Origin of the sequence: Methylobacterium mesophilicum, assembly GCF_036441335.1 — a bacterium.
Taxonomy (GTDB): Bacteria; Pseudomonadota; Alphaproteobacteria; order Rhizobiales; family Beijerinckiaceae; genus Methylobacterium; species Methylobacterium mesophilicum_B.
Map to the genome: position 1 here is coordinate 1 of NZ_MLBW01000033.1, position 52,039 is coordinate 52,039.

66 protein-coding genes and 4 pseudogenes (1 of these 70 cut by a window edge) are annotated in these 52,039 nt (G+C 73.0%); 36 read left to right on the forward strand and 34 right to left on the reverse strand.

Translation table 11 applies throughout. The features are described 5' to 3' along the window. Both MMR14E_RS19675 and MMR14E_RS19680 read left to right on the forward strand, forming a co-directional pair. Positions 1-509 (forward strand): SIMPL domain-containing protein (locus tag MMR14E_RS19675; RefSeq protein WP_331316603.1); only part of this gene is annotated, 509 nt, incomplete at its 5' end. Then, positions 506-958, forward strand: a complete 453-nt coding sequence (locus MMR14E_RS19680) for a (deoxy)nucleoside triphosphate pyrophosphohydrolase (protein WP_331316605.1) — start codon at positions 506-508, stop codon at positions 956-958. The genes MMR14E_RS19675 and MMR14E_RS19680, both read left to right, overlap by 4 nt. A gap of 18 nt (positions 959-976) precedes the next feature. Here MMR14E_RS19680 and MMR14E_RS19685 read toward each other — a convergent pair whose 3' ends face one another. The 7 genes and pseudogenes from MMR14E_RS19685 to MMR14E_RS19715 all read right to left on the reverse strand — a co-directional run bounded on the left by MMR14E_RS19685 (position 977) and on the right by MMR14E_RS19715 (position 5,064). After that, positions 977-1,618 (reverse strand): hypothetical protein, encoded by a 642-nt coding sequence (locus MMR14E_RS19685; protein ID WP_331316606.1) that lies wholly within the window; start codon positions 1,616-1,618, stop codon positions 977-979. 27 nt (positions 1,619-1,645) lie between these two features. Further along, a pseudogene (locus tag MMR14E_RS19690) lies at positions 1,646-1,864 on the reverse strand (hypothetical protein); the annotation flags it as partial. After that, positions 1,795-1,980: pseudogene (locus tag MMR14E_RS19695) on the reverse strand (gfo/Idh/MocA family oxidoreductase); the annotation flags it as partial. The pseudogenes MMR14E_RS19690 and MMR14E_RS19695, both read right to left, overlap by 70 nt. 113 nt (positions 1,981-2,093) lie before the next feature. Further along, positions 2,094-2,915 (reverse strand): alpha/beta hydrolase, encoded by an 822-nt coding sequence (locus MMR14E_RS19700; protein ID WP_331316608.1) that lies wholly within the window; start codon positions 2,913-2,915, stop codon positions 2,094-2,096. 78 nt (positions 2,916-2,993) lie between these two features. Beyond that, entirely contained in the window at positions 2,994-3,404 is a 411-nt protein-coding gene (locus MMR14E_RS19705; RefSeq protein WP_331316610.1) for a DoxX family protein, read from the reverse strand. Between the two features lie 34 nt (positions 3,405-3,438). Then, positions 3,439-4,071: an alpha/beta hydrolase gene (locus MMR14E_RS19710; protein ID WP_331316612.1), complete on the reverse strand. Its 633-nt coding sequence runs from the start codon at positions 4,069-4,071 to the stop codon at positions 3,439-3,441. A 69-nt stretch (positions 4,072-4,140) separates the two neighbouring features. Further along, positions 4,141-5,064: a ring-cleaving dioxygenase gene (locus MMR14E_RS19715; protein WP_331316615.1), complete on the reverse strand. Its 924-nt coding sequence runs from the start codon at positions 5,062-5,064 to the stop codon at positions 4,141-4,143. A 119-nt stretch (positions 5,065-5,183) separates the two neighbouring features. Between MMR14E_RS19715 and MMR14E_RS19720 the strand changes: the two genes are divergently transcribed. Both MMR14E_RS19720 and MMR14E_RS19725 read left to right on the forward strand, forming a co-directional pair. Next, positions 5,184-6,122 carry a LysR family transcriptional regulator gene (locus tag MMR14E_RS19720; RefSeq protein WP_331316617.1) on the forward strand — a complete coding sequence of 313 codons (939 nt, stop codon included), beginning with the start codon at positions 5,184-5,186 and terminating at the stop codon, positions 6,120-6,122. A 278-nt stretch (positions 6,123-6,400) separates the two neighbouring features. Next, entirely contained in the window at positions 6,401-7,096 is a 696-nt protein-coding gene (locus tag MMR14E_RS19725; protein WP_331316619.1) for a GntR family transcriptional regulator, read from the forward strand. Positions 7,097-7,224: 128 nt separating this feature from the next. On the opposite strand, the gene MMR14E_RS19730 is transcribed toward MMR14E_RS19725, so the two are convergent. Genes MMR14E_RS19730 through MMR14E_RS19745 form a run of 4 tightly spaced genes read right to left on the reverse strand, consistent with a single transcriptional unit; the run spans position 7,225 to position 10,407 of the window. Next, positions 7,225-7,803: a GbsR/MarR family transcriptional regulator gene (locus MMR14E_RS19730; RefSeq protein WP_331316621.1), complete on the reverse strand. Its 579-nt coding sequence runs from the start codon at positions 7,801-7,803 to the stop codon at positions 7,225-7,227. A gap of 48 nt (positions 7,804-7,851) precedes the next feature. Next, positions 7,852-7,974 (reverse strand): DUF2474 family protein, encoded by a 123-nt coding sequence (locus tag MMR14E_RS19735; protein ID WP_331316623.1) that lies wholly within the window; start codon positions 7,972-7,974, stop codon positions 7,852-7,854. Next, positions 7,974-8,981 (reverse strand): cytochrome d ubiquinol oxidase subunit II, encoded by a 1,008-nt coding sequence (gene cydB, locus MMR14E_RS19740; RefSeq protein WP_331316625.1) that lies wholly within the window; start codon positions 8,979-8,981, stop codon positions 7,974-7,976. Before cydB ends, MMR14E_RS19735 begins: the two co-directional genes overlap by 1 nt. A 7-nt stretch (positions 8,982-8,988) precedes the next feature. Then, positions 8,989-10,407 carry a cytochrome ubiquinol oxidase subunit I gene (locus MMR14E_RS19745; RefSeq protein ID WP_331316626.1) on the reverse strand — a complete coding sequence of 473 codons (1,419 nt, stop codon included), beginning with the start codon at positions 10,405-10,407 and terminating at the stop codon, positions 8,989-8,991. Between the two features lie 259 nt (positions 10,408-10,666). On the opposite strand from MMR14E_RS19745, the gene MMR14E_RS19750 reads away from it, so the two are divergent. Together MMR14E_RS19750 and MMR14E_RS19755 are read left to right on the forward strand one after the other, a co-directional pair. After that, the gene (locus MMR14E_RS19750; RefSeq protein WP_331316627.1) at positions 10,667-11,860 is read left to right on the forward strand and encodes a pyridoxal phosphate-dependent aminotransferase; all 1,194 of its coding nucleotides are present in this window, start codon (positions 10,667-10,669) and stop codon (positions 11,858-11,860) included. Next, positions 11,848-12,069 (forward strand): annotated as a pseudogene (locus MMR14E_RS19755) (EscU/YscU/HrcU family type III secretion system export apparatus switch protein); the annotation flags it as partial. The gene MMR14E_RS19750 and the pseudogene MMR14E_RS19755, both read left to right, overlap by 13 nt. Before the next feature lie 51 nt (positions 12,070-12,120). On the opposite strand, the gene MMR14E_RS19760 reads toward MMR14E_RS19755, so the two are convergent. Further along, entirely contained in the window at positions 12,121-13,047 is a 927-nt protein-coding gene (locus MMR14E_RS19760) for a dihydrodipicolinate synthase family protein (RefSeq protein ID WP_331316629.1), read from the reverse strand. Between the two features lie 235 nt (positions 13,048-13,282). On the opposite strand from MMR14E_RS19760, the gene MMR14E_RS19765 reads away from it, so the two are divergent. The 3 genes from MMR14E_RS19765 to MMR14E_RS19775 all read left to right on the forward strand — a co-directional run bounded on the left by MMR14E_RS19765 (position 13,283) and on the right by MMR14E_RS19775 (position 15,597). Further along, entirely contained in the window at positions 13,283-14,080 is a 798-nt protein-coding gene (locus MMR14E_RS19765) for an amino acid ABC transporter substrate-binding protein (protein WP_331316631.1), read from the forward strand. A gap of 78 nt (positions 14,081-14,158) precedes the next feature. Then, positions 14,159-14,839: an amino acid ABC transporter permease gene (locus MMR14E_RS19770; protein WP_331316633.1), complete on the forward strand. Its 681-nt coding sequence runs from the start codon at positions 14,159-14,161 to the stop codon at positions 14,837-14,839. Continuing rightward, positions 14,836-15,597: an amino acid ABC transporter ATP-binding protein gene (locus tag MMR14E_RS19775; protein ID WP_331316634.1), complete on the forward strand. Its 762-nt coding sequence runs from the start codon at positions 14,836-14,838 to the stop codon at positions 15,595-15,597. Before MMR14E_RS19770 ends, MMR14E_RS19775 begins: the two co-directional genes overlap by 4 nt. A 46-nt stretch (positions 15,598-15,643) precedes the next feature. On the opposite strand, the gene MMR14E_RS19780 is transcribed toward MMR14E_RS19775, so the two are convergent. The 3 genes from MMR14E_RS19780 to MMR14E_RS19790 form a co-directional block, all read right to left on the reverse strand. After that, positions 15,644-15,799, reverse strand: a complete 156-nt coding sequence (locus MMR14E_RS19780) for a hypothetical protein (RefSeq protein ID WP_331316636.1) — start codon at positions 15,797-15,799, stop codon at positions 15,644-15,646. Continuing rightward, complete coding sequence (locus MMR14E_RS19785; protein ID WP_331316638.1) at positions 15,796-16,341, reverse strand: DUF2243 domain-containing protein; 546 nt, start codon at positions 16,339-16,341, stop codon at positions 15,796-15,798. Before MMR14E_RS19785 ends, MMR14E_RS19780 begins: the two co-directional genes overlap by 4 nt. An 83-nt stretch (positions 16,342-16,424) precedes the next feature. Beyond that, positions 16,425-18,458 (reverse strand): OPT family oligopeptide transporter, encoded by a 2,034-nt coding sequence (locus MMR14E_RS19790; RefSeq protein WP_331316639.1) that lies wholly within the window; start codon positions 18,456-18,458, stop codon positions 16,425-16,427. 210 nt (positions 18,459-18,668) lie between these two features. Between MMR14E_RS19790 and MMR14E_RS19795 the strand changes: the two genes are divergently transcribed. Both MMR14E_RS19795 and MMR14E_RS19800 read left to right on the forward strand, forming a co-directional pair. Further along, positions 18,669-19,118, forward strand: coding sequence for a DMT family transporter (locus MMR14E_RS19795; RefSeq protein ID WP_331316641.1), 450 nt, complete (start codon positions 18,669-18,671; stop codon positions 19,116-19,118). A 44-nt stretch (positions 19,119-19,162) separates the two neighbouring features. Then, entirely contained in the window at positions 19,163-19,606 is a 444-nt protein-coding gene (locus MMR14E_RS19800; RefSeq protein WP_331316642.1) for a DMT family transporter, read from the forward strand. Positions 19,607-19,622: 16 nt separating this feature from the next. On the opposite strand, the gene MMR14E_RS19805 is transcribed toward MMR14E_RS19800, so the two are convergent. Further along, complete coding sequence (locus MMR14E_RS19805) at positions 19,623-20,351, reverse strand: SDR family oxidoreductase (RefSeq protein ID WP_331316644.1); 729 nt, start codon at positions 20,349-20,351, stop codon at positions 19,623-19,625. A gap of 204 nt (positions 20,352-20,555) precedes the next feature. Between MMR14E_RS19805 and MMR14E_RS19810 the strand changes: the two genes are divergently transcribed. Then, positions 20,556-20,780, forward strand: coding sequence for a hypothetical protein (locus MMR14E_RS19810; protein ID WP_331316646.1), 225 nt, complete (start codon positions 20,556-20,558; stop codon positions 20,778-20,780). Positions 20,781-20,850: 70 nt separating this feature from the next. Here the strand turns inward: MMR14E_RS19810 and egtD are convergent, their stop codons facing one another. Continuing rightward, positions 20,851-21,822 carry an L-histidine N(alpha)-methyltransferase gene (gene egtD / locus MMR14E_RS19815; protein ID WP_331316648.1) on the reverse strand — a complete coding sequence of 324 codons (972 nt, stop codon included), beginning with the start codon at positions 21,820-21,822 and terminating at the stop codon, positions 20,851-20,853. Then, positions 21,819-22,805 (reverse strand): class I SAM-dependent methyltransferase, encoded by a 987-nt coding sequence (locus tag MMR14E_RS19820; protein WP_331316649.1) that lies wholly within the window; start codon positions 22,803-22,805, stop codon positions 21,819-21,821. Before MMR14E_RS19820 ends, egtD begins: the two co-directional genes overlap by 4 nt. Positions 22,806-23,442: 637 nt before the next feature. On the opposite strand from MMR14E_RS19820, the gene MMR14E_RS19825 reads away from it, so the two are divergent. Both MMR14E_RS19825 and MMR14E_RS19830 read left to right on the forward strand, forming a co-directional pair. After that, complete coding sequence (locus MMR14E_RS19825) at positions 23,443-23,937, forward strand: YgjV family protein (protein WP_331316650.1); 495 nt, start codon at positions 23,443-23,445, stop codon at positions 23,935-23,937. 29 nt (positions 23,938-23,966) lie between these two features. Beyond that, positions 23,967-24,707 (forward strand): DUF4336 domain-containing protein, encoded by a 741-nt coding sequence (locus MMR14E_RS19830; protein ID WP_331316651.1) that lies wholly within the window; start codon positions 23,967-23,969, stop codon positions 24,705-24,707. A gap of 17 nt (positions 24,708-24,724) precedes the next feature. Here the strand turns inward: MMR14E_RS19830 and MMR14E_RS19835 are convergent, their stop codons facing one another. After that, a complete protein-coding gene (locus MMR14E_RS19835) occupies positions 24,725-24,970 on the reverse strand; it encodes a hypothetical protein (protein WP_331316653.1) in 246 nt (81 codons plus the stop codon). Between the two features lie 210 nt (positions 24,971-25,180). Between MMR14E_RS19835 and MMR14E_RS19840 the strand changes: the two genes are divergently transcribed. Then, positions 25,181-25,585, forward strand: coding sequence for a hypothetical protein (locus tag MMR14E_RS19840; RefSeq protein WP_331316655.1), 405 nt, complete (start codon positions 25,181-25,183; stop codon positions 25,583-25,585). Between the two features lie 43 nt (positions 25,586-25,628). On the opposite strand, the gene MMR14E_RS19845 is transcribed toward MMR14E_RS19840, so the two are convergent. From MMR14E_RS19845 to MMR14E_RS19855, 3 genes are all read right to left on the reverse strand, one after another. Beyond that, the gene (locus tag MMR14E_RS19845) at positions 25,629-25,943 is read right to left on the reverse strand and encodes a hypothetical protein (RefSeq protein ID WP_331316657.1); all 315 of its coding nucleotides are present in this window, start codon (positions 25,941-25,943) and stop codon (positions 25,629-25,631) included. A gap of 65 nt (positions 25,944-26,008) precedes the next feature. Next, positions 26,009-26,206, reverse strand: a complete 198-nt coding sequence (locus tag MMR14E_RS19850; protein WP_331316658.1) for a hypothetical protein — start codon at positions 26,204-26,206, stop codon at positions 26,009-26,011. Positions 26,207-26,227: 21 nt separating this feature from the next. Then, positions 26,228-26,614 carry a hypothetical protein gene (locus MMR14E_RS19855; protein ID WP_331316660.1) on the reverse strand — a complete coding sequence of 129 codons (387 nt, stop codon included), beginning with the start codon at positions 26,612-26,614 and terminating at the stop codon, positions 26,228-26,230. Between the two features lie 226 nt (positions 26,615-26,840). Between MMR14E_RS19855 and MMR14E_RS19860 the strand changes: the two genes are divergently transcribed. Both MMR14E_RS19860 and MMR14E_RS19865 read left to right on the forward strand, forming a co-directional pair. Beyond that, a complete protein-coding gene (locus MMR14E_RS19860) occupies positions 26,841-27,104 on the forward strand; it encodes a hypothetical protein (RefSeq protein WP_071000245.1) in 264 nt (87 codons plus the stop codon). A 155-nt stretch (positions 27,105-27,259) separates the two neighbouring features. Continuing rightward, entirely contained in the window at positions 27,260-27,445 is a 186-nt protein-coding gene (locus MMR14E_RS19865; protein ID WP_331316664.1) for a hypothetical protein, read from the forward strand. Positions 27,446-27,471: 26 nt separating this feature from the next. Here the strand turns inward: MMR14E_RS19865 and MMR14E_RS19870 are convergent, their stop codons facing one another. Continuing rightward, positions 27,472-27,729, reverse strand: a complete 258-nt coding sequence (locus MMR14E_RS19870; RefSeq protein ID WP_331316666.1) for a hypothetical protein — start codon at positions 27,727-27,729, stop codon at positions 27,472-27,474. Positions 27,730-27,907: 178 nt separating this feature from the next. On the opposite strand from MMR14E_RS19870, the gene MMR14E_RS19875 reads away from it, so the two are divergent. Next, a complete protein-coding gene (locus tag MMR14E_RS19875) occupies positions 27,908-28,075 on the forward strand; it encodes a hypothetical protein (protein WP_331316668.1) in 168 nt (55 codons plus the stop codon). Between the two features lie 47 nt (positions 28,076-28,122). Here the strand turns inward: MMR14E_RS19875 and MMR14E_RS19880 are convergent, their stop codons facing one another. Both MMR14E_RS19880 and MMR14E_RS19885 read right to left on the reverse strand, forming a co-directional pair. Next, complete coding sequence (locus MMR14E_RS19880; protein ID WP_331316669.1) at positions 28,123-28,452, reverse strand: hypothetical protein; 330 nt, start codon at positions 28,450-28,452, stop codon at positions 28,123-28,125. Between the two features lie 82 nt (positions 28,453-28,534). Beyond that, the gene (locus MMR14E_RS19885) at positions 28,535-29,293 is read right to left on the reverse strand and encodes a CDP-diacylglycerol diphosphatase (protein WP_331316670.1); all 759 of its coding nucleotides are present in this window, start codon (positions 29,291-29,293) and stop codon (positions 28,535-28,537) included. A gap of 96 nt (positions 29,294-29,389) precedes the next feature. On the opposite strand from MMR14E_RS19885, the gene MMR14E_RS19890 reads away from it, so the two are divergent. After that, on the forward strand, positions 29,390-29,782 hold the full coding sequence (locus MMR14E_RS19890) for a hypothetical protein (RefSeq protein WP_331316672.1): 393 nt from the start codon (positions 29,390-29,392) through the stop codon (positions 29,780-29,782). On the opposite strand, the pseudogene MMR14E_RS19895 reads toward MMR14E_RS19890, so the two are convergent. Further along, positions 29,760-29,954, reverse strand: a pseudogene (locus MMR14E_RS19895) (ABC transporter); the annotation flags it as partial. The gene MMR14E_RS19890 and the pseudogene MMR14E_RS19895 overlap by 23 nt on opposite strands. A gap of 121 nt (positions 29,955-30,075) precedes the next feature. On the opposite strand from MMR14E_RS19895, the gene MMR14E_RS19900 reads away from it, so the two are divergent. From MMR14E_RS19900 to MMR14E_RS19910, 3 genes are all read left to right on the forward strand, one after another. Beyond that, the gene (locus MMR14E_RS19900) at positions 30,076-30,378 is read left to right on the forward strand and encodes a hypothetical protein (protein WP_331316674.1); all 303 of its coding nucleotides are present in this window, start codon (positions 30,076-30,078) and stop codon (positions 30,376-30,378) included. A gap of 348 nt (positions 30,379-30,726) precedes the next feature. Then, positions 30,727-31,257: a MucR family transcriptional regulator gene (locus tag MMR14E_RS19905; RefSeq protein WP_331316675.1), complete on the forward strand. Its 531-nt coding sequence runs from the start codon at positions 30,727-30,729 to the stop codon at positions 31,255-31,257. A 231-nt stretch (positions 31,258-31,488) separates the two neighbouring features. Then, positions 31,489-32,964 carry a protein adenylyltransferase SelO gene (locus tag MMR14E_RS19910; RefSeq protein ID WP_331316677.1) on the forward strand — a complete coding sequence of 492 codons (1,476 nt, stop codon included), beginning with the start codon at positions 31,489-31,491 and terminating at the stop codon, positions 32,962-32,964. Between the two features lie 16 nt (positions 32,965-32,980). On the opposite strand, the gene MMR14E_RS19915 is transcribed toward MMR14E_RS19910, so the two are convergent. After that, a complete protein-coding gene (locus tag MMR14E_RS19915; RefSeq protein WP_331316679.1) occupies positions 32,981-33,196 on the reverse strand; it encodes a hypothetical protein in 216 nt (71 codons plus the stop codon). Between the two features lie 429 nt (positions 33,197-33,625). On the opposite strand from MMR14E_RS19915, the gene MMR14E_RS19920 reads away from it, so the two are divergent. The 7 genes from MMR14E_RS19920 (at position 33,626) to MMR14E_RS19950 (ending at position 39,262) form a co-directional block, all read left to right on the forward strand. Beyond that, the gene (locus tag MMR14E_RS19920) at positions 33,626-34,558 is read left to right on the forward strand and encodes an ABC transporter substrate-binding protein (protein ID WP_331316680.1); all 933 of its coding nucleotides are present in this window, start codon (positions 33,626-33,628) and stop codon (positions 34,556-34,558) included. 688 nt (positions 34,559-35,246) lie between these two features. Next, positions 35,247-35,852 carry an ABC transporter permease gene (locus tag MMR14E_RS19925; protein WP_331316682.1) on the forward strand — a complete coding sequence of 202 codons (606 nt, stop codon included), beginning with the start codon at positions 35,247-35,249 and terminating at the stop codon, positions 35,850-35,852. Next, positions 35,849-36,781 (forward strand): ABC transporter ATP-binding protein, encoded by a 933-nt coding sequence (locus MMR14E_RS19930; RefSeq protein WP_331316683.1) that lies wholly within the window; start codon positions 35,849-35,851, stop codon positions 36,779-36,781. Before MMR14E_RS19925 ends, MMR14E_RS19930 begins: the two co-directional genes overlap by 4 nt. After that, entirely contained in the window at positions 36,778-37,521 is a 744-nt protein-coding gene (locus tag MMR14E_RS19935) for an ABC transporter permease (protein ID WP_419539373.1), read from the forward strand. The genes MMR14E_RS19930 and MMR14E_RS19935 overlap by 4 nt, the downstream gene beginning before the upstream one ends. A gap of 257 nt (positions 37,522-37,778) precedes the next feature. Beyond that, positions 37,779-37,997, forward strand: coding sequence for a hypothetical protein (locus tag MMR14E_RS19940; RefSeq protein WP_331316684.1), 219 nt, complete (start codon positions 37,779-37,781; stop codon positions 37,995-37,997). A gap of 184 nt (positions 37,998-38,181) precedes the next feature. Beyond that, positions 38,182-38,751, forward strand: coding sequence for a hypothetical protein (locus MMR14E_RS19945; protein ID WP_331316685.1), 570 nt, complete (start codon positions 38,182-38,184; stop codon positions 38,749-38,751). 52 nt (positions 38,752-38,803) lie between these two features. Then, positions 38,804-39,262 carry a hypothetical protein gene (locus tag MMR14E_RS19950; protein WP_331316686.1) on the forward strand — a complete coding sequence of 153 codons (459 nt, stop codon included), beginning with the start codon at positions 38,804-38,806 and terminating at the stop codon, positions 39,260-39,262. A 394-nt stretch (positions 39,263-39,656) separates the two neighbouring features. Here the strand turns inward: MMR14E_RS19950 and MMR14E_RS19955 are convergent, their stop codons facing one another. The 3 genes from MMR14E_RS19955 to MMR14E_RS19965 all read right to left on the reverse strand — a co-directional run bounded on the left by MMR14E_RS19955 (position 39,657) and on the right by MMR14E_RS19965 (position 40,804). Beyond that, complete coding sequence (locus MMR14E_RS19955) at positions 39,657-40,061, reverse strand: hypothetical protein (protein WP_331316688.1); 405 nt, start codon at positions 40,059-40,061, stop codon at positions 39,657-39,659. A gap of 2 nt (positions 40,062-40,063) precedes the next feature. After that, positions 40,064-40,324, reverse strand: coding sequence for a hypothetical protein (locus MMR14E_RS19960; protein ID WP_331316690.1), 261 nt, complete (start codon positions 40,322-40,324; stop codon positions 40,064-40,066). A 129-nt stretch (positions 40,325-40,453) separates the two neighbouring features. Then, the gene (locus MMR14E_RS19965) at positions 40,454-40,804 is read right to left on the reverse strand and encodes a hypothetical protein (protein ID WP_331316692.1); all 351 of its coding nucleotides are present in this window, start codon (positions 40,802-40,804) and stop codon (positions 40,454-40,456) included. Positions 40,805-41,193: 389 nt separating this feature from the next. On the opposite strand from MMR14E_RS19965, the gene MMR14E_RS19970 reads away from it, so the two are divergent. Continuing rightward, a complete protein-coding gene (locus tag MMR14E_RS19970) occupies positions 41,194-41,607 on the forward strand; it encodes a MucR family transcriptional regulator (RefSeq protein WP_331316866.1) in 414 nt (137 codons plus the stop codon). 579 nt (positions 41,608-42,186) lie between these two features. Continuing rightward, entirely contained in the window at positions 42,187-43,026 is an 840-nt protein-coding gene (locus tag MMR14E_RS19975; RefSeq protein ID WP_331316694.1) for an alpha/beta hydrolase, read from the forward strand. Positions 43,027-43,186: 160 nt separating this feature from the next. Here the strand turns inward: MMR14E_RS19975 and MMR14E_RS19980 are convergent, their stop codons facing one another. After that, the gene (locus MMR14E_RS19980) at positions 43,187-43,648 is read right to left on the reverse strand and encodes a GNAT family N-acetyltransferase (RefSeq protein WP_331316696.1); all 462 of its coding nucleotides are present in this window, start codon (positions 43,646-43,648) and stop codon (positions 43,187-43,189) included. 380 nt (positions 43,649-44,028) lie between these two features. Between MMR14E_RS19980 and MMR14E_RS19985 the strand changes: the two genes are divergently transcribed. The 3 genes from MMR14E_RS19985 to MMR14E_RS19995 all read left to right on the forward strand — a co-directional run bounded on the left by MMR14E_RS19985 (position 44,029) and on the right by MMR14E_RS19995 (position 46,504). Next, entirely contained in the window at positions 44,029-44,775 is a 747-nt protein-coding gene (locus MMR14E_RS19985) for an MFS transporter (RefSeq protein ID WP_331316697.1), read from the forward strand. 71 nt (positions 44,776-44,846) lie between these two features. After that, positions 44,847-45,407, forward strand: a complete 561-nt coding sequence (locus MMR14E_RS19990) for an MFS transporter (protein ID WP_331316699.1) — start codon at positions 44,847-44,849, stop codon at positions 45,405-45,407. A gap of 137 nt (positions 45,408-45,544) precedes the next feature. Continuing rightward, positions 45,545-46,504 (forward strand): helix-turn-helix domain-containing protein, encoded by a 960-nt coding sequence (locus MMR14E_RS19995; RefSeq protein ID WP_331316701.1) that lies wholly within the window; start codon positions 45,545-45,547, stop codon positions 46,502-46,504. A 10-nt stretch (positions 46,505-46,514) separates the two neighbouring features. Here the strand turns inward: MMR14E_RS19995 and MMR14E_RS20000 are convergent, their stop codons facing one another. Beyond that, positions 46,515-48,659, reverse strand: a complete 2,145-nt coding sequence (locus MMR14E_RS20000; protein ID WP_331316703.1) for a peptidase domain-containing ABC transporter — start codon at positions 48,657-48,659, stop codon at positions 46,515-46,517. After that, positions 48,656-49,972, reverse strand: coding sequence for an HlyD family secretion protein (locus MMR14E_RS20005; RefSeq protein ID WP_331316704.1), 1,317 nt, complete (start codon positions 49,970-49,972; stop codon positions 48,656-48,658). The genes MMR14E_RS20000 and MMR14E_RS20005 overlap by 4 nt, the downstream gene beginning before the upstream one ends. 553 nt (positions 49,973-50,525) lie before the next feature. Between MMR14E_RS20005 and MMR14E_RS20010 the strand changes: the two genes are divergently transcribed. Further along, positions 50,526-50,756, forward strand: coding sequence for a hypothetical protein (locus MMR14E_RS20010; RefSeq protein WP_331316708.1), 231 nt, complete (start codon positions 50,526-50,528; stop codon positions 50,754-50,756). An 85-nt stretch (positions 50,757-50,841) separates the two neighbouring features. Beyond that, positions 50,842-51,768, forward strand: coding sequence for an AraC family transcriptional regulator (locus tag MMR14E_RS20015; protein WP_331316710.1), 927 nt, complete (start codon positions 50,842-50,844; stop codon positions 51,766-51,768). 4 nt (positions 51,769-51,772) lie between these two features. Here MMR14E_RS20015 and MMR14E_RS20020 read toward each other — a convergent pair whose 3' ends face one another. Further along, positions 51,773-52,039 carry the 3' portion of an NAD(P)H-dependent oxidoreductase gene (locus MMR14E_RS20020; protein WP_331316712.1) on the reverse strand. 1,095 nt of this gene lie beyond the right edge of the window, so only the last 267 of its 1,362 coding nucleotides appear in the window; the start codon falls outside the window, past its right edge — the gene reads right to left on this strand; it ends in the stop codon at positions 51,773-51,775.

Consider the following 52,039-nt stretch of genomic DNA (forward strand, 5'->3'; position numbering starts at 1 on the left):
TCTCGGCGCAGGCCCGCGCCCTCGGGGTCCCGCCAGCCGATCTCGGCACGGCCGCCGTCACCCTGCAGGCGGCGACCCGCACCGTCGCCCGGCCTGGGGGCGCCGTCACCGAGGAGCCCGACGGCTACCGCGCCAGCAACCTCGTCACGGTCCGGCTCGCCGACATGGACCGGCTCGGCGACCTGCTCCGGCAGGCCCTCGACTCCGGCGCCAACCGCATCGACGGCGTGAGCTTCGGGCTGCGCGACCCGGACAAGAGCGAGGCCGCCCTCCAAGTGGCGGCGACCCGGGACGCGCGGAGCCGCGCCGAGGCCCTCGCCGAGGCGGTCGGCGCCAAGCTCGGCCCGCTCTGCACGCTGAGCACGGCCGCGACCGGCACGCCGTACCGCCCGGCGCTGGAGATGGCCCGCGCGGCACCTATGGCCGCCAAGGGGCGGCGGGTGCCGCTGGAGGCGGGCACGATCCCGATGTCCTCCGAGGTCTCGGCCACCTTCGCGGTGGCGCAGTGAGCGCGCCCGGAAGCGCCCCCGAGGGCGCCCCCGCTTCCGCGCCCCTGCGCCTGCTCCTCGTGGTCGCCGTCGCCCTCGTCGACGTCGACGGCCGCGTCCTGGTGAGCGAGCGCCCGGCGGGCAAGCAGCTCGCCGGCCTCTGGGAGTTCCCGGGCGGCAAGGTCGAGCCCGGCGAGCGCCCCGAGCAGACCCTGATCCGCGAGCTGGCGGAGGAGCTCGGCATCCGGGTCGAGGAGCCCTGCCTCGCGCCGCTGACCTTCGCGAGCCACGCCTACCCGGACTTCCACCTGCTGATGCCGCTCTACATCTGCCGGCGCTGGACGGGGACGCCGCGGTCGATGGAGGGGCAGGCGCTCAGATGGGTGCGCCCCAAGGCGCTGCGCGACCTCGCGATGCCGCCCGCCGACGCGCCGCTGATCCCGTTCCTCATCGACCTGCTGGATTCCTGACCCCGTCGGGGGCCGCCGTCAGAGCGCCAGGATCGCCTCGACGACCTCCTGCACGTCGAGCGCCTCCGCGAAGGTGGCGAGGTGGTGGGGCTCGCCGCGCGCCATGCGGACGACGCCCTCGATCTGGCGCCGGAGCGTGATCGGCCGCAGCTTCTCGTTCGGGATCGCGTCGGGCTCCGGCTCGAAGCGCCCGTCGGCCCCCAGACGCTCGGCGATGGCCCAGTCGCGCAGCCGGACGGCGCCCGCGTCACCCTCCAGCGTCCAGGTGTTGTGGTCGTCGGCCGCGACGCCGCCGACGCGGCCGGTCAGGGTGACGGGGATCCCGCCCGCCGTGAGCGTGACGGCGATCGCGCGCTCGGACCGACCGGGTTCCGGGAAGTCGATCCGTCCGGCGAGCCCCGCGAGCGGGCCGAGCTGGCGGCGGGCCAGGAACAGGAAGTGCGAGACCACCTCGCGGGTGAAGCCGCCCTCGCCGCGCGCGTCGAGCCAGCGGGCGGCGTCGGCCTGCCAGGGCCGGGGCCAGCGGGCGAATTCCACCGCGACGGTGAGCGCCCGGGGCGTGCCGACCGCGCCGGCCGCGATCCAGCGCTCGAGGGTGGCGACGCCCGGCGACGAGGCGAACGGGAAATTGACCGCGCCCGCGCCCCTCGCCTCCGCCACGAAGGCGCGGGCGTCGGCACGATCGATGGCCAGCGGCTTCTCGCAGAAGACGCTCCGGCCGGCGGCCAGGGCGGCGCGGGCGTAGCCGAGATGCGAGGCGGGCGGANGTAGCCGAGATGCGAGGCGGGCGGCGAGGCGACGTAGACGCAGTCGCTCGCCGCCACGACGGCGGCGGCATCGGCCGCGCGCGGCACCGCCGGGAAGGCCGCGCCGATCCGGTCCAGGGCCTCCGGTGACGGGTCCCAGATCGCCGCGACCCGCACGGGGGAGTCCGCCGCCCCGTGGATCGCGCCGAGGAGGCGCTCCCCCATGATGCCGGCGCCGATGATCCCGAGGGCGAGCGGTGCGTCTGAGGTCGGCATGCGGGGATCCGTGCGGCTTTTCGCGTCTGACGGGCCGCGGCGCGCGGCCCGCCGCAGGCTTTAGGAGCCCGGGCCGGCGCGGGAAAGGCCGCCGGTCGCCTCGATCGGCGATCTCAACCCTGGATGAAGGCGAGCAGGTCGGCGTTGAGCCTGTCCTTGTGGGTGGCGGCCAGCCCGTGCGGGGCGCCCGGATACTCCTTCAGCACGGCGCCCGGCACGAGCTTGACGGCGGCGCGCGCCGCGGCGTCGATCGGCACGATCTGGTCGTCGTCGCCGTGCACGAGCAGGGTCGGCACGTCGATGCGCTTCAGGTCCTCGGTGAAGTCGGTCTCCGAGAAGGCCGCCACGCAGGCGTGCACGTTCCGCAGCCCGGCCATCATGCCCTGCATCCAGAACGTGTCCCGCATTCCGTCGCTGACCGCGGCGCCGGGACGGTTGGCGCCGTAGAACGGGCCGCTCAGGTCCTTGAAGAACTGCGACCGGTCGCGCAGGACCGAGTCGCGGATGCCGTCGAACACGTCCCGGGGCAGGCCGCCCGGGTTCGCCTCGGTCCGGACCATCTGGGGCGTCACGGCCCCGACCAGCACCGCCTTGGCGATGCGCGCTGTCCCGTGCCGCCCGATGGTGCGGGCGACCTCGCCGCCGCCGGTGGAGTGGCCGACCAGCACCGCGTCGCGCAGGGCGAGATGGGCGATCAGCCCGGCGAGGTCGTCCGCGAAGGTGTCCATGTCGTTGCCCGACCAGGGCTGCCCGGAGCGACCGTGCCCGCGCCGGTCATGGGCGATGACCCGGAACCCGCGCTCCGCGAGGAACAGCATCTGGTCCTCCCAGGCGTCGCCGTTGAGCGGCCAGCCGTGGCTGAAGACCACCGGCTGCCCGGTGCCCCAGTCCTTGTAGTAGATCTGGGTGCCGTCCTGCGCGGTGAAGTAGGGCATCGTGGTCTCCCGAGGGGCGATGGGCGGTGTCGAAAGGCGGAGGGCGAGAGGCAGGGGTCGCGCGGATCGCCGGACTGGTCAGGGCCGGCCCCGACGCGCGTCGAGGCTGAGCGGGCCGGCCCCGAAGGCCGCGACCTGAAGCAAGCCGCCGGCCATGGCGAGGTTCTTCAGGAAGTGGAACATCTGGTTCTGGTCGCCGAGGGCCGCGTGGAAGGTCACCGCGGTGGCCACCGCGAAGAGCGCGAGCACCAGGGCGACCAGCCGGGTGCGGTAGCCGGCGACGAGCAGCAGCCCGCCGACGATCTCCGTGCCGGTCGCCGCCGCGTAGGCGAGCGGCGGCAGCGGCAGGTGCGCGGCCTCGATGGTGGCGAGCGTCGCGGCCGGGGCCGCGAGCTTGCCGGCGCCGCTCACGAGGAAGATCGCGCTCATGAGGACCCGGCCGGTCACCGGCAGCAGGGCGGTCGCGCTGGAAGAGGTGGTCGGGGACATCGTCGAACGCTCCGTGCTGTCGTGCGCGGCCGGGTCAGGCCGCTTCGGGAAGTGCGAGGCCGCGAAGCCAGTTCAGCGCCAGGCCGATATCGGCCTGCGACAGGCCGTGGCCGACCGGCAGGATCCGGTGCTCGACGCGGGCTCCGGCCGCGGTGAGCTGCTGCGCCAGGCGCCGCGCATTCTCCGCGGGCACGATCGGGTCCATCGCCCCGGAGAGGATCAGGACCGGCCGGCCGGCGAGATCCGCCGCCGGCGGCTCGGCGAACGGCACCATCGGGCGGATCAGGACCGCGCCGGCCAGGGTCTCCGGCCGGAGCAGCAGCAGCGACGCGGCGATGTTGGCGCCGTTCGAGAAACCCAGCGCCACGGGCGCCCCGAGCCCGTACCGCGTCCGGGCGGCCGCCACGAAGGCCGCGAGGTCGCCGGTGCGGCGGCGCAGGTCCGCCTCGTCGAAGACGCCCTCCGCCAGGCGCCGGAAGAAGCGCGGCATGCCGTTCTCGCTGACGGCGCCGCGGGGCGCCAGCAGGGCGGCCTCCGGCGCGACCGTGCGGCCGAGGGGCAGGAGGTCGGTCTCGTCGCCGCCGGTCCCGTGCAGGAGCAGCAGCGGACGCGCGGTGTCGGGACCCGGCTCGAAGCGGTGGATGAAGCCGGCGGTGTCCTGGGTCATGATGGCCTCACGGGTGACGGGGAGAGGTCCCGCCTCGCGCGGGCGCGGGGCGGGCGTGACGGTCGCGGCTCAGGCGACCTTGGGCAGCACGGCCTCGATCTCGGCCCGGTGCGGCTCCAGGCCGGCCGGGAGCTTGAGGGCCTGGCCGAGGGCCTGGACCGGCTCGTCCACCGCGAAGCCGGGCGCGTCGGTGGCGATCTCGAACAGCACGCCGCCGGGCTCGCGGAAGTAGATCGAGCGGAAGTACTGGCGGTCGCGCTGCTCGGTGACGTGGAGCCCCCGCGCCGCGAGCGCCCGGCCCATCGCGGCCTGGGCGGCGTCGTCCGCCGCCCGGAACGCGATGTGGTGGACCGAGCCCGCCCCCGGGCGGCCGGGCAGGAACCCGCCCACGGCCCGCAGGGTGACGAGACCGCCGAGCGCGGCGCTGCCCGCGAAGCGGATCAGGTTGCCCTCGCGGCCGACCTCCTCCAGCCCGAGAACCTCCGTGAGGATCGCGGCGGTCGCCTCGGCCCTCTCGAGAAGGAGCGTCACCCCGTGCAGGCCGCGGATCGCGTGCTCGGCCGGCACCTCGCTCGACGCCCAGCCCTCCGCGTCCCCGACATCGACGCCCACCAGCGCGAGCATCATGCCGTCCGGGTCGCGGAAGCGCAGCGTCGGCGCGCCGAAGACCTGGACCAGCGGCTCGTGGGCCACGCCCTTCTCGATGAGCCGGTGGGTCCACCAGCCGATGGAGGCGCGGGGGACCCGGAAGGCCGTCTCCTGGGTCTCGCCGATGCCGACCCGGCCGGGCGCGGCGTGCTCGACGGGGAAGAAGGTCAGGATCGTGCCGGGCCGGCCGGCCGCGTCGCCGTAGTACAGGTGGTAGGTGCCCGGATCGTCGAAATTGACGGTCTTCTTCACCAGACGCAGCCCGAGGACGCGGGTGTGGAAGTCGAGGTTGCGCAGGGCCGGCCCGGAGAAGGCCGTGACGTGGTGGAGGCCGGTCTGAACCATGGCGATGTCTCCCGACGGAAGGCCGCGGCGGGCGGCCCGTTGCGATGACGGGAATGTGCCCCTTGCCATGGGCGGCGAAAATAGAAACGATGGAAACCTATCGTTTCCGGATGCGACCGATGAGACTGCCCGATTTCGAGGCCTGGGCCGTGTTCGCCAAGGTGGTGGAGACCGGCTCCTTCGGCCGCGCCGCCGCGGATCTCGGCCTGTCGAAGGCCACGGTCTCCAAGGCGGTGAGCCGGCTCGAGCTGCGGATCGGCGCCCGCCTGTTCAACCGCACGTCGCGCAAGCTCGCCCTCACCGAGGCCGGGCAGACCGCCAAGGACGGCGCCGCGCGCATCCTCGCCGAGGGCGAGGCCGCGGAGGCGCTGGCGACGGCGGGCGCCGCGGAGCCGCGCGGCCTCGTGCGGCTCGCCGCGCCGATGACCTTCGGGGTGATGCACGTGGCCCCGATCCTGCCGGCGTTCCTGCGGGACTACCCGGCCGTGTCGGTGGATCTGCACCTCTCGGACGCGGTCGTCGACCTCGTCGGCGGCGGGTTCGACATCGGCCTGCGGATCGCGGACCTGCCGGATTCCTCCCTGCGCGCGCGCCGGCTCTGCGAGATCCGCCGCTCGCTGGTCGCCACCCCGGCCTATCTCGACCGCCACGGCCGGCCCGAGCACCCGGACGACCTCGTCCACCACACCTGCCTCGGCTACGCCTACCTGCCGACCCCCGACCGCTGGCGGTTCGTCGACGGGAGCGGCGCCGAGGCCGTGGTGGTGCCGGCGGGCCAGCTCCGGGCGAACAACGCCGAGGCGCTGGCGCCGGCGCTGCGCGCCGGCCTCGGCCTCGCCCTGCAGCCCGATTTCATGATCTGGGACGACCTCGAATCCGGGCGCCTTCAACGGGTGCTGCCGGCCTGGTCGCCGCCGCCGATCGCCCTGCACCTCGTCATGCCCCCGGGCGATCCGCGGCCGGCGCGCGTGACGGCGCTGATCGCCCACCTCGCCCAGACCCTCGGCCAGGCGCCCTGGGCCGCGCCGGAGCTCCGGCGCGCTCCGGCGGACCGATAGCGCCGTGGCGGCACCCGCCTCGAGCCCAGCGCCGTCGTTCACTTGGATCAAGGCCGCAGTCGAGCCGGCGCGACATCGGCGAGACGGCGGCTCGGCCTCGGCGGCCTGTTCCTTGCCAACGCGAACCGCGGAGGGCGCCCGCCGGCGGACCTCCAAGCTGTAAAGAACGCCCGCTCGCTAACCTCAGGTTAGTTTAGGACAATCTGGCATTGGACAAACCCGGGTTTTCCAGGCACGGATCAGACCCGTATAATTGTATACGTTCTATCGAGGCGTTGATGCCCCCTGCGGTCCCCGGACGTCCCGCCCCCGACCGACTGCGGCACAAGACCGTGGCGGCGGCCGTCGCCGATTCGCTGCGCGAGCAGATCCTGAACGGGGATCTGGCGCCGGGGGTGCAGCTGCGCCAGGACGCCCTGGCGGAGGAATTCGGGATCAGCCGGATCCCGGTTCGCGAGGCCCTGCTGCAGCTGGAGGCCAGCAAGCTCGTGCGGATCGTGCCGCATCGCGGCGCGGTCGTGACGGGCCTGTCGCTGCAGGAGGTCGAGGACATCTTCCAGCTGCGCGTCCAGCTGGAGCCGCAACTGCTCCTGCTCTCGGCCCCGCACCTGACCCCCGACGACATCCGCGATCTCGACGCCCTCTCGAAGGAGTACGGCGCGGCGCTGGAGACCGGTCAGGTCCTGCGGTGGGGCGGCCTGAACAGCCGGTTCCACCTCGACATGATCCGGCACGCCGGCCGGCCGCGGTCGCTGGCGATCGTGTCCGCGCTGCTGCAGGATTGCGAGCGGCCGACGCGGCTGCAGATCTCGACCTCCGAGGACGCGACCCGCGCGGTCAGGGAGCACGCGGAGATCCTGGCCCTGTGCGAGGCCGGCAAGTCCGACGCGGCGGCCGCCTGCCTGCGGCGCCATATCGAGCATATCGGCGCCTCGCTCATCGCCCTCTACCGCGGCGCGCACGTCGAGGCGTGAGCGGCGACCGGGCCCGCGCGGGCGCGCGGCCCAGTCCGGCCCATTCAGTCCGGCCCGTTCAGGCCGGCCCATTCAGTCCGGCCCATTCAGCCCGGCCCGTTCAGGCCGGCCCGTTCAGGCCGGCCGATTCAGTCCTGCTTGGCCGACCGGCCGCCGATCCGGCCCGGCAGGCGGGTCAGGCGGTCCTTCATCTCCAGGACCTTCTGGACCTTCGAGCCGAGGGTCAGGAGCTGGACGAGGCGCTCGGTGTCGAGGCGGCGCACGTCGGCGTACCAGCCGGCAAACAGCTCGAAGAGGTCGTGCATCTCCCGGAGCCGCGCCTGGGCGTGCCGCTCCTCCTCGGTCCCGGGCTCCTGCATCAGGAGCTCGCGCAGCAGGGTCAGGGTCGGGTCGACCTCGCGCTTCTTGCGCTCCTCGACCAGCGTGCGGACGATCTGCCAGATGTCCTCGGGCGTGGTGAAGTAGTCGCGCCGGTCGCCGGGCCGGTGCTGGAGCCGGACGAGGTTCCAGGCCTGGAGCTCCTTCAGGCCCATGCTGACGTTGGAGCGCGACACGCCGAGCCGCTCGACGATCTCGTCGGCGTTGAGCGGCCGCTCGGCCACGAACAGCAGGGCGTAGATCTGCCCCACGGTCCGGTTGATGCCCCACCGCGAGCCCATCTCGCCGAAATGCAGCACGAAGGTCTGGACGAGCGGGGGCAGCTGCACGGCAGGGATCCGACGCGGGGAGAGGTCAGGCGGGCGCCCCCCGGTCTATCAGCTCTTGAGCCAATACCGGAGGACCGTCGCGACGAAGCCGAGGCCGACGATGCTGGAGGCCCAGAGCCCCGCGAACCACGCGAGGCGCTTCCAGAGGGGCTGTTCTGCTGCGGGTGCCATCAGTGATATCCGTGCGCGTCGACCTTGCCGCGGAAAACCCAGTACGCGTACGCGGTGTAGGACAGGATGATCGGGATCAAGACCGAGGCGCCGGCGAGCAGGAAGATCTGGCTCGCCTCGGGCGCGGCCGCCTGCCAGATCGTGATCCGGCCCGGCACGATGTCGGGGAAGATGCTGATGCCCAGCCCCAGGAAGGTCAGGGCGAACAGCCCCAGCGCGATCAGGAACGGTGCCCGCTCGGCGCCGCCCCGCAGGGTGCGCCACAGGGCGAAGGCCGCGAGCGCCACGAGCAGCGGCACCTGGGCGGTGACGAGCACGTTCGGCATCGCGAGCCAGCGCTCGTAGTAGCGGCCCTGGAGGAACGGCGTCACCGCGCTGACGAGGGCGATGGCCGCCACCGTCGCCGCGGTGAGGCGCAGGGCCAGGCGCCGGGCCCGCAGCTGGAGCAGCCCCTCGGTGCGCATCACCAGCCACGTCGCCCCGAGCAGCGCGTAGGCGACGACCAGGCTCGCGCCGACGAGGAGGCTGAAGGGCGTGAGCCAGTCCCACCGGCCGCCGGCATAGGCCCGCCCCTCGACCGCGATGCCCTGGAGGAGCGCGCCCAGCGCGATGCCCTGCGCGAGGGCCGCCGCCAGCGAGCCGCCCGCGAAGGCCACGTCCCAGGCGGCGCGGTGGCGGGGATCGCGCCAGCGGAACTCGAAGGCGACGCCGCGGAAGATCAGCCCGAGGAGCATCGCGATGATCGGCGCGTAGAGCGCCGGCAGGATCACCGCGTAGGCCAGGGGGAAGACGGCGAACAGGCCGCCGCCGCCCAGCACCAGCCAGGTCTCGTTGCCGTCCCAGACCGGGGCGACCGAGTTCATGGCGGTGTCGCGCTCCGCGCCCGGCCGCAGGACCGGGAACAGCAGGCCGATGCCGAGATCGAAGCCGTCCATGACGATGTAGGCGAAGACCGCTAAGGCGATCACGAGCGCCCAGACCACGGTGAGGTCGAAGCTGTAGGCCATGGGTCCCTCACTCGGCCGGCTGGAGGTGGCGGTCGGGGTCGATCGCCGGGGCGGGCGTGATGCCCGCCGTCCGGATCGGCGCGCCGGGCTCGATCCCGCTCTCGCCGGCATGCGGCGGCCGGCCCATCAGGCGCAGGATGTAGCCGGTGCCCATGGCGAAGACCGCGAAGTAGATCACCACGAAGGCGGCGAGCGAGGCCGCCACCGCCGGCGCGTGCAGCGGCGAGGCCGACTGCGCGGTGCGCAGCAGGCCGTAGACCGTGTAGGGCTGGCGCCCGACCTCGGTGGTGATCCAGCCGGCCAGCACGGCCACGAAGCCCGCCGGGCCCATGGCCACCGCGAAGCGGTGCAGCGGGCGCCACGCGTAGAGGGTGCCGCGCCAGCGGGCGAGGAGGCTCAGGGCGCCCAGGAGCAGCATCAGCATCCCGAGGCCGACCATGATGCGGAACGACCAGAACACGATCGGCACCGGCGGCCATTCCGACCGCGGCAGGCTGTCGAGCCCCTTCAGGGGCGCGTCGAGGGCGTGCTTCAGCACCAGCGACGACAGCTTCGGGATCTCGACCGCGTAGCGCACCGTGCCGGCCTCCTGGTCGGGCAGGCCGAACAGCACCAGCGGCGCGCCGTCCGGATGGCTCCGGAAGTGCCCTTCCATGGCCATGACCTTGGCGGGCTGGTGCTCCAGGGTGTTGAGGCCGTGCGCGTCGCCCGCGAGGATCTGGACCGGCGCGACCAGGGCGGCCATCCACATCGCCATCGAGAACATCGTCCGGGCGGCCGGGTTGGCCCGGTCGCGCAGCAGGTGCCACGCGCCGACCGCGCCCACGACCAGCGCGGTGGTGAGGTAGGCGGCGAGCACCATGTGCACGAGGCGGAACGGGAAGGACGGGTTGAACACGATCGCCCACCAGTCCAGCGGCACGAACTGGCCCTCGGCGTTGGTGCCGTAGCCCGCCGGCGTCTGCATCCACGAGTTCACCGCCAGGATCCAGAACGCCGAGAAGAAGGTCCCGAACGCGACCATCAGCGTCGCCGCGAAGTGCAGCCGCGGCCCGACCTTCGTCATGCCGAACAGCATCACGCCGAGGAAGCCGGCCTCCAGGAAGAAGGCCGAGAGCACCTCGTAGGCCATCATCGGCCCCAGGACGGGGCCGGTCTTGTCGGAGAAGACCGACCAGTTCGTGCCGAACTGGTAGGACATCACCAGCCCGGACACGACGCCCATCGCGAAGGCGATGGCGAAGATCTTGAGCCAGTACTTGAACAGATCCATGAAGACCTGGCGCCCGGTGGCGAGCCAGAGCCCCTCCAGCACGGCGAGGAAGCTCGCGAGGCCGATCGAGAAGGCCGGGAACACGATGTGGAAGGCCACCGTGAACCCGAACTGCATGCGGGCGAGGATCAGGGGGTCGAGATTGGCGAGCACGTCGTGCCTCCGGCTCTGTGCGCGACTCTCCCTATAGCAATTTCAGAAATTTCTGAAAAGCCAAAAGACACTGCAACGCCGGTGTGGCGCCCCGGCCACGCGCCGGCGTCCGGGGTCGGTCCGGCATTGGGGATCTGGACGTCCGCGCCCGAACGCGTCAGGGTCGCCGGATTCCTCACAGGTCGGGACCACGCGGGCCCCTGGACGCGCGCCGCGCGACGGGACGCCGCGTCCCGACGCACGGAGAGCACGCGCCACCATGGCCGACACCCTCGTCTCCGCCGCGCCCGTCGATCTCGCCGCCGCGCTCTCGGCGCGCATCCGCGGCATCGGCACGAGCCAGATCGGCCTCGTGGCGGATCGCGGGCGGGACGACCCGGAGGTGGTCAAGCTGTGGATCGGCGAGGGCGACCTGCCGACGCCGCCCTTCATCGTCGAGGCCGCGCACCGGGCGATGCTGGCCGGGCACACCCGCTACACCACGTCGCTGGGGCTGCCGGCGCTGCGCGCGGCGCTCGGCGCCTACCACGCCCGCCACTGGGGCGTGGAGATCCCGCCGGACCGGTTCGGTGTCACGGCGGGCGGCATGAACGCGATCATGCAGGCGGCCCAGGTGCTGCTGGAGCCGGGCGACGAGATGATCATCCCCTCCCCGGCCTGGCCCAATCTCGCCGAGGCGGTCCGCATCGCCGGCGGCGTGCCGGTGACGGTGCCCTACCGCCGCCTGCCGGACGGGCGCTTCGCGCTGCCGCTCGCCGACATCGCGGCGGCGATCACGCCGCGCACCCGGGTGATCATGGTGAACTCGCCCTCGAACCCGACCGGCTGGACCATGCCGCTCGCCGAGATGACGGCCCTGCGCGACCTCGCCCGGGAGCGCGGCCTCTGGATCCTCTCGGACGAGGTCTACGCGCACTTCACCTACGGCAACCGGATCGCGCCGTCCTTCCTGCAGATCTGCACGGAGGACGACCGGCTGATCGTGACCAACACCTTCTCGAAGAACTGGGCGATGACCGGCTGGCGGGCCGGCTGGGTGATCTATCCCCGCGGCCTCGCGCCGACCTTCGCCAAGCTCGGGCAGTACAGCACGACCTCGATCCCGACCTTCGTCCAGCACGCCTGCATCGCGGCCCTCGAGGAGGGCGACGGCTTCATCCGCACGATGGTGGACCGCTGCGCCGAGGCGCGGGCGATCCTGGTGGAGGGGCTGTCGCGCCTGCCGGGCGTCACGGTCGCGCCGCCGGACGGGGCGTTCTACCTCATGGCCCGGATGGGCGGCGACGAGCCGAGTCTCGACCTGGCGCTGCGCCTGCTGCGGGAGGCCAAGGTCGGCGTGGCGCCGGGCACCGCCTTCGGGCCGGAGGGCGAGGGTCTGGTGCGGATGTGCTTCGCCATCAGCCCGGAGCTGGCGCGGGAGGCGGTGCGCCGGCTCGCGGGCGCGCTCGGCTGAAGCAGCTCCGGATGGCCCGGGTGAAGAAGCGCATGATGGCCGCAGTCCCCACCGCCACCGTCGTGGTGACCAACCCGACCCACTACGCGGTGGCGCTGCGCTACGAGACCGGCATGGCCGCCCCGGTCTGCGTCGCCAAGGGCGTCGACGCGCTCGCGCTGCGCATCCGCGCGGTCGCGGCCGAGCACGGCGTCGCGGTGATCGAGAACCNGCACTGAGCCGGGCGCGGGCCGCGCGACCGGGGCCCGTGTCCCCCCGCCTCAGCGGCCCCAGCGCAGGACCAGCGCGTCGTTCCGCCGGGCGAGCTCGATCAGGCCGGCCCGCGTCGCCGGGTGCAGGGGCTGGATCGGCAGCCGCGCGGTCTCGCTCGCGATCACACCGCCCTCGGCCATCAGCGCCTTGCAGGCGAGCAGGCCGCACTGCCGGTTCTCGTAGTTGATCAGCGGCAGCCAGCGCGCGTAGGCGTCCATCGCCTCCTCCCGGCGGCCGGCCGCGTAGGCGTCGGTGATCTGGCGGATGCCGTCCGGGTAGCCGCCGCCGGTCATCGCACCCGTCGCGCCGGCGTCGAGGTCGGCCATCAGGGTGATCGCCTCCTCGCCGTCCCAGGGGCCCACGACGGCGTCGCCGCCGAGCGCGATCAGCTCGCGGAGCTTGGAGGCGGCGCCCGCGGTCTCGATCTTGAAGTAGGCGACGTTGGCGATCTCCCGGGCCATGCGCGCCAGGAGCGGCGCCGACAGCGGCGTGCCCGCTACCGGCGCGTCCTGGATCATGATCGGGATCGCGATCGCGTCCGAGACCGCGCGGAAGAATTCGAACAGGCCGAGTTCCGGCACGCGGATCGTGGCGCCGTGGTAGGGCGGCATGACCATCACCATCGCGGCGCCGGCCGCCTGGGCGCGGCGCGAGCGCTCGGCGCAGACCTGCGTGGCGAAGTGCGTCGTCGTCACGATCACCGGCACGCGGCCGGCCACGTGCTCCAGCACGGCGTGCATCACCCGCTCGCGCTCGTCGTCGGTGAGGACGAACTGCTCGGAGAAGTTGGCCAGGATGCACAGGCCCTGGCTGCCGGCGTCGATCATGAAGTCGACGGCCCGGCGCTGCCCGTCGAGGTCGAGGGCGCCCGACGCGTCGAAGACCGTGGGGGCGACCGGGAAGACGCCGCGATAGGCGTGGGCGGGCGAAGTCATGCGCGGTCCTCCTGCCGGGATCGCGCATCCGGCGGACGAGCGTGTCCGCGGGCGGGATCCGGGCGCCTCTTAGCACGCGGCCTCGATCCTGGCGCGGGCCGGCGCGCGCACCGCGCTGTCGACAAGCGCACCGGCTTTCCTGTACGGCCGAGCTCTTCTTTGCTTTGTCCATCGACAGCCGAGATCACGCGCGGCGGCCGCACGAGAACAGCGTTTTCTTTTCGGAGCTACTATAATGCGATCCCTCTCTGCCAGCCGCGTCGCGGCGCTCGTCGTCGCGGCGCTCCTCGGCGCGGCCCTCGCCGCGCCCGTCGCCGCGCCCGCGAAGGCCGACGATCTCGACGCGATTCGCGCCGCCAAGACCCTGCGCATCGGCACCGAGGGCACCTACGCGCCCTTCACGTTCCACGACGCGTCCGGGCAGCTCGTCGGCTTCGACGTCGAGATCGGCCGCAAGGTCGCCGAGCAGCTGGGCGTCACGCCGCAATTCCTCGAGGGCAAGTGGGACGGGCTGATCGCCGGGCTCGACGGCAAGCGCTACGACGTGGTCATCAACCAGGTCGGCATCACCAAGGAGCGGCAGGCGAAGTTCGACTTCTCCGAGCCCTACATCCGGGCACGGGCCGTGCTGATCACGCGGGCGGACCGGTCCGACATCAAGTCCTTCGCCGACCTGAAGGGCAAGAAGGCCGCCCAGAGCCTCTCCAGCAACTTCGCGCGCCTCGCCGAGCAGTCCGGCGCCGAGCTCGTCGGCACGGACGGCTTCGACCAGTCGGTCCAGCTCGTCCTCACCGGACGCGCCGACGCCACCGTCAACGACAGCCTGTCGTTCCTGGACTTCCACAAGCAGAAGCCGAACGCCCCGGTGAAGATCGCCGCCGAGCAGGCCGACGCGGACGCCTCCGGGATCATCATGCGCAAGAACAACCCGGCGCTGAAGGCCGCGATCGACAAGGCGCTGGAGGCGATCCGGGCCGACGGCAGCTACGCGGCGATCGCCCAGAAGTATTTCGGGGCCGACGTCTCCAAGTGATCCGTCAGCGGCGCTCCCGCCCGGGCGCCGGTCCCGCACAGCCCTTCGCTTCGATCGCCCGGTAGGAGACGCCGCCCCGTGCCGCACTGGCTCGACCTCATGCTCCAGTCGCTGGGGCCGCTGCTCGCGGCCGGCCTGCGCTTCACCGTTCCGCTGACGCTCATCGCCTTCGCGCTCGGCCTCGGCCTGGGGCTCGGGACCGCCCTCGTGCGCCTGTTCGCGCCCCGGCCGCTCGCGGGGCTGGCGTGGCTCTACGTGTGGATCTTCCGGGGCACGCCGCTCCTCGTGCAGCTGTTCGTGATCTTCTACGGCCTGCCGAGCGCCGGCATCCTGATCGACGCCTTCCCGGCCGCCGTGATCGGGTTCACCCTCAACGTCGGCGCCTACACGTCCGAGATCGTCCGCGCCGCCATCGCCTCCATCCCGAAGGGGCAGTGGGAGGCGGCCTACGCCACCGGCATGACCCCGGTCCAGGCCCTCCGCCGCACGATCCTGCCCCAGGCGGCGCGGGTGGCGGTGCCGTCGCTGGCCAACTCCTTCATCGCCCTGGTGAAGGACACCTCGCTCGCGGCCGCCATCACGGTGCCGGAGCTGTTCCAGGCGGCGCAGCGCATCGTCGCGGTCACCTACGAGCCGCTGATCCTCTACATCGAGGTGGCGCTGATCTACCTCGTCCTGTCGACGCTGCTGTCCTGGCTCCAGACGCTGCTGGAGCGGCGCCTCGGGCGCTACGGCGGCTACCTGGAGGCCCGCGCGTGATCGCCCTGTCGGCCATCGAGAAGCGCTTCGGCGACAACCCGGTCCTGCGGGGCGTCGACCTCGCGGTGCCGGAGGGCCGGGTCACGGCGCTGATCGGCCCGTCGGGCTCGGGCAAGTCGACCCTCCTGCGCTGCGCGAACCTGCTGGAGGTCCCGCAGGCCGGGACGCTGACCCTCGGCGAGATCCGCCTCACCTTCCGGCCGGGCAGCCCGCCGGCGCGGCGGGACGTGCTCGCCGTGCGGCGGCAGACCGGCATGGTGTTCCAGAACTTCCAGCTCTTCCCCCACCGGACGGTGATGGAGAACGTCACCGAGGGGCTCGTCACCGTCGGCAGGTGGCCGCAGGCCCGGGCCCGGGCGCGCGCCCTGGAGCTGCTGGAGCGCGTCGGCCTCGCCCACAAGGCCGCGGACTGGCCCGCCAGCCTGTCGGGCGGCCAGCAGCAGCGGGTGGCGATCGCCCGGGCGCTGGCCCCCTCCCCGCGCCTGCTGCTCTGCGACGAGCCGACCTCGGCCCTCGACCCGGAACTCGCCGCCGAGGTGGTGGACGTGCTCGCCGGCCTCGCGGGTGCGGGCACGACCATGCTGATGGCGACCCACGACCTGCGCCTCGCGCGGCGCGTCGCCGACACGGTGGTGTTCCTGGAAGGGGGGCAGATCGTCGAGCAGGGCGCGGCCGCCGACGTCTTCGCCCGGCCGGCCGACCCGCGCACCCGCCGGTTCGTCCGGACGCTGCTCGGCGAGGCGGCCGAAGTGGCGTGAGAAGAGGCCTGAGAAGGGGCCTACGGAACTGGCCGGGACGCGGGATTCAGCGCGACAGGCAGCGCAGCGTGAGGAGATCCTCGAGGGTGAGCGCGGTCCCGAAGACCAGGGGCCGCCAAGCCGGCAGGGTGGCGAGGATCAGGCCGGCCGCCAGGGCGAGCCAGGGCAGGACCGGGCGCAGGCCGGGACCGGCGGCCCTCACGCGGGATTCCGCGCCCGCGACGCCGCCTCGCCCTTGCCGACCACCACGAGGCCCAGGCCCGCGGCGAGCATCGCCCCGCCCCAGAGCAGGAAGCCGATATCCCAGTAGAGCCACTGCTCCGGCGGCGCCCGCTCGTTGACGTGGTGCACGCCGAGCATCTCGTGGTCGATCACGCCCTCGACGAGGTTGAACAGGCCCCAGCCGATCAGGAGCGACCCGGCGAGCAGCTTGCTGGACCAGTCGAGGTGCGTGCGGTGCGCCGCGCGCCAGAGGACGAACAGCCCGAGGACCACGAAGACGTAGGTCGCGCTGTGGAAGAGGCCGTCCCAGCGGGTGTTCAACTCGAGGTTCGGGATCGTGTCGATCGGGTACCAGCTGCTCAGCATGTGGTGCCATTGCAGGACCTGGTGCAGCACGATCCCGTCGAAGAAGCCGCCGAGGCCGAGCCCGAACAGGATGCCGGCGCTCAGCGGGAAGGCGCGCTCCCGGGTGTCGGCCGCCCTGCCGGGCGCCCCGTCAGCCGCTCTGTCAGCCGCTCCCATGCGCAACTCCGGCGTGGCGGATCCCGAGGCCGCGCGGGCGACGGCTCCCTGCGGGGAACCCGGCCGGGGCGCCGGCGGATCCGTCACGTCCCCCGCGGGGCCGCGTCCGGTCGCGACACCATCCGCAGGTAGACGGCGAGCCCCGCCACGAACACCGCGAGGCCGAGCCCGGTGGCGTAGGGCGCGAAATCCTTGCCGGCGACGGCGAGCGCCGCGCTGTGCCCCGCCAGGAGGTCGGTGCCGGCGAGCAGGACGCCCACGAAGCTCTCGCCGACGAGGAACCCGGAGGCGAGGAGGACGCCCCGGCGGCGGGCGGCGCCGACCGCCTTGTCGGCCTTCTGCGCGGCCTTCTCGTCGGCCTTCCCGTCGGCCTTCGCGCCGAACCGGGCGCGGAGCCGGCGCTCGGCGACCCAGCCGAGGATGCCGCCGACGGCGATCGTCACCTCCACCGAGAGCGGCAGGTACATGCCGATCCCGACCGTCAGGGCCGGGAAGGTGAGGTCGCGCCGCTTCAGCCAGGTCTCGGCCGCCACCAGCACCACCCCGAGCCCGGCGCCGATCAGCACCATGGTCCAGGGCAATTCGCCGTGCGTGATGCCGCTGGCGATCTGGGTCATCAGGGCCGCCTGGGGCGCCGGCATGGCGCTCCCCGCATCCTGCCCGTCACGCGCGGGCGCGCCGACGAAGCCGTAGGCCTCGTAGAGCAGCGACAGGAGCGGGGCGATCACCACGGCGCCGACCCCGACGCCGAGGATGAGCGCGACCTGCTGGTGCCAGGGCGTGGCGCCGAGGACCTGCCCGGTCTTCAGGTCCTGCAGGTTGTCGTTGGCGATCGACGAGGTTGTGATGATCACCGACGTCAGCAGCAGCGCCATGCCGGTGACGAACCGGTCCCCCTCGGGTCCGGCGGAATGCCCCAGGATCAGGGGCAGGAGCAGCGCGGTCGCCATCGTGGTCAGGATGCCGATCCCCGAGATCGGGCTCGACGAGGAACCGAGCAGGCCCGCGAGGTACCCGCAGGCCGCCGCCATCAGGAAGCCGAACAGGACGGTGAACAGGGTGGCGGCCACCGCCAGCACGATCGTCAGGCCGCCGAGGTCGCCGGCCCCGGCGAAGGCCCAGAACAGGAGCGCGAGCGGCACGCACAGGCCCAGGGTCGCGGCGGCCACCCAGGTGATCGGCAGGTCGCGCTCCGCCCGGGGGTGGTCCTTGCCGAGACCGCCGCTCCCGGCCAGGGCGGCGCGGATGCTCCCGAGGATCGGGCGCGCCAGCGAGCCCACGGTCCAGAGCCCGCCCACCGCGATGATGCCGGCGCCCATGAGGCGCACCTGACCGGACCAGACCGCCTCGGCGGCCGCGCCCGCCGACTCGGCGGGATCGGGCGACAGGGCGGTGAGGATCGGGACCGCGATCCCCCAGGCGATCAGCACGCCGGTCAGCAGCGCGAGGCAGGCGCCGATGCCCACGAGGTAGCCGACGCCGACCAGCGCCAGCGAGAAGCCGGTCCCGGTGCGGAATACCGCGCCGCCGAGGCTGACCGCGCCGCTGAGACCCTCGCCCAGGATCTTGAGCCCCGTGGTGGCGAGCCCGATCGTCCCGGCGGCCGCGGCGGCCCCGAGCAGGTCCCGCAGGCCGTGACCGCCCTGCTCCTCGTGGCCGGTCCTCAGCACCTCCGCGGCGGCGATACCCTCGGGATAGGGGAGATCGCTGCCCGACACGAGGGCGCGGCGGAGCGGGATCGAGAAGGCGACCCCGAGCAGGCCGCCGAGCAGGCAGACCGCCGTGGTCTGCCAGAACGGGAAGCCGTGCCAGTGGCCGACGAGGACGAGGCCGGGGAGCGCCAGGATGACGTTGCACAGGGTGCCGGCCGCCGAGGCCTGCGTCTGGACGATGTTGTTCTCGAGGATGCCGGCGCCGCCCATCAGCCGGAACGCGCCCATCGAGATCATCGCCGCCGGGATCGAGGACGAGAACGTCATCCCGGTCTTCAGGCCCATGTAGAGGTTGGCGGCCATGAACACGACCGTGATGGCCGCGCCGAGCGCGATTCCCCGGAGGGTCAGCTCGGCCTGACGGTCCTGCGTCTTCGGCGTGATCGTCGGGCTGGGGGCGTCCATCATCCACTCGGGCTGCCACAGGCACAGCACGCGAGGGGCCGGAAACGTTCCCGCGCCGCCCCCCCCGGCCGGGACGGCCTCGCCCGCACCCTGGGGCGATCTGTCCCGGCGCGGACCGCGCCCGTGATGCAGTCGCCCGGCGCGGCGGCGGGTTTGGCAGCAGACCGCCCCGTCCGGGTGCGGACCGCTCCTCCTCCGGAAGGCGCCGCCTTGTCCAAGTGGTACCTCTACGGCATCGCCCTCGTGGCCGGGGTCGCGAACGCCATCGAGCCCGGCCAGAACGCCACGCTGGCAAAGGTCACGGGGCAGCCGATGCTCGCGGGCCTGTTCTGCTTCGGCCTCGCGATCGCCTGCTTCCTCGCCACGATGCTGGTCGCCCGGCTGCGCGGCCGGAGGCAGGCCGAAGCGGCGACGCCCGTCCCCTGGTGGGCGTGGCCGGGCGGCGTTCTCGGGGCCGCGGTCGTCCTGGCGCAGCTCTACATCGCCGAGAGCATCGGCGCGGCGCCGTTCCTGGGCTGCGTGATCACCGCGGGCGTGGTCGGCTCCATCATCCTCGACCATCACGGCCTCGTGGGCTTCGAGCGCCACCCCGCCAGGCGCTGGCGCATCCTCGGCGGCGCCCTGATGGTCGCGGGCGTCGCCCTCGTGGCGGTGTTCTGACGGGCCCGCCGCTCCGAACGCCTCGCACCCTTCAGGATCCCAGCATGCTCTTCCTCTACGGATTCGCGCTGCTCGCGGGCATCGCCACCGCGATCGAACCGGGCCAGAACGCCGGCCTCGCCAAGTCCCTCGCGCGGCCGCTGCTCGCCGGCGTGGTCAGCCTCCTCGTCAGCGTCGCGGCGATCTGCGTCGCCATGCTGGTGACGGGGCAGTACGGGCTGCCGGCGACGGACCGCCTCGCGCAGGTGCCCTGGTGGGCGTGGCTCGGCGGCCTGATGAGCGCGGGCCTGACGATGGCGCAGCTCTCCGTGTCCAAGCGGATCGGGGCCGCCACCTTCCTGGGGCTGATCGTGACCGCGGGCGTCGTCACCTCGATCCTGCTCGACCATTTCGGCCTCGTGGGCTTCAAGGTCCACGAGGCCGGCCTGTGGCGCGTCCTGGGCGGCGCCCTGATGATCGGCGGCGTGGCGCTGGTCGCCCGGTTCTGACGCCCGTCCCGGCGGATCAGATCGTCCAGCCGCCGTCGATCAGGACGGCCTGACCGGTCGTGTAGGTCGCGCCCGCGAGGTAGACGGCGAGGTCGGCGATCTCCTCGGGCGTGCCGAGCCGGCCGATCGGCTGGCGCGCGATGAAAGCCGCGCGGGTCTGCTCGTAGTCGCCCTGCGCCCGGATCCGGTCCTGCAGCGACGGGCTCTCGACGGTGCCCGGGCAGATCGCGTTGCAGCGGATGTTGTGGCCGACATAGTCGGCGGCCACCGCCTTGGTCAGGCCGATCACCGCCGCCTTCGTCACCCCGTAGGCGAAGCGGTTGGGCACGCCCTTCACCGAGGAGGCGACCGAGGCCATGTTGACGATGGCGCCGTCGCGGCGCTCCAGCATCCCGGGCAGGACCGCCCGGATCGTGCGGATCATCGCCTTGACGTTGAGGTCTATGGCGAAGTCGAGCTCGTCGTTGCGCATCTCCAGGATGGTGCCGGCGTGCACGGTGCCGGCGCAGTTGAACAGGATGTCGACCGCGCCGATGCGCGCGACCAGGGCGCCGACCGCGTCCGCGTCCAGCACGTCGAGGGTCGCGGTGCTCAGGTTGTCGGCGCGCAGCTCGGCGAGGGCGCCCGCGTTGATGTCGGTGGCGTGGACCCGCGCCCCGGCGCGGGCGAAGGCGAGCGCGCTGGCGCGCCCGATCCCCTGACCCGCCGCCGTGACCAGGACCGTCTTTCCGGAAAGATCTGCCATTGCTCGCTCCAGCAGGCTGCGCGGCGCCGTGACGGCGTCCGGACCGGGCCGCGCCCGGCGGGGCCGCCGATCAGGTCCGGTGGGCCCGGCTGAGCGGCCCATCCTTGTAGGTTCTGACCGCGCCGGGCTCCAGGCCCGATCGCGTCGGATCCGCGGCCGCCGTTCGGGCGTTCTCCCGGCGTCACCGTACCAAGGAGGATCGCCGTGGGGCTCGCCGCCTTCGTCTTCTTCGTCGTCCCGTGGATGGCCGTCGCGGTCTGGATGTCCATGCGCCCGTCCGGCGCGCGTCTCGGCGCCCCGGCCGCCCCCTGGCGCCCGCTGACGGATTACCCGCCGCCGGCCCGGGACCAGCGCCAGGCCGGCGAGACCCGGAGCATGGAATCGGGCTCCGCCCACGACGGCAAGCACGCGCCGATCCAGGCCATCTAGAGCGCGCGCCGCCGGGCCGGGTGCCGGCTCGGCGCGGGAGGGTGCGTCGGGCCAGGGGCCGCCTGCCGGGTCAAGCCTCCGCCTGCAGCAGGTGGAGGTTGAAGTCCCCGTCCTCGGCGGTCCACAGGGCGCGGGGCTGCCAGCCGCTCTCGACCGCGAGCGCCCGGAAGGCGTCCGCGGGGTACTTGTGCGACGTGTCGGTCCGGACGCTCTCCCCGGCCGCGAACGCGACGGTCCAGTCGCCCAGCCGGTAGGTGGCGGTCCGCGTCGCGACGAGGTGGGCCTCCACCCGCAGCGGGTCCGGGCAGAGCCGGACGGCGTGCCGGAAATTGTCGCTGTCGAGATCGGCGCCGAGCTCCCGGTTCAGCCGCGTCAGGATGTTGCGGTGGAACGCGGCCATCAGGCCGTCGGCGCGCCCGTAGGCGCGCTGCAGGCGGTCCGGGTCGGCGGTGCCGTCCGCGCCGACGAGGAACAGGCTCGGCCCGAGCGTCGCGCGCGCGCGCTCCAGGAACAGCCGGGCCTCGCGCGGGTCGAAGTTGCCGATGCTCGTTCCCGGATAGAAGCCCAGGATGCCGCCCGGCCCCGCCGCGCGCGGCAGCCGGACCGGCTTCGAGTAATCCGCGCAGACCGGGATCATCGGGATGCCGGGGTAATCCGCGGCGAGCCGCCGGATCGCGGCCTCCAGGTACGCCCCCGAGATGTCGATCGCCACGTAGGCCGCCGGCTCGGGCAGCGCGTCGAGGAGCGTGCGGATCTTGCGGCTCGCGCCGCTGCCGAACTCGACGACGGTCACCCCCGGCGGCACCCGCCGCGCCACGTCGGCGGCGGCCTGCGGGAGGACGGTCATCTCCTGGGCGGTCGGGTAGTAGTCGGCGCTGTGGCAGATCCTATCGAACAGGTCCGAGCCGGTCTCGTCCCAGAGATACTTGCCCGGCAGCGTCTTCGGCTCGGCGGTCAGGCCCGCGAGGGCGTCCCGGAGGAAGGTGTCGGCTGAGCGGTCGGTCAGGGGATCGGTCAAGGGATCGGTCAAGGGATCGGTCATGGCCGGGTCACCGGGCGCGTGGCGGTCAGGACGACGAGGGCGAGCCGCTCGACGGCGTCGTAGGCGGCCGTCGCCAGTTCCTCCCCGTACGCGTCCGGGTCGAACTCGCGGTAGGTCCAGTCCAGCCCGGACCGGCCGCAGAGGTCGGCCACGGCGTCGCGGAACGGGTCCTGGCCGTCGACGATGGCCGCGCCGGTGAACAGGACGAGGCTGCCGGCGGGCGCGAGCCGCCCCGCCGCCTGCTCGGCCACCGCGAGCGACAGCCCGGCCCCGAGAGGGCCGCCGCCGTGCCGGTAGGCCCGCTCCGCCGTGTCGATCATGAAGGGCGGGTTCGACACGACGAGGTCGAACCCGCCCTCGACGTCGCGCAGCATGTCGCTGCGGCGGACCTCGACCCCGTCGGTCCCCGCGAGCCGGGCGTTGACGCGCGCCGCCCGCATGGCCGCCGGGTTGATGTCGACGAGCACCACCTCCGCGCCCGGCGCCCGCTTGGCGACGCAGATCCCGGCCGCGCCCGAGCCGCAGCCGATATCGACCGCGCGGCGCACCGGCCGCGGCCGCGCCTCGAGATGCGCGATCACCGCCGCGGCGAAGCGCGCCGTGTCGGGCCCGAAGAACACCGCGTCGGCGGCGCTCGGAGGATACGCGGAATGGGCGAACAGCTCGCCGTCGAGGCTCGAGAAGCGCAGCGTCGGCCGCAGAAGCGGGCCGTCCTCGATCACGGCGCCGGCCGCCCGCATCAGGCGCAGGATCGGCTCCGGGACCAAGTCGGCGCGGAACGGCCGGCTCCAGCCGAACACGTCGCGCAGGCTGCGGGCCTCGGCGTTCCGCGGCCGGGCGTTGACGTGGCCGTGGGTGGCCGGGGTCACGGTGGTGAAGGCGTAGCCGGTCTCGCGCAGCGCGCGCGCCAGCGCCAGCACCGCCTCTTCGTCCTCCGGGAACGGAGCGGGCATCGGGGCGGCAATCGGAGCGGAACGCGTCATCGGTCGGCCCTCAGCTGTCCATCCGGCGCATCACGAAGGCGCCCGACGCGAGGTCGGCGGCGACCTGCCGGGCGTCCCGGGTCGAACAGCACCGCGAAGCTCCGGAACGGTCCCGGCTGCGCGCGGGACCGCACGGTACCGAAAGAGGACGGCGAGCAGGGCCGGGTCGATGCGGGCGTCGTCCAGGCCGGATGAAGTCCCGGAACCGCGCGGCGACGGGACGATGATCGTCATGCGTGGGAAGATGCATCTCAGCGTCGGTTCACACCACCGGTAGCGGGCGCGCGCGCACCCCCGCCCGACCGGCCGCGGTGTCGTCCCGACTCGAATGCCCGGAGAACCGGAGGCCGCAGGCATTGTTCCCCGTCGAACACGGCAAGATCGCGCATTGATCTATGTTAATCGCAAATCGCAGCAATAAAAATCCTGATTAATACTTGAATGGCCGCGAGCGAATTCTGGACCGGCCCAGGGTCGAGGGATCGGGCCATGCGCGGCGCGCGGGGGCACGGTGCGGCGGAGCGGCCACGCTCGCCGCACCGTGATCGTCGCCCGAGACGGCGTTAACCATCCGATTACCGTGCGATCCTAGCGCGATCGACTGAAACGGCGCCCCCGCGCCGGCCGGTCGCGCACGATGAACGCCGCATCATTCCTGTATTTCTGGTCCGCCGCCGCCGCGACGCATCTCGATCTGTTCGGGTCCCTGGGCCTGATCCTGGGTTTTACTGCCGGCGTGATGCCGCGGCGGACCTGGATCCTCGCGGCCTCGGCGGCCTGTGCCGCCTGCTTCGGCGCGCATTACCTGACGCTCGGGGCGCTCACCGGGACGGCGATGTGCGCGATCTCGGTGCTGCAGAGCCTCGTCTCCCTCCGCTGCGTCGGCGCGCCCGGCCGGAGCGGCTGGGTCCCGCCCGTCTTCGCCGCGAGCACCCTGGCGGCGGCGTGCCTGACGGTCGCCACGTGGAACGGGTGGCCGTCGGCCTGCGCGGCGACGGGCGCGCTGCTNCCCGGTCCCGCCGCTGGAGCCGGTCGCGCCCGACTGCGCGCGGGCGTGACGCGCGCCGGGCCTGCGGCGATCGATCCGGGAAACCCGCCGCGGCCCCGCCGTTGCACAGGTGCGGGCGCGTGACGTCCCGCGGCCGAGGAAGAGAGCGGGATTTGCCCGACGCGACCTATCCGCCCCTCGACGTGCTCAAGCCGGTGGCCGAGGGCGTCTGGATCGTCGACAGCGGACCGCTTCGCGCCCTCGGCATTCCCCTGCCCGTCCGGATGACCGTCGTGCGGCTCGGCGACGGATCGCTCTGGCTGCACTCGCCGACGCGCTTCGACGCGGGTTTGCACCGCGCGATCGCGGCGCTCGGACCGATCCGCCACCTGGTCGCGCCCAACATCGCGCACTGGACCTACCTGAAAGCCTGGCAGGACCACTGTCCGGAGGCCCTGACCTGGGCGGCCCCGAACCTGCGCGAGCGTCGCCAGGTCCGCCGCGCCGGCCTGCGCGTCGACCGGGTGCTCGGGGATGCGGCGCCGCCCGACTGGGCGGGAGACCTGCGCCAGCTCGTCGTCCCGGGCGGGCTCGGCTTCCGCGAGGTCGCGTTCTTCCACAGCGCGAGCCGCACCCTGATCCTGACCGACCTCGTCCTCAACCTGGAGCCCGCCAAGATGCCGGCGCTCCTGCGCCCGTTCCTGCGCCTCGCCCGCATGACGCCGCCGCACGGCGAGCCGCCCCCCTACCTGCGCCTCGTGATCAGGCTCCGGCGGCGCGACGCCGCGCGGGCGGCCGCGGATCTCGTCGGCCTGGCACCGGAGCGGGTCGTGTTCGCGCACGGCCTGTGGTTCGCCGCGGACGGTGCGGCGCGTCTGAGACGCTCCCTCCGCTGGCTCGGGACGCCGCCCTGAGACGGCCGGCCTCGCGGTCAGGCCGCCGCGATCAGCTGCCGCAGGATCCAGGCCCGGGCCGCCGGCAGGTCCGCGAACGGCGGCGGCGCGGCGGGCCCGATCGGGCCGAACCCGGCCTCCAAGAACCACTTCCCGGCATCCACGTCGTGCTGCGCCGAGAGACGGACCAGGACCGCGACCAGGAACCCGTCGGCGAAAACGAGCTGACTCTCGGCATCGTCGCTTCCGGTCGCGACCTGCACGGCCTGCAGGCTCAGGATCATGCGGCCATCGACTTCACGACGCGAGCGGGTTGAGGGACTGCGGCCGGGGACGCGCGTCGCTGCGGCGGCGACGGGCGCGGATCTCCGTGCCGGCACCCTGATCAATCGGCCCTTCGTCGCGAAGTTCCGGCCTCACGCCGGTCCGGAACACGGCCGGGACCGCCCGGTTGGCCCACCATGGACCGGTGGCCGCGCGGAGCAGGATCGCAGATGGATGACCGACAGATGGCCCGCGGGCTGGCCTGGTTCGGGATCGGGCTCGGCCTCGCCGAGACCTTCGCGCCCCGCCGCGTCGCCGCCGCGACCGGCCTCGAGGGCCACGAGGCCCTGGTCCAGCTCTACGGCCTGCGCGAGATCGCCTCGGGCGCGGCGATCCTGGCCGCCGACGAGCCGGAGCGCCATCTCGGCCTGCGGGTCGGCGGGGATCTCCTCGATGCCGGGCTGCTGGCGGCCCGCGCCACGCCGGCGAATCCGCGGCGCAACCGCACCCTGGCGGCGGCCCTGGCGGTGGCGCCCGTCGTCGTGCTGGACGCGGCCATCTGGCTGCGGGCGCGCGACCGACGCCGCCGGTCTCCGCGCGATCCCGGTCGGGAGCCCCAAGCGATCGCGCGATGACCGCTATCAGGGTGACGACGGGGAGCCGGCGGGAGCGGTGCGTTCAAGGCCGTCCGGGCGAGTCCTTCGCCGGATCGCCCGCAGCGTTCCCCACCGCGTTCCCCGCCACGCCCTCGGCGGGATCGGCCCCCTCGATCGTGCGGGCGAGCTCGGTCAGCACCTCCTCCACCATCGGTGGCCACGGGGCCCGCTCCTCGTCCATCAGGCGCGCGGCGCCGACCAGCGCGGAGATCTGCGCCTCGTAGACCGGCCGGCCCACCAGCTGCGCGTAGCGCACCCGCGCCGCGAGCGCCGTGGCGAGGCGCTGGACCTCCGCGATCTTCGCGCTCGGCGCGCCGCTGCCGTCGCCGTTGCCCATCCGTCCACCCCCTCGGGATCCTCACCGATCCTCATAGGCCATGGCCGGGATACAGTCAGGAGCGGCTACCAGGCTTCGAGGATGCGGCCGCCGACGAGCGCGACGACGACGCCGACCAGCAGCGCCATGCCGATGTCCCGGAGCGGCGCGGTGATCCATCCGGCCTCGGGAACCGGCGGCGACACGAAGCGCGTCAGGCTCTCGGGCAGGGCCGGGACCGGCGGCGCGGACCTGCGCCGGAGACCGTTGCGGAGGCGGTGCATGGTCGTGATCCCCGGGCGGCCTCAGGCGATCTCGACCTGACGGGCCGCGGTCGCCTGGGCCTTCCGCGCGGACGTCTTCGGGCGGACGAAATCGCCGAGCGGCTTGCAGCTCGGCAGGCCGATCACCTCGCCCGGCCGCGGCGCGGGCTGCGGCAGCGCAGGGTGCGGGACCGGGGCCTCCGTCCCGTCCGCCGCCTCGGCCTGCCCAGCCCCGGCGTCGGGCAGCTCGACGCGATGACCGATCAGGTAGGCCTCGATGTCGATGAGGCGATGGCGCAGCCGCCAGATGTCGTTCTCGACGCCGTTGATCTGCACTAGGAGGTCGGAGACGGTGCCCTGACGCGCCGCGATGGCCGAGAGCACGGTGGTCCGCTCGTTCAGCAGCACGGCCTTGACGGTCGGGTTCATGACGTACGCCTCCGAATCTTACACCACCACGATCCGCTGATTCAGATGCGAAGACAGTTCTCAAAATGGCTTAGCCGTTACGCCTGAAGGTGAACCGCCGCATTCGAGCGCCGAATGACTCGCGCCAGGGCGGCGATCGCGCGCGCGGACGGGCCGTGCGGGAACTTCTCGCGCGCGCGTGCGTCAGTTTCGCACAGTCCGACGCACGCAGTGCTGGGAGCTTCACATGCGCAGATCCGCGACGCTCGCCATGGCCGCCGCCCTGACCCTGGCCTCCGTCACCGCCTGGGCCGATCCCGTGAGCCAGACGGGAACCGGCGGCGGCCCCGCCACCACCGCCAAGGCACCCCACACCGCCGCGACCGGCCAGACCGTGCCGAATCCCGGCGCGCTCGGCCCGAACGAGACCGGGAGCATCGAGCGCCGCGACGCCGTCGAGGAGCGCAACGACGCCATCACCCGCGGCATCTGCATCGGATGCAGCCGCTGAGGGCGAGTCAGCCGGCGGGGGCGGCAGGGCCGCGCCCTGATCCCGGTATGATCACGGTTCATGGCCGGGGCGCCCGGGCCGCGGCCGGGGCTTGAAGCCGCGACCGCCCCGGCCCAAATCAGCGCGCCTCACCAACCATGAACAGGAGCGACCACGTGGCTAACGAGTCTGTCGAACAGGCGGCAGAGAAGACCTATTTCGGCCTGACCCTCTCGCAGCACGCGGACCGGATCCGGAAGCTCGCGACGGAACGCGGCCTCACCGGAGAGACGTTCGACCGCGTGACCGCGCAGGCCGTGGCGATGATCCCAACCATCAAGGTGACCGACGCGCAGCGGTGATCCCGCGGTGACCCGGGCCGGGCCGATCACTGCTCGGCCCGCAGCCCCTTGATCATGCGCCGGGCGATGGTGCGCACGGCCTCGTCGTCCCGCGCCTCGCCCTCGACCGTATCCCACAGATGGCCGAGGCTGCCCTCGAGTTCGTCCAGCAAGTCCGGGTGCCGCCGCGCCAGGAACCGCATCGTCCCGAACAGGAGATGCTCGGTCGCCATCTCGCGCCGACGCGCCTCGGTGACGGGATCCGGGCGCGTGGCCGGGTGCGGTTCGGATGTCTGATCGCTCATGGTCCGCCAACGGCCCGCGCGGGCCGCGGTTCGCCCGGTCGTGCGCGGTGCGACGCCGCGGAAGCCCCCGAGCCTCCACGGCCCGCGTGACGACCCGCGTGACGACCCGCGTGACCGCGAACAGCGCCGGCCCGGCCCGGTCTGCCGGTCAGGGCGGAGCGTCCGGAGAGGGCGGGCGATGGCCGAGGCGGATCCGCGCGAACCCGGGGACGAGGCCCCGCCCGGCACGCCGGGCACCGGCGAGAACCTGTGCCGGGCCTGCGGCGGCACCGGCAAAGTCGCCGACGCGCGGTGCTCCGAATGCGGCGGCACCGGCACGGTGACGACCGGCATCGGCGGAGCCTGACATCCCACCACCCGCGCCGCGGCCCGTTCGGAGACGCCGGGGCGCGCTCAGCGCCGCAGCGCGCCGAACCACGCGGCGAGCGGCTCCACGAACGCCGCCCAGGTCCGCGACCACACCGTGCCGGTGCGCGCATCCGACGGGCGCGCGCCGGACATCAGGGCCGCCACCAGGGCATCCTCGCGGGACTTGCACTCGTCGAGGGCGTTGCGCTCGTCACCGGCCCGGCTCTGCCCGGTCGGCTGATGCCCCGTGGCGTCCCGCAGGCAGCGGTGCCAGGCGCGCTCCAGCTCGGCCGGATCGGCCGCTCCGGCGGCCGGCCCCGCAACCGTAGGTCCGGCGGCCAGGAAGAGCATCGCGGACAAGCTGAGCACCGGCATGCGCATGATCGCTCTATGCCCGATTCGCGCCCCGGGCGGATAGAACGTAGCAGCAACACTGATCGCCGCTCGGCCCGGCGGCTCAGCCGGACCGGCCGTGCCTGGCCACCCGGCAGCCGTGATCCATCAGGTACTCGGCGCTGGCCTCCGGATCCCGGTAGGCCAGCAGGATCATCCCACCCCGCGGATCCCCGGGATCGGCCTCCACCGCCGCGAAGCTCGCGTCATGCAGGTGGCCTTGCCAGCCGGGCACGCGGGCCAGCGCGGCGAACGGGTTGAACGCCGCGACCGCGTCGGCCGGGACCCGCATGGCGACGTAGGGCACCTCCTCCAGCGGCACCGGGAACGGGGCCCAGCTCTCGCCGACGGCGTCGCCGTGGGCCTTCAGGGCCGCCATGACACCCCGGCGCATGCAGTCGAGGTGGATGTGCAGCTGATCCTGGCTGCGGCCGCCGACGGAATTCACCTCCAGGCCCACCGCCGAGACGGGCAGGCGGCCCTGGAGCGCGTCCGACACGTGGTGCCGGGCCGCGAGCGCCGCCCGCCAGTAGGCCGCTCCGCGCGGCCCCTGGAGAACCGGGGCCTCGATGCCCGAGACGCTGTCGGTGGGCATCACCACCGTGTGGGTGGGCTGGCCCGGCGCGCGCAGCACCGCCGTTCCCGGGCGCGCCGCGTCGCCGAGATCGACCGCGAGGCAGGGAAAGCTCCGGCCCGCGGCCTTCTTGGCGAGCACGCAGCCCTGCAGCGCCACCCAGAGCACGTCCCGCACCGGGTTGGCCGCGATGGCGGCCGGAATCGCCGAGAAGGCGAGTAGAGTCGCGACGGCCAGAGTACCACGCATGATCAGATGTTCCGGTCCCCCGCCGCCGTTATGATACGGGCGGCGGCGCGCCCACCTTGTACGCGGCCGCCGTCGCCGTGAGGTTACGTTTCCGCGATGCTGATATCGAACGCGCAGTGGCACGGCCTGATACGGGTCGCGGCCTGGACCCTGGTGGCTCTGATCGTCGCGGTCACGCTGGTGCCGATCGGCCTGCGTCCGGTGGTCACGACCAATCCCAGCTACGAGCGCGTCGCGGCCTACGCCCTGGCCGGCCTGCTCATGACGGTGGCCTACCCGCGGCACTGGCCCTGGATCCTGGCGGGCCTCGTCGTCCTGGCCGGCGGCCTGGAGGCGGGCCAGACCCTCACCGGGACCCGGCACGGAAAAGTCGACGACTTCCTCGTCAAGGCCGCCGCCGGCCTCGTCGGCGCCCTGGCGGGCCGCCCGCTCGCGCTCCTGGCCGACCGCTCCCGCGCCGGCGGCACACGCGGTCGCACAGGCCCATGACGACATCCATGTGGTGCTCGATCAGGATGACCGTGATCCCGGCGTCGCGGATCTTGCGGATGATCGCGGTCAGCTCGGCGATGTCGGGGGCGGTCAGGCCAGCGGCGGGCTCGTCGAGGAGGAGCAGGACCGGGTCGAGGGCGAGCGCCCGGCCGATCTCGAGAAGGCGCCGTCACCGTGCATGTCGCCCGCGCATGGCCGCGGCGCCGGCCCGGTGCCGGGCGACGGGCGTCCGGCGGAAACCGCCGAGCTTGGCCCGCGTTGGCGAGAGGGGCTCTGACGCGAGGTGCTGCATGTTCGGCGCGGCCAAGCTCACGGGACGGTTCTGGTTCCGCAAGACGTGGACGGGCAAGCTGGTCCTGCTCGTCGAGGAAGAGAGGCCGCGGTGGTTCGGCCGCTCCGGCCTCACCAAGCTCCGCTGGCGCGACGCCCGCCTCCTCGACCTGGCCGAGGCGCCGATGCGCACCCTGATGACGCTGGAGCGCAGCTACCGGGCCGACTACGCGGCCGGGCCCGCGCGGGTGCTGCAGGCCGTCGTCCCGCCCGGGACGCGCGGCGCGATCACCACGCCGATCGGGACCGCGGCCAACGCCTGAGCGTCGCCGCGGCGCGAGGGCGCGGGCCGAGCATGGAGGGGCAGGGCTCGGCCCGCCTGTCGTTCGGCTTCTTACCCCCAAAGCCGGAGCGACCCTGCCAGAGACCACGGCAGGGTTAACGCTTCCTGAAGAGGCCGGCCCGGACGGCCGGCCGACGGCCCGCGAGACCCGGCCGGTGGGCGAGCGGTGGCGGGAAGATCCGGCACGAAGAGCGCCACTGATCTATGTTGGTATTCGTCGCTCCATTCGGTAGATAACAGGCATAATGGGTTATCTTCGTGCAGATAAGGACTTGACTGTCGAGAAACGAATCCACGTTCATGGATCACTCACACGTGAGAGGCGCCCATGGAAGATACCGATTCTGCACCCCATCAGGACCCGATCGATTTCGTCGAGCTGACCGCCGATATTGTTTCGGCTTATGTCGCCAACAACTCCGTTCCGGTTCCCGACCTCCCGTCGCTGCTGTCCGGCGTCCACGCGGCGCTGGCCGGTCTCGGGCACACGACGGCCTCGGCCGAGCCCGAATTCAAGAAGGCGACGCCCGCGCAGATCAAGAAGTCGATCACGCCCGACGCCCTGATCTCGTTCATCGACGGCAAGCCGTACAAGACGCTGAAGCGGCATCTCACCGGCAACGGCATGACGATCGAGCAGTACCGGCAGCGCTACGGGCTGCCGCCGGACTACCCGACGACCGCGTCCAACTACTCGGCGATGCGCGCCGAGTTCGCCCGCAACGCCGGCCTCGGCCACAAGCGCCGCAGCCCGGCCGCCAAGCGGAGCGAGCCCGCGGAGTCCGTCGCGGCGGAGGCCGGCGCCGGCACGAAGGCCCCCAGGAGCCGCAAGTCCCGGAAGGCCGCCGCGGAGGCGTGAGCNGCTCCGGCGGCCCGGCGGATCGAGGCGCTCGAGCCGATCGAGACGATCCGGCCCGCCGACGCCTGACGACTCGCCGGCCGCGAACAAGCCCGCGCCCGGCGGATCGGCCGRGGAGCGGAGAGGCGCGACGATGACCCGGAACCGGCGGACGATCGGCGGCTCCGCCGCCGCCGCGCGGCTCCGACGGGCCCGCTTGCCCCTGGGCCCCACCCTCCATAGATCCCGACGATGACGGCACTCCCCTTCGACAACAGCTACGCCCGCCTGCCGGAGCGCTTCTACGCCCGCCGGCCGCCGACGCCCGTCGCGGCGCCGCGCCTCGTCCGGCTGAACCGCGCGCTCGCCGAGGAGCTCGGCCTCGACCCGGACTGGCTCGCCGGCCCGGACGGCGTCGCGGCGCTGGCGGGGAACGCGGTGCCGGACGGTGCCGACCCGATCGCCGCGGCCTATGCCGGCCATCAGTTCGGCCAGTTCGTGCCGCAGCTCGGCGACGGCCGCGCGGTCCTGCTCGGCGAGGTCGTCGACCGGAACGGGCGCCGCCGCGACATCCAGCTGAAGGGCGCGGGCCCGACGCCGTTCTCGCGGCGGGGCGACGGGCGGGCGGCGCTCGGCCCGGTCCTGCGCGAGTACCTCGTCAGCGAGGCCATGGCGGCGCTCGGCATCCCGACCACGCGGGCCCTCGCCGCCGTGACGACCGGCGAGCCGGTGGTGCGCGAGACGCTCCTGCCCGGCGCGATCCTCACCCGCGTGGCGGCGAGCCACATCCGGGTCGGCACCTTCCAGTTCTTCGCGGCGCGCGGCGACGTCGAGGGCCTGCGCGCCCTCGCCGACCACGTCGTCGCCCGGCACCACCCGGACGCCGCCGGGGCCGCCAACCCCTATCGCGCGATGCTGGAGGGCGTCGTCGCGGCCCAGGCGAGCCTCGTGGCCCGCTGGCTGCACGTCGGCTTCGTCCACGGGGTGATGAACACCGACAACATGTCGGTCGCGGGCGAGACGATCGATTACGGGCCCTGCGCGTTCCTCGACGCCTACGATCCCCGGACGGTCTACAGCTCCATCGACCGCAACGGCCGCTACGCCTACGGCCAGCAGCCGCGGATCGCGCTCTGGAACCTGACGCGGCTCGCCGAGACCCTGCTGCCGCTCCTCGCCGAGGGCGACGACGCCGCGGTCGCCGAGGCCGAGGCGGCTCTGGCCACCTACGCGCCGCGCTTCGAGGCGGCCTATCACGGCGGCCTCGCCCGCAAGCTCGGCCTCGCCGAGATCCGGGACGGCGACGCCGAGCTGGCGGGCGACCTGCTCAAGCGGATGGCCGAGAACCAGGCCGACTTCACCCTGACGTTCCGCCGGCTCTGCGACGCGGCGGCGCGGCCGGAGGCCGACGCGGCCGTGCGCGACCTGTTCGTCGATCCGACGCGCTACGATGCCTGGGCGACCGCGTGGCGCGCACGGCTGGCCCAGGACGCGCGCGACCCGGGCGAGACCGCCGCCGCGATGCGCCGGGAGAACCCGGCCTTCATCCCGCGCAACCACCGGGTCGAGGCGATGATCGAGGCCGCCGTGGAGCGGGACGACTTCGCGCCGTTCGCGACGCTCCTCGCCGTCCTGGCGCGCCCCTACGACGACCAGCCGGACCACGCCGCCTTCGCGGAGGCGCCCGCGGGCGGCGGCGTCGGCTACCGGACCTTCTGCGGCACCTGAGCCCGCCCGCCGCCGGTCAGGAGCGCGGCCACGTGAAGATCTCGCGCACCCCGCCCGCGTGGCGAAACCAGTGAACGCGGGTCGCGGGATTGAAGCCGTGATCCTGGTACGACGTGGCGATCACCGACACGAGAGTCTCGGCCGCCGAGCGGTCGTGAATGTCGTAGGCCAGAAGTTTCGGAGTACCGTCGGTCTCGCGGGTGAGATCGCGAACCAGAATCGAATACGACATATCTCCCCTCCTTTCGACACAAAGCATGTACTCAAGATTATATCTCCAAAGCCAGGATCGTTCGCGGCAGGATCATGTAAAGGTTAAACAACATTAACGGGAATGTGTTGATTTGATACGGCCCCGGTTGGACTCGCCGGGCGCGGCGGTCGCGCGGGCCGCGACGCCGGAGCGGTCCGGCGCGAGGGACGCGGCTGTCGACCGGGTTCGGGCACCGAATCGCGCCGCGGCGGCGCCCGAGAGCTGTTTCCCGATCCCGTCGCGTCGATTCTGGCCGACGACGATTCGGGTCGCGACGTCGCGCCATGCCCCTCGCCCGTGCGGCAGGGGCTCGGTGCGCCTCCGCCTCAACTTGATCCGGACCGGCCCTAGATGTCGCGAGGCGAGCGCCCGAACGGACCGACGGCGGCGCGGGGGGACCCGGAGGCCATGGTGAAGCGGATGCGGGCAGGGCTCGTCGCGGCGGCCCTCGCGCTGCTGACCGCCCAGTGCGCACCCACGCCCGGCGCCCCGGCGGCGGGGATCGTCGTCGCCTCGAAGCTCGACACCGAGGGCGGGGTGCTCGGGAACATCATCCTGCAGGCGCTGCAGGCCCGGGGCCTGCCGACCGTCGACAAGATCCAGCTCGGCGCCACCGCGATCGTCCGCCAGGCCCTGATCGAGGGACAGGTCGACATCTATCCGGAATACACCGGCAACGCGGCGTTCTTCTTCGGGAAAGCGGATCCTCCGGTGTGGAAGGACCCGGAGGCGGCCTACCGCACGGCCCGGGACCTGGATCGCGCGGCCAACGACCTCGTCTGGCTGACGCCCGCCTCGGCCAACAACACCTGGGCGGTCGCGGTGCGCGAGGAGATCGCGTGGGCCGCGGGCCTGAGGACCATGAGCGATTTCGGCCGCTACGTGGCGGGCGGCGGCGCGATCAAGCTCGCCGCCTCGTCGGAATTCGTGACCAGCCCGGGGGCGCTGCCGGCCTTCGGCCGGGCCTACGGCTTCACCCTCACGCCGGACCAGCTCGTCATCCTGGCCGGCGGCGACACCGCCGCCACGATCGCGGCGGCGGCGCGGGGCACCTCCGGCACGAACGCCGCCATGGTGTTCGGCACCGACGGCAGCATGGCGGTCGCGCGCCTCGTCATGCTCGAGGACGACAAGGGCGTCCAGCCGGTCTACCAGCCGGCGCCGGTGGTCCGCGGCGCGGTCCTCAAGGCCCATCCCGAGATCGCCGCCGTGCTGGATCCGATCTTCCGCAGGCTCGATCTGGCCACGCTCCGGGATCTCAACGGCCGGGTCCAGATCGGCGGCGAGCCCGCCTCCGCGGTCGCGGCGGACTTCCTCCGGCAGAACGGGTTCGTGCCGTGAGCCGGCCGCGCGGCCAGCGCCGCGATCCGCGTCCTCGCGGGCGGGGTGGTGCGCCGCCCGCTTAATCCCGCGTCGACAAGCCGGGGCTCCGTCGGCAAGGATGCGCGGTGGGGCGCCCGCGAGCGTCGCGACGCCGGTGACCCGCCTCATGAGACCCGACCCGCTCCCATCCACGTGCGCGTCCCGGGACGCCGTCGGCGCGTGAGGACGGGGGTACTGTCCGCGACCGGGCGGCGTCGCCGGGGCGTCGATCCGCTGGGCGCGGCCTTCGCGGCCGTGCTGGCGGTGAGCCTGCTCGCCCTGCCGCTGATGACGACCCGGCCGAACCGGATCGCGGCCGGCACCGCTCTGACGGTGTGGTCGGCGCTCCCCTCCGGCGCGGCGCTCCTCCTCGGAGGCGTCGTCGCCCTCGCGCTGCCGCCGCTGGTCCTCCGGTCGGCGCCGATCCTGCGGCTGGCCGCCGCCGCCGCGATCCTGCTGCTGCTCGGCCTCGCGGCCGGCTGGGCGGCCGACCACCTGACCGCGCCGGGCGACCGGTATCGCCGCGCTGGCCCTGCTGGTCGCCGCGGCGGGGCTCGCCCTGCGCACCGGCTTCTGGGACAACCTCTCGGTCCTGCGGGAATATGCCGGCCGCTCCGACACGTTCGGCCGGGAGCTGCGGACCCACGCCGCCCTCGCCCTCGCCTCGGTGGCCGCCGCCGCCCTCGTCGGGATCCCGGCGGCCGTCCTCGCGCGCCCGGTCCCGCCCGTGCGGGCGGGCCTGCTCACGACCCTCAACGTCGTGCAGACGGTCCCGTCCATGGCCCTGTTCGGCATGCTGATCGCGCCCCTGGCCTGGATCGGCCGGGAGGTCCCGGGCGCGGCCGCCCTCGGCATCGCGGGGATCGGCGCCGCGCCGGCCTTCGTGGCGCTGTTCGCCTACGCGCTCCTGCCGGTGGCCGCCGCGACCGTCGCGGGCCTCGACGCGGTGCCCTGGCCGGTGCGCGACGCCGCCCGGGGCGTCGGCATGACCCCGCGCCAGCGGCTCTTCCAGGTCGACCTGCCCCTCGCCCTCCCGGCGATCCTGACCGGGATCCGGATCGTCCTCGTCCAGAACATCGGCCTCGCGGTGATCGCGGGCCTCGTGGGCGGCGGCGGCCTCGGCGTGTTCGTGTTCCAGGGCATCAGCCAGAACGCGGGCGACCTCGTCCTGCTCGGCGCGCTGCCGACCGTCGCCCTGGCGAGCGGCGCCGCCGTGCTGCTCGACGCCGTCATCGACCTGAGCCGGGGCCGCGCGGCGGAGCGGACCGCATGATCGATCTCGCCGGGGTGAGCCGCGTCTTCGAGGGGCGCACCGTGGTGGCGGACGTCACCCTGCGGGTCGAGACCGGAGCGATCCTGGCGGTCGTCGGCACCTCGGGGTCGGGCAAGACCACCCTGCTGCGGATGATCAACCGCCTGATCGAGCCGAGCGCCGGGACGGTCCGGATCGCCGGCCGGGACGTCCGGGATGTGCCGCCGCACCTGCTGCGGCGCGGGATCGGCTACGCCATCCAGGGCCACGGGCTGTTCCCCCACCGCACGGTCGCGGAGAACATCGCGGTGGTGCCGAAGCTCGTCGGCTGGGACCGCCGGCGGATCGCCGCGCGGGTCGACGAGCTCCTCGGCCTGTTCAACCTCGATCCGGCGATCTACCGGGACCGCCTGCCGGCGGCGCTCTCCGGCGGCGAGCAGCAGCGGATCGGCGTCGCCCGGGCGCTCGCGGCCGAGCCGCCGATCCTGCTCATGGACGAGCCCTTCGGCGCCCTCGACCCGGTCATCCGCGGGCGGGCGCAGGCGGACCTTCTGGCGATCCAGGCGCGCTACGGCACCACGATCGTGCTGGTGACCCACGACATGACCGAGGCCCTGCATCTCGGCGACCGCGTCGCCGTCATGGATGCCGGGCGCCTGGTGCAGGAGGCCGCGCCCGCGGACCTCGTCGGCGCGCCCGCCACCGCCTTCGTCGGCGCGCTCCTCGGCAGCGGCGACCGGGCCTTCCAGCTCATGGCCCTGCGCACCGTCGACGATCTGGTCGAGCCGGGACCGGCGCCGGGCCCGCCCATCCCGGCCGGGACCACGGTGCGGGCCGCCCTCGCCGAGAGCCTGTGGTCCCGGCGCCCGGCCCTGCCGGTCAGCCGCGACGGCGTCGTCCTGGGCCGGGTGACGCGGGAGGCCCTCGAGGCGCGGGGTGCCCGGCCGTGATCCGCGCCCCGCGGATCGCCCGGGCCGCGCTCCTCGCCCTGCTCGGGGCGTTCCTGGTCGCGCCGGGCCGGTTCGCGCCCCTGTTCCGGCCGTTCGCCCCCGGCGACACGCCGCCGATCTACGGCCAGACGCCGCTCCTGACGCTCGCCGTCAACCACCTCCTGCTCGTCGCCGCCGCGACCGCGACCGCGACCGGGATCGCCCTTGGTCTCGCGGTCGCGGCCACGCGGCCGGCCGGCCGCGACGTGCTGCCCTTCGCCCGGTCGGTGGCCCGCATCGGGCAGACCTTCCCGCCCGTCGCGGTCCTGGCCCTGGCCGTGCCGATCCTCGGGTTCGGCGCGGTCCCGACCCTGATCGCCCTGATCCTCTACGGACTCCTGCCGATCTTCGAGACCGCGCTCACCGGCCTCGAGGCGATCGACCCCGCGCTGCTGGAGGCCGCCCGCGGCATGGGGCTGACCGACCGGCAGCGACTCGTCCGCGTCGAGCTGCCCCTGGCGCTGCCGATGATCCTGTCGGGGATCCGCCTCGCGGCGGTCATCGGGCTGGCGACGGCGACCATCGGCTCGACGGTGGCGGCCAGCACCCTCGGCGAGGTGATCATCTCCGGCCTCCTGACCGGCAACACCGCCTACGTCCTGCAGGGCGGCCTCGTCGTGTCCGCGCTGGCCCTCCTGACCGATGCCGGCTTCCGCCGACTCGAGCGCGGCGCGGCACGGCGGGCTGGATTTCGTTCCTAGACGCGGCTAGAACGCCGGCGGGGCCGTACGCGCGGCCCTGGGGCGTGGAACCCCCTGTCTGATGGTCGGTGCCGACCACAACGGCACCCGTATCCTTGGCCACACGGTCGGGGAGCCTGCGGCGTATGTCCAGGCGTTCCGGCGCTAAAGGTCGTAGGGACCGTTCAGACACGGTTTTCCAACTCCCCGACTCGGGATGGTCGAAGGCTCGTTCGCGGGGGCGCACCGCGAGCCAGGGCCCGCCGGGAGGATGGGCCATGGGTTCCGGCGATCCCGAGACGCGCAGGCGGCAGCTCGACCGGCTGCGCGCGGCCTACGAGGCCCGTCCGGGCCGGCCGGACCTCGGGGCCATCGGCAGCGGTGCCCGGCACTCGCGGGCGCTCCTGGGACGGATCCTCGTGGTGCTCGGCGGCCTGCCGGACGGGACCGGCCTGCCGGCGATCGGCCAGGGCGGGAGCGGGCGCGCCGGGACGTAGGAGCCGGACCGCCCCAGCAGCACCGCAGCGCGGAGTGACAGAATATAACTGTCTCCTTCCGGACATATTGAATATTCGAACCAAAGATAACAGCATTGGATCGACGCACATGATTCGGTCGGCTGTCGTTCGGCAGCGTGATCCTTGCCGACCGGTCGCGCCTGCGTCGGACAGGGAGGTCGCCATGACACGAAGGGTCATCCACACAGCAACCGCCGCTGAAATCACCGCCGCGGCAGCCGGCCTGCTGCTTCTCGGAGCGAGTACAGGCCGCGCCGAGGACATGCCGCGGCAGGGCGATTTCAGGATCACCTACACGTCGATCGGCGTCGCCGCGCCGAAACCTGTCGTGATCGGCAACAATCGCACCGCTTCGGCAATGATCTACATGATGACCGCCGTCAACGAATCGGGCGGCCGGCTCCTGCACAACATGGCCGGACGCTGCACCTCCGCCCCGCTCATCGACAGCGTCGCCAAAACCCTCGAGAACCACGGCTACTGCGACTACGTCGACGCCGACGGCGACCACGTCTTCGAGAAGTGGGACTATCCGGTCCAGCCCCTGGCCGCCGTGAACGACGGAACGGGCGAGTGGATCGGCGGGACCGGCAAGTTCGCGGGCCTGTCCGGCACCATGAAGATCCGCTCCCGACGGCTGAACTCCCCCACGGAGGGCGCCGTCCAGGTCGTCGGCGAGAAGCTCGGCAGCTACAGCTTGGCCAACACGGTGGCCAGCGCGAAACCGGACTGACGAGGCCGGAGCGGCGGGACAGGCGGGCCGACTTGGCGGTAAGACGCCGCCTATGACGTCGCCGATGACGCCCGCCGACCGAGACCGGTTCGAGAAATGCCTCGCGCTCGCCGCCCAGGGCGCCACGGCGGGCGAGCGCGCGGCCGCCCGGGCCGCCGCCGAGCGCATCGCGCAGGGCGCCGGGATGACCCTCGTCGAGGCMGCCGAGGCGCTCCGGCGGGCCGGGCAGGCCTCCGCCCACCGGGCGGCCCGCCCGCCGCCACCCCGACCGCCCTATCCCTGGGCGCAACCCAAGGCGCCCGTGACACCCGTCACGGTCGAGGAACTGCTGCGCCAGAAGGCCGAGACGGAGGCGTGGCGCAAGCGCGCTGCGGCCGCTGCCGACCGCCGCCGGAAGCGGGAGCACGCCGAGGAGGATGCCTACGTGACGGAGCAGCGCGCCCGCCAGGCTGAGCGCGACCGGGACTGGGCGCGCGCCCGCGCGGCGGATGCCCCGGGCGACGAGACCTGAGCGCCGGTCGGCGGATTCAGCGGCGGCGAACTGACTGCGGACGAACTCGGCCTGATGCTGCATCGCCTCCTGGGCGGCTCCGCGGCAGCGACCGGGGGGCCGGGCGCGACGCCGTCATGGGCCGCGACGACCCGGCGGGCCTCCTCGACGCTCATGTCGCAGGCGCTCGTCATGCCCTGCAGGGCGCCGAGGGCGCGATTGTACTCGGGAAGGTTGGTGCATCCGGGGACGCCCCAGGCCCGGGCGGGGACCGGCGCCGCGCCCGCGACCGCCAGCACGAGGGCAGCAAGACCGTTCCTGACCGACACGGATCCCTCTCCTCTTCGCCGAAGCCCGATTCCGGCTCCTCCGGGAGGCAACACGCTCAGCCGCGCGGCGTTTCTCGCGAGCCCGATCAGGCGCCGCCGCACATGTGCTGGGAGTCGGGCAATGTCCAGGAATCCAGGGTGCGCAGGTTGGTCGTCGTGTACATCTTGCCGCGATCGTCGCCCTTGGGGCAGCCGGTCGGCAGGAGAACGAGACAGGTCATCACCCGGTCGCCGATCCGCGATCGCGCGACCGCGTCGACATAGGCGTAGGAGATGCCGTAGACGCCGTTCGTCAGATCGACGCTCGTCCCCTCATCGATCCCGTCGCCCTTCGGCTTGACGAGCCTGTCGCTGAACCGCGTCCCGATCCGCGCGATGGTCGTCGCCGCGCAGGTTCCGACGCGCGTCGGGACCTGCGCCTCGGCGGCGGGCGCGAACCCGAGACCGGCGACCACGAGGGCGCCGGCCAGGATCGTTCCGGGGGGAGCCACCTTCAGGCGGCTTCGAGGAGGAAGTTGGCCCGGCGGAACATCAGTTCGCGGCGGTAGAAGTAGACGCCGCGGTTCCGCATCGCCGCATGCGCCGCGTCCGCGTCGAACCCGTACGGCCTGTCGCGGGTGGTATCGATGCAGCCGACATACATCCAGCGCACACCGTCGATGAGCGACGGGATCGGCTGATCCTGCCGGACGGCGCAGAACTGCTCACCGTCCGAGGCCGAGACGAAAATGTAGAATGTCTTCCGCGCGCACATCCGAACCTCCAGGGGACTCGGGGGTGTATCCGCTACGCCACGGTCAAGCTATAAACTGACCGAAATAGAATAGTCAAGCTTCTGCCACATTTTCGTCACGTGTGAGACGGAACGCCCGTGCCGTCCGTCTCACAGACAGCCGACCCGCCGCAGGGCACCGATCAGCTTCCGGCCGACACGATAGCCGTTGAGGGATTCCGATCCGAGGATGCGGACGGTCTCGGCCGTGTCGGTCCGATCGTACAGGAACAGGTGGAAATCCGATCGCCCCCGCTCCGTGGGACCGGTGCTCACCTGGCCGCAGAACGCCACCGCTGGGCCCGCCTCGGCTGGGATCGGCCGGATCTTGCGGAAGCGGACGAGGCCCGCATCCGGGAAGGCCGCGGCGACCCGCGCCCGCATCTCGGCCTCCAGATCGTCGGCACCCTGCCCGTGCGCGAAGGGCGCCGCCAGAAGGCCTGCGAGGAGCGTCGTCAGCACCGCACATCCCCGACCGGCGCCGCGCACGGCGCAGACCTTCAGGACCTCCGATCTCGGCGCGGACGGTCGGCGTGTGGCGGCCATGAGGAGACTTCGCGAAGCGCTCGAGACCGTATTGGATCACGAAGGTCCGCCAAGCGGAAGCGGCAAAACCTGCCGGCGACGCGGCGCGCGCACCCGCCGCGGGAAATTCGGCAGATCTGCCCCAAACCTCAGACATGAGTGTGGCCGGATGACCGGCCAGCGCCGGCATCGCACGGCGGGTTGAAATTCTGCATTCAAAATTCGTTACTTGCCAAGCCTGTCATTCTGCATTGACACCCGATTATGTCCGAGTATTCATGGTAAAAAAACAGGTGTCGCGGGGATCGAAGAAGGGGTGGATCAAGTTGCGCAAGAACCAGGACCTACCCGAGCCGACGATCAGCGACGTGGCTCTGCGCGTCGTGACCGCCTATCTGTCGAACAACGCGCTGCCGCACACCAGCATCCCGCCGCTTCTGATCACCGTGCACGGCGCGCTCTCCGCGCTCGCCGACCGGCCGGCGGTCGTCGAGGCGCCGCCCGAGCAACCGGACGCCGCTCAGATCCGCGGATCGGTCCGCCAGGACAGCATTGTCAGCTTCATCGACGGTCGGTCGTACAAGACGATGAAGCGGCACCTCACCGCGCACGGGCTCACGCCGGAATCGTACCGCGCGCGCTACGGGCTGCCCGACGATTACCCGATGACAGCACCCGGCTACGCCGAGCGCCGGTCGGAGATCGCCAAGTCGATCCGGCTCGGCCGCAAGGCCGCCTGATCGACGCGGAACCAACGGCCGTCCGCTCACCCCGTGAACCGATCGCCCGCACGGACGTAGATCCGTCGGACCGGGCGGCGCGATCGGGGAGAGGTATCCGGCCATGAAAGGTCTGTCGGGCTGTGTCGCCCTCCTTCTTCTCGGCGCGGGACCGTCGTCGGCGCAGACCGTCCTGGCGCCGTCCGGCGACTCGGCCGTGACGCAGCCCGGCGGGACGGCGGGACAGGCCGCGCGACACAACATCCAGGAGGCCTACCGCAACGGCGACGTGGTCGGCCATCGGCCCGCGCCGGTCGCCCCCGCGCCGCGGCCGGACCGGTCACGCCGCACGGATCCGCGATTCTAGGTGTTCACCCAGGTCGGCGCCATCCATCGGCCTTCCGCGCGCGGGCGCGGGCGCGGGCGGCACGGCGTCTCCCTGCCCGCGCGCCGCGACCTGAAATCGTTCTGTCATCCGAGCCGGTCACGGTCCGCGCGCAACGGTCCGCGCGCAGGTCGACCGGAGGTCGCGGTCGCGGCAGGTCGCGCGGGACCGGATCGCTCCGGTGGCCCGGTTCCGGCCACGACGACAGGTGCTCGATGCTTCGGACCGCGATCGCCCTGACCCTTCTGCTGGCCGGCGCCCCGGCCTGGGCGGGACCGCGCTGGCAGGACTTGCCGGCGACCCCCGCGCCGGTCGCCGGCACGATCCCGGGCCGCGCCGCCGTCAACGGCATCCGGCTGTACTACGCCACGATCGGCAGCGGCCCGCCGGTCGTCCTGCTGCACGGAGGCCTGTCGAACTCCGATTACTGGGGCCATCAGGTCGCGCCGCTCGCCGCCCGCCGCACGGTCATCCTCGTCGACAGCCGCGGGCACGGCCGCAGCACCCGGGACGATCGGCCGTTCGGCTACGACCTGATGACCGACGACGTGGTCGGCCTGCTCGACGTGCTGAGGATCCCGCGCGCCGACATCGTCGGATGGAGCGACGGCGCGATCCTCGCTCTCGACATGGCGATGCGTCACCCCGACCGTGTCGGCAAGGTGTTCGCGTTCGGTGCCAACGCCGATCCGTCGGGCCTGATCGAGGGCGTGGAGAAGAACCCGACCTTCGCCGCCTTCATCGACCGGGCCGGCCGGGAGTACGAGGCCCTCTCGCCGACTCCCGGGGACTATGCCGCCTTCGTCGACGCGGTCGGCCGGATGTGGGGCGGGCAGCCGCGCTGGACCGAGGCCGATCTGAAGCGGATCCGCGCGCCGGTCCTCATCGCGGACGGCGACCACGACGAGGGGATCAAGCGCGCGCACACCGAGTACCTCGCCGCCACGATCCCCGGGGCGGGGCTGCTGATCCTGCCCAATGTCAGCCACTTCGCGTTCCTCCAGGATCCGGCGCTCTTCAACGCGGCGCTCCTCGGCTTCCTGGACGGGCCTTGAGGGTCCTGGGCGGCCCCCTGACGCGCGCGACTCACCGGGCCGACAGCCAGCCTTGCTGACCCTAGCCCAGTCGGCCTCTGCGCCTGGACGTACGGATCGCGGACGCGCGGCGCGGGCCGTTTCGGGAACGGCGGCGCGACGAGGACGCCGACCCGACCCGTCAGGCGATCGCGAGATGGAGGAACTGGTTGAAGTCGCTCGGCACGTAGGTCCCGAACGCGGGGCCGCTCACGAAGCCCCGACGCCGATAGAGTTCGAGCGCGGGCGCGAATGCGGGTCCGCATCCGGTCTCGAGGCTGAGGCATCGCGCGCCGCGGGCGGCGGCGGCCGCGATGATGGTGTCGAGGATCGCCGCGCCGGCTCCCAGGCGGAGGAAATCCGGATGCGTCCGCATGGACTTCACCTCCGCGGTGCCGTCCGTCGCCATCCTGAGCGCCCCGACGCTCGCCACCCGCCCGCCGCGGCGCGCCGTCCAGACGGTCACGTCCGGTGCTTGCAGGCCTGACAGGTCGAGAGCGAACACGCTGCCCGGCGGCGAGGATGCGTGCATGCCGGCGAGGTGGAGCGCCAGCAGCGCCCGTGTCTGCGTATCGGACAGGTCGTCCCGCGCGATCTCGAACATCGTGCCCCGGCCATCCGCCCCGACATCCCCCGCGCAGGATGTCCTCCCGATCGACGATCAGCAAGGCGCGGAACGGCGGTGCGGCCCCCACGCCGAGGCTCCCGGCGGAGGGCGGATCGACAGCTCCGCAAGACCCGCGGACCGCCGACCTCCCTGCGACCCGCAACCATGGCGCGCATGGTGCATTTGTGAACGCCGTCACGTTCCCCGGTGGGGAACACGCTGCCGTGGCGGTGCGTCACCGGTTGCGGGCACGCTCCGGCCGGAGAGGATTCACACGCTTGATCGACGCCGGAAGCCAGACCGCGAGTGCCTCCGATGCCGCCGCATCGGTCGCCGGGTCGATCGCGGCCGTCACGCGGCGGCTCGATTCCCTTCCGATGACGCGGCTTCACGCGGCGGCGCTCGCCGTCTGCACGCTGGGCTTGTTCACCGACATCGCCGAGGTCGCCCTGAGCAACGCCCTGGCGGCCATCTTCCTCGCGCCGCCCCACAACCTGCCGCGGGGCAGCCTCTCGCTGCTCCTCGCCTCCGTGTTCGCCGGCGGGGCGGTGGGCGCACCCGTCTTCGGGATGCTGGGGGATCGCCTCGGCCGCAGGCGCGCGCTCCAGGCCTCCCTCGCGCTGATGGCCGCCGGATCGCTGGCGGCCGCCGCGAGCCAGGGGCTCACGGCGCTGACGATCGCCCGGACGGTCTCGGGGTTCGCGATCGGCGGCTTCCCGCCCCTGGTCGCCACCTACCTCGCCGAGGTGACGCCCGCGCGCCGACGCGGCGCGACGCTGCTGGTCTGCGCCGGACTCGGGCTCCTCGGCGGCCTGGCCGCGATCGGCCTGGTCCAGATGATGGCACCGGCCGCGCCGCTCGGGATCGAGCCGTGGCGCTGGGCGCTGATCCTCGGGGGCGCCCTGGCGGCGCTCGTCAAGGATGTCGGCAACGGCTTCGAGCGCGCGGTGCCGGAGATCGCCCGGCGGCTCGTGCCGGTCGAGCCGAGCCTCACCGCGCAGGGCGACGCCTTCCGCGAGGCTCTGGGTGGCGTGACCCTGCGGGCGCCGTCCTTCACCCTGCGCGGCGGCGGAAACGTCGAGCGCGGCGAGAGCGGGGGCGCGAGCCCGACAGGCCTGGGATGAACGGTCTTCCGGCAACTGCCGCCTGGCCGGATCGTGCCGCGACCGCCCTTCGCCTCTCACCCACGCGCCAGATGCGCCGGACGGCCCTGTTTGTCGGCCTCTACACCCTCGCCCCCCTGGCGACGATCGCCTTCCCGCTGCTCAGCGCCGTCGTGATGGTCGAGAAGGGTTTCAAGGTCGATCAATCCCTCGTCTTCGCCGCGCTGTCGATGCTCGGCCCGCCGCTGGGCACCCTGCTGACCGCGCTGGTGATCGACCGGCTGGAGCGGCGCGCCTGCCTGACGGTCCTGGCGGCGGCGATGGCGGCCCTCGGCACGGCCTTCGCCGCGAGCGGCACGTTCCTCACGCTGGTCCTCGTCGGCATCGCCTTCAACACCGCGGCGGCGACCTACGGCAGCATCCTCGCCGTCTACGCGACGGAGCTGCTCCCGACCCCGCTGCGGGCCTCGGCGATGACCTGCGCCTGGGCCGGCGGCCGGGTCGCGGCCGCGCTGGCGCCGATCATCCTCCTGCCGATCCTCTCGGCCTACGGGCCGCACGCGATGTTCGCGGTGATCACGGCCGTCCTGGCGGCGAGCGCGGCCCTGCTCCTCTCCGGACCGCCCGGCCTCGCCGGGCAGGCCGTTGCCTAGGGCGCGCCGGAGGCGGCGCGGGCTCACAACCCGCGTAGCCGGTCCGCCCGGCGTCGGTTGCCAATCCGGCAAGATTCACACGATAGAGTTGCGCGAGCGGTGCCGAGGAGCCACCGGGCACGACGGGGGCCTCACACGTGTCTAGCCCGGTGCTCGTCCCGAGCCTCGTCGAGACGACCAGTCACGTCGACCCCAAGCAGGCCTTCGAGTTCTGGCGCTGCACGGCCCTGGCGGCGTTCGGCGATATCGACCGGCAGCATCCGCGGGAGCGGTTCTCGGCCAAGCGCCTGACCGTGGCCTCGGCCGGCTGGTCGCTGACCCACACGGTGAGCAGCCCGGTGGAGGTGGAGTTCCGGTCCCGCCACGTCGACCGGAACGCCCGCGGGATGGTGGTGATCGGCCTCGCGCTCGACGGGATCGGCTACCAGGAGCAGAATGGCCGCGGGGCCCAGCTGACTCCTGGCGACATCGGCTTCCTGTCGCGGAACCGACCCTTCGTGGCCGGCACCCAGAGCGCCTACGACGAGGTCCGCCTCGCCGTGCCGCGCGAGATGTTCGAGGCCTTCGTCGGCGACGCCGACGCCTTCGCGGGCCGCAGCCTCACCCCGCACCCGTCCGGGGCGGAGGTCCGGGCCCGGCTGCGCGGCGTGGCCGACTCGATCGCCTGGATGTCCGCGGACGAGGCGCAGGCGGCGATCGAGGGCGTGCTCCATCTCCTCGGCCACCTCGTCGACGGCGCGGCCCAGCGCGCCGATCCGGAGACGGTCTCGCAGGCGGCCGTCGTCTCGCTCGCCCGCGCCCACATCGCGCGGCGGATGCACGATCCCGACCTGAATCCGCAGGACATCCAGCGCGCGCTGGGCCTGTCCCGGACCAGCCTGTACCGCGCCTTCGCGGAGACCGGCGGCATCGCGGCGGCGATCCGCGACGCGCGCCTCGACCTCGCGCGCCGGCGCCTCGAGGGTCCTCGCCACGAGAAGATGCGGATCGCCTCGATCGCCTACGCGTGCGGGTTCACCGACGTGCCGACCTTCAACCGCGGCTTCCGCAAGCGCTTCGGCCTGGCGCCGGGCGACGTCCGGCCCGCCCTCCCCTAGGCGCGGCGCGTCAGCCCGCGGCGGCGAGATCCGCCCGGCCCCGGACCTCGGCGGCGAAATCGAACACCGCGTCCGCGTGGGCGATCGTGGCCGGCCGATGGGCGACGATCACCCGCGTCATCCGCAGGTCCCGCAGGGCCTGGGCGATCACCGCCTCGGTGGCCTCGTCGAGGTGACTCGTGGCCTCGTCGAGGAACAGGATCTCGGGCCGCCGGTAGAGGGCGCGCGCCAGCACGATGCGCTGCTTCTGGCCGCCCGACAGGGTCGAGCCCATGTCGCCGACGAGGCTCTCGAAGCCCATCGGCATGCGGCGGATGTCGTCCAGGATCGCCGCCCGGGCGGCGCACTCGGCGATCCAGCCCGCGTCCGGATGCTCGTCGAAGGCCGCGATGTTCTCGGCGATCGAGCCGGCGAACAGGCCGTCGCTCTGCATCACGCCGGCGATCCGGCGCCGGTAGGATCCGGCCGCGGTGCGGATGTCCTGGCCGTCGGCGGTGACGATCCCCTCGCTCGGCGGCGTCAGCCCCATCATCACCTTCATCAGAGAGGTCTTGCCGCATCCCGAGGGGCCAATGATCGCGAAGCAGGCGCCGGCCCGGACCGACAGCGAGACCCCGCGGAAGATCCAGGGCTCGTCGGCCCCGTAGCGCAGCGCCAGCCCCGCGCCGACGAGCGTTCCGGCCTTCAGGGCGACGACCGGGGGCGCCCCCGCTTGCGCCCCGGCGGCGAGATCCTGCTCCTCGGGCTCGCACAGCACGATGTCGGCGAGCCGGTCGGTCTGCACGTCGAGCATGCGCAGCTTGAACCACGCGTCGATCAGGCTGCCGATCCGGGTGGCGAACTGGTCGCGATAGGCCAGGAACGCCACCAGCATGCCGAGCGACAGGGACCCGCCGATGACCGCGCGGGCGCCGAGCACCAGCAGGATCAGCCGGTCGAGGCCGAACAGGAACTCGTTCGCGCGGCCGAACACGAGGTCGAGGCGCTGCAGCCGCAGCCGGGCGTTCAGGGCCGTGACGAAGTGGTTCATCCAGGCGCCGCCGCGCCGCTCGCGCAGGTCGAGGAGCTTGACGCTCGCCATGCCGCGGACCGTCTCGATGAAGTGCGTCTGCTGTCGGGCCTCGGCCACGAGGGCCTCCTCGCTGCCCTCCCGGTAGGCGCCGTATGCGAAGACCCGCAGGACCGCGTTGAGCGCCGTCGAGGCCAGGACCACGGCGACCAGCCAGCCGCCGTAGACCGTCAGCATCGCCAGCATGCCGACCGCCATGAGCCCGTCGAGCATGGCCTGGACGAGATCGGTCGTCAGGCCCTTCTGGATGGTGGCGAGGGAGCCGAACCGCGAGATCACGTCGCCGACATGGCGCTTCTCGAAGTAGTCGAGGGGCAGCCGCGACAGGTGGTCGAACAGGCCGGCCGACCACTGGTAGTTCAGCCGGGTCCCGGCCAGCATGATCGCCCAGGTGCGGGCGATGCTGAGGCCGAGCTGGACCAGCAGCAGCAGCGCGAGGCCGATCGCCACCACGAGGAGCAGGTCGTGGTCGGCGTTCACGATCACCTCGTCGATGACGACCTGCGAGGCGATGGGCATCAGGAGGGCGACGAGCTCGATCCCGAGGGAGAGGGCCAGGACCTGGGCCAGGGCGGCGCGGATGCCGGCCATGTTGCGGAACAGGTCGCGCAGCCGCAGGCCCGGGGCGGCCCGCTCCCGCCTGAAACCGGGATTGGGCACCGCCTCCAGGGCGACGCCGGTGAATTCCCGCGAGGCCTCCGCCAGGCTGACCCGGCGCCGGCCGCGGCCCGGATCGTTGATGACGAGGACGCCGCGTTCGACCCGGGTCAGAACCACGAAGTGGTTGAGGCCCCAGTGCAGGATGCAGGGGAGCCGGAGCCGGGGCAGGTCCGTGAGCTCGACCCGCAGGGCGCGGGCGGTCAGGCCCTGCGCGCCGCAGAGGTCGATCAGGTTGCGCAGGGTCATGCCCTTGAGGGACAGGGGATGGCGCCGCCGCAGCGTCGCGAGGTCGATCTGGCGACCGTGATAGGCGAGGACCATGGCGAGGCAGGCCATGCCGCACTCGGCGGCCTCGGCCTGGAGGACGACCGGCACCCGGCGGCGGAGCCCGAAATCCAGCCGGGCGGCGAGGGACGGCGCCGTCACGGGGCGGCCTTCCGGACCGGCAGGGCGTCGAGGCCGCCGCGCGTGACGAGGGCGAGGCTCTCCCGGACATGCGTCACGGGATCGAGCAGCCAGCGGTAGAGCGACCGCTTCTCCAGCGCGATATCCGCCTCGACGCGCATGCCCACTTCGAGGCCGCGCCGCTCGCCGTAGGCCAGCACGGTGTCGGAATCCGGCCGGACCACGATGCGGTAGAGGTCGGTTCGTTCCCCCCTGGCGGCGGCGCGCCGCGCGAAATCGGGCGCGTCGTCGCTGCCGAGCGGCGCCCGCGTGACCTCGGTGACGACGCCGCGGTGCAGGCCGAAGCGCTGGAAGGGGAAGGCGGCGTAGCGCAGCATCACCGGCGCCCCGGCCTCGGCGAAGCCGATGGCCGACGAATCGACGAACAGGTTGGCCTGGAGGCGCCCGGCGCTCGGCAGCAGGGTCAGGAGCGTCGCCCCGGCCGCCACGGTCTGGCCGACCTGCGCGCGGATCGATGTCAGGGTCCCGGCCTCCGGCGCCCGGACCTCGATGGCGCGGCGCGCCTCGCTCTCGGCCTTCTGCTGCGCCAGCTGGGCGGCGGTCCGGTCGAGGTCGGCGAGGTCGCGGGCCAGCCGGTCGTCGTAGGCGGCGAGCTGGGACTTGGTGTCGGCGAGCCTGCCGTCGATCTGGAGGCGGCTCTGCTGGAACTGGGCGAGCTGCGCGCTCGCCTGCATGTAGAGGTAGTTCTGGCTCTGGAAGTCGGCGGCGCGGGCGTAGCCGCGCGCGACGGCGTCGGCGAGTTCCTCGACACGCGCCCGGAGCGGCGGAACCAGCTTGTCCTGCAGGTCGATCTGCTTGGCGAGCTGGGCCGACTGCTCGCTCAGATTCACCACCTGCTCGCGCAGCGCCTGCCGCTCCGTGCCGGCGAGATCGGCCCGGGCGGTCCGCTGCCGCTCCACGCTCTGGCGCTGCCGCTCCAGCTCGGCGATCACGCGCTCCTGCGTGGGACCGCTCGCCGACACGGCGTCGAGGTCGATCGTGTACAGAAGCTGCCCGCGGGCGACCTTGTCACCCTCGCGGACACCCGTCGAGCCGACGCGTCCCGCCACCGGACTGGCAAGGCTGATCAACCCGATATCGGGCGCGAGCAGGCCGACGGCGTGGATGCGGCGCGTGTAGGTCCCCTGCCAGGCATAGAGACCGGCCGCCGCCACCATGATCACGCAGACCAGGGCCACGATGCGGACCGGCAGAGGCTGGATGATCTGCGCCTCGCCCAGCCACGCGTTGCGTCGCGCCTCGATAACTTCAAGTCGAAAAAGCGGACTCGGCACCCGGAGAAAGCAACCTTCCTGAAGAAAACGGACGTATTCGCGAACAACGGGCTCAGCGATCGCCGCCCTACTCGGTCGCATCGCTGGAGTTACGTGTCAACACTTGCTGAGGCGGCGAATTTTGAATACTTTTGTATGCGTCAGAACGCCGCAACTTTGACGTAAAATCGAGTAAAAACAGCAAATTAGCGCGAATTTCATCGCTCCCTGTTTTGCGCTGCGAAATCAGGTCATTTTTTGCGATGTTCGATGCTGCGCTGCGAAGACCGCGTCGGGAGGGCCGTGCCGGAACCCGCCGCTCCGCAGCGCGTGAGCCGGCCGGCCGCGCGACGCATGGAGTACAGGTCGCGGAAGGCAAGCCCGGTCAGTTTTTGCGCATCGGCCGATTTCGATCGCCCGCAAACGGTATCGGCCTCTCATGGCCGATTGACACGAAGCACATCTCTGTAATCCTAAAGGCAGGCACCGACGTCCACGGCGCCTCGACGCTACGATCAGGCAATAGATCGAAGCAAAATAACCTTCTTCGTGAATCTCAATCTGGAGAACGATCATGCAGGACAGCATCGATACCGTCCGCGAGCTGAGCGCTGCCGAGCTGGACCAGGTCGGCGGCGGCCTCGGGATCGGCCTCACCGTCGGCATCGGGGTCGACGCGAGTCAGGAGCTCGGTGCGGTCTCGGGGGTCGTGGGCCAGGTCGGCGGTCTGGTGAGTGGCCTGGTGGGCAGCGTGCTCGGCGCGGTCGGCGGTGTCGTCGGCGGCGTGACCGGCTCCCTGCGCTGACGGTCTGAGACCGGGAGGGCGGCCGCGGGGCCGCCCTCCTCCGTCGCGGGGCGTGACCGCGACGACACCGGGATCACGGGCCCGCATGGACAGAACAGCCAAGAGTTCAGGCGAGAGTTCGGCCGAGACGGTCGCGTACGCCACCAGTGGCAGCACCGGCCATCTCTCCGGCCGTCCCGAGCTGACCTGCTACGCGCCGAGCGACCGCGGCCTCCCGGAGGTCACCTTCGTCGATTTCCGCTTCCCCACCGGCGGGTGGAGCACGCACGCGGTCACCGGCCTCGAGGTCGCCGCCAGCACGCAGCCGGCGGGGGCGCACCACGCGGTCGACTACGAGGTCGCGGCGCGGCTGAGCGAGCGCGAGGGCCTGCTGGTCCGGCGCCCGGGCCTGAACGGCACGACCCGGTGGGCGGGCCCGTATGCCGGCCGCGTCCTCTCCTTCTCGGTCGCCGCCGTCGAGCGGCTCGCCGAGGCGCCGATCGGCAAGATCGCCTTCGCGGCGGACGGGCGCGATCTCCGCGCCTGCCGCAGCACCTGGCACATCCTCGACGCGCTGGCTTGCGCGCACCGGGACGACCCGTCGCCCGACGCGCTGCTGATCGAGAGCCTCCACCTGGCGATCCTGCGCTCGGTCCTGCCCTCGGTCGTGGCCGCGCGCGCGCCGGGCCGGTCGGCGACGCCCGACCTCTCGGCGTCGCAGGCCGGACGGGCCTGCGCGTATATCCGGGAGCACCTGGACCGGGAGATCACCGTCTCTGCCCTGGCCGGCATCGTCGGACTGAGCGAGGGCTACTTCATCCGGGCCTTCCGCCAGACCATCGGGGTCACGCCCTACCAGTACATCATGCGCGAGCGCGTCGGCCGGGCCGAGGCCCTGATCCGCTCCGGCGCGGGGTCGATGGCGGAGGTCGCCGCGCGATCGGGCTTCACGAGCGCCGGCGCCATGAGCCGCACGTTCCGGAAGCTCGTCGGGCGCTCGCCGACCGGGCGCACGGCCGGCCGGCGCGCCTGAGGCCCTACCCGGCGGCCCGCGCCGCCCCCCCACGGAACAGGGCCTCCATCTCGCGCCGGACGCGGATCGCCTCCTGGCCGGCGTCGAAGGCGACGTCGCTCCAGCGCACGGTCCGGCCCGCGGGCACGTCGTTCCTGAGGACCATGTTGTGGGCGAGGCCGATCGGCAGGGCGTCCTGCGCCAGCGAGTCCGCCGCCGGCATGAGCTTGCCGTACACGGTGAACCCGCCCTCGCCGTCGAGCCGCTCCCCGGCCCGCAGCGCGCGCTTGGC

What these genes read in the sequence shown, in the direction of transcription:
- MMR14E_RS19785 (WP_331316638.1), bottom strand. Translation starts at nt 16,341, where the DNA reads ATGGGAGCGGCTGACAGAGCGGCTGACGGGGCGCCCGGCAGGGCGGCC.
- MMR14E_RS19820 (WP_331316649.1), bottom strand. Translation starts at nt 22,805, where the DNA reads ATGACGCGTTCCGCTCCGATTGCCGCCCCGATGCCCGCTCCGTTCCCG.
- MMR14E_RS19915 (WP_331316679.1), bottom strand. Translation starts at nt 33,196, where the DNA reads ATGTCGTATTCGATTCTGGTTCGCGATCTCACCCGCGAGACCGACGGT.
- MMR14E_RS19860 (WP_071000245.1), top strand. Translation starts at nt 26,841, where the DNA reads ATGCGCAGATCCGCGACGCTCGCCATGGCCGCCGCCCTGACCCTGGCC.
- MMR14E_RS19790 (WP_331316639.1), bottom strand. Translation starts at nt 18,458, where the DNA reads ATGGACGCCCCCAGCCCGACGATCACGCCGAAGACGCAGGACCGTCAG.
- MMR14E_RS19920 (WP_331316680.1), top strand. Translation starts at nt 33,626, where the DNA reads ATGGTGAAGCGGATGCGGGCAGGGCTCGTCGCGGCGGCCCTCGCGCTG.
- MMR14E_RS19845 (WP_331316657.1), bottom strand. Translation starts at nt 25,943, where the DNA reads ATGGGCAACGGCGACGGCAGCGGCGCGCCGAGCGCGAAGATCGCGGAG.
- MMR14E_RS19850 (WP_331316658.1), bottom strand. Translation starts at nt 26,206, where the DNA reads ATGCACCGCCTCCGCAACGGTCTCCGGCGCAGGTCCGCGCCGCCGGTC.
- MMR14E_RS19875 (WP_331316668.1), top strand. Translation starts at nt 27,908, where the DNA reads ATGGCCGAGGCGGATCCGCGCGAACCCGGGGACGAGGCCCCGCCCGGC.
- MMR14E_RS19880 (WP_331316669.1), bottom strand. Translation starts at nt 28,452, where the DNA reads ATGCCGGTGCTCAGCTTGTCCGCGATGCTCTTCCTGGCCGCCGGACCT.
- MMR14E_RS19985 (WP_331316697.1), top strand. Translation starts at nt 44,029, where the DNA reads ATGACGCGGCTTCACGCGGCGGCGCTCGCCGTCTGCACGCTGGGCTTG.
- MMR14E_RS19840 (WP_331316655.1), top strand. Translation starts at nt 25,181, where the DNA reads ATGGATGACCGACAGATGGCCCGCGGGCTGGCCTGGTTCGGGATCGGG.
- MMR14E_RS19765 (WP_331316631.1), top strand. Translation starts at nt 13,283, where the DNA reads ATGCGATCCCTCTCTGCCAGCCGCGTCGCGGCGCTCGTCGTCGCGGCG.
- MMR14E_RS19800 (WP_331316642.1), top strand. Translation starts at nt 19,163, where the DNA reads ATGCTCTTCCTCTACGGATTCGCGCTGCTCGCGGGCATCGCCACCGCG.
- MMR14E_RS20015 (WP_331316710.1), top strand. Translation starts at nt 50,842, where the DNA reads ATGGACAGAACAGCCAAGAGTTCAGGCGAGAGTTCGGCCGAGACGGTC.
- MMR14E_RS19835 (WP_331316653.1), bottom strand. Translation starts at nt 24,970, where the DNA reads ATGATCCTGAGCCTGCAGGCCGTGCAGGTCGCGACCGGAAGCGACGAT.
- MMR14E_RS19750 (WP_331316627.1), top strand. Translation starts at nt 10,667, where the DNA reads ATGGCCGACACCCTCGTCTCCGCCGCGCCCGTCGATCTCGCCGCCGCG.
- MMR14E_RS19710 (WP_331316612.1), bottom strand. Translation starts at nt 4,071, where the DNA reads ATGACCCAGGACACCGCCGGCTTCATCCACCGCTTCGAGCCGGGTCCC.
- MMR14E_RS19930 (WP_331316683.1), top strand. Translation starts at nt 35,849, where the DNA reads ATGATCGATCTCGCCGGGGTGAGCCGCGTCTTCGAGGGGCGCACCGTG.
- MMR14E_RS19900 (WP_331316674.1), top strand. Translation starts at nt 30,076, where the DNA reads ATGTTCGGCGCGGCCAAGCTCACGGGACGGTTCTGGTTCCGCAAGACG.
- MMR14E_RS19725 (WP_331316619.1), top strand. Translation starts at nt 6,401, where the DNA reads ATGCCCCCTGCGGTCCCCGGACGTCCCGCCCCCGACCGACTGCGGCAC.
- MMR14E_RS19945 (WP_331316685.1), top strand. Translation starts at nt 38,182, where the DNA reads ATGACACGAAGGGTCATCCACACAGCAACCGCCGCTGAAATCACCGCC.
- MMR14E_RS19715 (WP_331316615.1), bottom strand. Translation starts at nt 5,064, where the DNA reads ATGGTTCAGACCGGCCTCCACCACGTCACGGCCTTCTCCGGGCCGGCC.
- MMR14E_RS19705 (WP_331316610.1), bottom strand. Translation starts at nt 3,404, where the DNA reads ATGTCCCCGACCACCTCTTCCAGCGCGACCGCCCTGCTGCCGGTGACC.
- MMR14E_RS19855 (WP_331316660.1), bottom strand. Translation starts at nt 26,614, where the DNA reads ATGAACCCGACCGTCAAGGCCGTGCTGCTGAACGAGCGGACCACCGTG.
- MMR14E_RS19735 (WP_331316623.1), bottom strand. Translation starts at nt 7,974, where the DNA reads ATGGCACCCGCAGCAGAACAGCCCCTCTGGAAGCGCCTCGCGTGGTTC.
- MMR14E_RS19960 (WP_331316690.1), bottom strand. Translation starts at nt 40,324, where the DNA reads ATGTGCGCGCGGAAGACATTCTACATTTTCGTCTCGGCCTCGGACGGT.
- MMR14E_RS19910 (WP_331316677.1), top strand. Translation starts at nt 31,489, where the DNA reads ATGACGGCACTCCCCTTCGACAACAGCTACGCCCGCCTGCCGGAGCGC.
- MMR14E_RS19975 (WP_331316694.1), top strand. Translation starts at nt 42,187, where the DNA reads ATGCTTCGGACCGCGATCGCCCTGACCCTTCTGCTGGCCGGCGCCCCG.
- MMR14E_RS19890 (WP_331316672.1), top strand. Translation starts at nt 29,390, where the DNA reads ATGCTGATATCGAACGCGCAGTGGCACGGCCTGATACGGGTCGCGGCC.
- cydB (WP_331316625.1), bottom strand. Translation starts at nt 8,981, where the DNA reads ATGGCCTACAGCTTCGACCTCACCGTGGTCTGGGCGCTCGTGATCGCC.
- MMR14E_RS19720 (WP_331316617.1), top strand. Translation starts at nt 5,184, where the DNA reads ATGAGACTGCCCGATTTCGAGGCCTGGGCCGTGTTCGCCAAGGTGGTG.
- MMR14E_RS19885 (WP_331316670.1), bottom strand. Translation starts at nt 29,293, where the DNA reads ATGCGTGGTACTCTGGCCGTCGCGACTCTACTCGCCTTCTCGGCGATT.
- MMR14E_RS19700 (WP_331316608.1), bottom strand. Translation starts at nt 2,915, where the DNA reads ATGCCCTACTTCACCGCGCAGGACGGCACCCAGATCTACTACAAGGAC.
- MMR14E_RS20010 (WP_331316708.1), top strand. Translation starts at nt 50,526, where the DNA reads ATGCAGGACAGCATCGATACCGTCCGCGAGCTGAGCGCTGCCGAGCTG.
- MMR14E_RS19870 (WP_331316666.1), bottom strand. Translation starts at nt 27,729, where the DNA reads ATGAGCGATCAGACATCCGAACCGCACCCGGCCACGCGCCCGGATCCC.
- MMR14E_RS19980 (WP_331316696.1), bottom strand. Translation starts at nt 43,648, where the DNA reads ATGTTCGAGATCGCGCGGGACGACCTGTCCGATACGCAGACACGGGCG.
- egtD (WP_331316648.1), bottom strand. Translation starts at nt 21,822, where the DNA reads ATGACCGATCCCTTGACCGATCCCTTGACCGATCCCCTGACCGACCGC.
- MMR14E_RS19990 (WP_331316699.1), top strand. Translation starts at nt 44,847, where the DNA reads ATGCGCCGGACGGCCCTGTTTGTCGGCCTCTACACCCTCGCCCCCCTG.
- MMR14E_RS19805 (WP_331316644.1), bottom strand. Translation starts at nt 20,351, where the DNA reads ATGGCAGATCTTTCCGGAAAGACGGTCCTGGTCACGGCGGCGGGTCAG.
- MMR14E_RS19905 (WP_331316675.1), top strand. Translation starts at nt 30,727, where the DNA reads ATGGAAGATACCGATTCTGCACCCCATCAGGACCCGATCGATTTCGTC.
- MMR14E_RS19760 (WP_331316629.1), bottom strand. Translation starts at nt 13,047, where the DNA reads ATGACTTCGCCCGCCCACGCCTATCGCGGCGTCTTCCCGGTCGCCCCC.
- MMR14E_RS19940 (WP_331316684.1), top strand. Translation starts at nt 37,779, where the DNA reads ATGGGTTCCGGCGATCCCGAGACGCGCAGGCGGCAGCTCGACCGGCTG.